This is a genomic window from Paenibacillus sp. WLX1005 (assembly GCF_046603685.1).
In the GTDB taxonomy this organism is placed as follows: Bacteria; Bacillota; Bacilli; order Paenibacillales; family Paenibacillaceae; genus Saccharibacillus.
Window position 1 is genome coordinate 2843059 of the sequence record NZ_CP176756.1, and the last position, 57671, is coordinate 2900729.

Consider the following 57671-nt stretch of genomic DNA (forward strand, 5'->3'; position numbering starts at 1 on the left):
CGCTTAACAACTGGGAAGCTTTCTTTTTATAAACCAGATAAGTACGTGATAACAGCAGTCCAAGCGACTGATCATCTACATCCAGAGGCATCACAATTCCTCCTCACAAAAATACTAGCATAGCCGATAATCGACTATGCTAGTATATGATGTATATTTTACATTTGTCAAAGCTTTTTTCCCGGTGTTGCATCTCAATCACGCGGATAGTTGATATCCATAATGTCCATAAACGGCACTTTGTACAAACCTTCTACAGTTTGCATGTGCACTCTACCTGTACGAGAATCCATTTTGATAATTTCACCACGTACTGTTTCTTCCCAGCCCCAGACTGTTAGAACAATAATCGACTTCTCGCGAAATGCTTCGGTCAATTGATTGCCTAGCTCTTCCAGAACAAATTCATCGCGTGTTGGACGCTTGGCCACTTTTGCTTTAGCCAAAGTAAAACCCTCCCTAAATATATGCTGACCTCTATTTTATCGTGAAAAAGCAAACGTTACAATAGTTTACAACAAAAAATAAGAACATAAGTTCCTGATTTGTGACGACGATTGGGATAGGTACTGCCGTCTTAAATGGATAGACCGAATTCGTAATTGTATAAACTACATCGCATAGCAAAACAGCCGCCTCTGCCGAGACGACTGTATGAATATTTGCATGGATATTATAATAGGTTGAATTGCTGTATTCACGACGCATGTGGATCATATAGTGCTACCAATCACCACAACGCTGATCATATTGTTTTCATAACGATGTTCATATTATTTTACAATCATGACAGGTGCTTGTGCGCGCTGAGTGACATAGCGGCTGACACTGCCTTTCATCAATTCATTCATTGTGTTGAGTCCGCGACTACCCATAATGATCAGATCCGGTTTCGCTTGTAGCGCATATTCTACAATTCCTCTGGCTGCACTACCATAAATGATGACCGTTCTCGCATCCGGAATACGGGTAATCATTTCACGCAGATTCTGCCTTACATGGTCTTCCTTATGGTCAAAATAAGCTTCCAGCTCGCTTGACGTCATAATGAGCGGCTGACGAATTTCCTCTACGGTTGCCGAATCGACATACAGAATTTCCAGTTCCGCCTGCATACTTTCCGCCAGCGTAGCTGCACGCTCCAATGCACGCTGGGAATGCAACGAACCATCATACGGGACAAGCACATGCGAGATTGCCATCGTTATTTCCTCCTTTTGATATAGGGTTGGATTCACAAACGACATGCACAGCAATGAGACTTGTAACACAGAAAGCCTGCATATCATCAGACAGAGAAATCGCCAGTGTAGACTTACCGTTCTCACTTCTAAAATATACCAATTTTAGCATAATTGCAAGCGTTTTCAGCACAGTGAGCAAAAAAACAGGCAGCTATTTCCACATACCATTTGTAGAAACAGCTACCTGTTTGAATAATATATTTATCAGTACAATCGCTATTCGGTGAGGATTGATCTGGTAGTATTCATTTTACCAAGCGATTGTCTCCGATAGTTCAATATTTAAGAACGACGCAGCCAGACTGCCATCTCACCTTCCCCGCGATTGCCCCACATAAAGTACGGCACAGCAGTAAAGGATTGTCCGGTTCTGGTGGATTCACCTGTCCGATACAGATCATCATTCCAGTCTTGCTCCTGCTCGCGCAATGCACTGCCTTCGATCACGACACAGCCGCCAAGCAGTTCGTCGTCATAACGCGCTTGCATCGGCTTGTCCGTTTCAACAAGAAGTGAAGACAGTTGATCACCGTTATCAGCTTGTTCCAGACAGTAAACGAGCGGTCCACGCTGCAATGCTACTTTGCCCACATTGGCGCGTAACTTCGGATTGGCATAGATTGTTTGTACATCCATCTCTAGTTTCCATTCTACTACATCATCCGCCGACCATTCGCGGGCAATATATACATACCCATCGCGCAGCTGATCAGCATAAGCTACATTCTGCCCATTGATCTGCAATGATGCACGACTGCACCAGCCGGGTAGACGCAATGCCAACGTAAAGCTGCGCTTACCCTCTACATCAAAGGTAAATCGGCTTGCTCCATCCCACGGATACCCGGTTTGCTGCACAATCTTCACCGTGCCATCTGATAGTGGCAATGTCGCTTCCCCGCCTACGTACAGATGTGTATAGATCGTGTCATCGCTGCTGCTGTAGATGTAGCTACCTAGCGATGTGATCAGACGCGCAACGTTCGGCGGGCAGCAGGAACAACCAAACCATTTTTGCCGTACAGGCTTGACATGATGTTTGCCCGGATTGTGATGACACGCCTGCGGCCACACCTCCAACGGATTTACATAAAAGTAATGCTTGCCGTCCTGCGACATGCCAGCGGTTACTGTATTGTACAATGCGCGTTCCAGCACATCGCCATATTCGCCCTTCGGCTCGATTTGCAGCATCCGATGCGCGAAGAAAACCATTCCTACTGCCGCACACGTTTCTGAATATACGGTGTCGTTTGGCAGATCATAATCAAATGTGAATGCTTCCCCGTGATGAGTAGAGCCAATTCCGCCCGTAATGTACATCTGACGCGTAACGATATTGTTCCACAGCGTCTTGCAAGCATCATACAGCGTTGTATCTCCATTCAATCCAGCTAGATCTGCCATCGCGCTATACATATAGACAGCACGCACGGCATGACCGACTGCTACCTTCTGCTCCCTTACAGGCAGATGCGCCTGATTGTATGCTGTGTCCATATGATCGATTTTACCGACAAAGAAATTGACTTTCCCGCGCTTCTCCCATTCATCATGCAGGAAATTCGGCTCCTGTCCACGCTCGTCGATAAAAAACTGACTCAACTTCAAATACCGCTCTTCTCCCGTTAAGCGATACAGCTTCACCAGTGCCAATTCGATCTCCTGATGACCATCATATCCACGCAGCTTGCCCGGTTCTGGTCCAAATACAGAATCAATATAATCAACAAATTTGCAAACGACATCCAGCAATTGACGCTTACCAGTCGCTTCATAGTACGATACCGCTGCCTCAATCATATGCCCTGCCGTATACAGCTCATGACAATCTGCGAGATTACTCCACCGTTTATCCGGTTCCTTGATTGTAAAATACGTATTCAAATATCCGTCTTCGCCCTGTGCTTCCGATACAAGCTGAATCACATCGTCTGTCATCTGTTCCAGCTCAGGATCAGGGTGAGTCATTAAGGAGTAACCGACCGCTTCGATCCACTTCGCAACATCCGTATCCTGAAAGACGAATCCGTGAAATTCCCCTTCTGCACGACCAGCAGCAATCTCAAAGTTCTTGATCGCATGACTTGGTTCTGCATCGGGAATACGGTCATGCAGCGCATCGTATTGATACGGAATCACGACTTCGCGCACCAGTCGATTATAATCCGACCAGAACTTGTCTTGAATATGCACATGTTTTGGACTTACCGTTTGCAGCAGTTCCTTCGCTTTTTCCATTATGATTCTCCTCTACTATTGGATAGTTTCCAAAGACCTTTGGGCGATATCAGGATAACGCTTACACTCATTCTCGAAACGATCCATCGTTTATAAGTACCATTCCATATGACGATGTGAAATGACTATTTTGTCGCTTTCCATTGGGCGGAGCAAATGACCTGTATGTACGTCCTCCTCGCCTCTATAATTTACATTATTCTTAATTAATATCATATTCATTAACGATAAACAAGGGCATGGATGATGAAATATCCGCGCCCTTGTTTATCTTTTTCTTCTATTGTAGGATTCGTTCACCATATGTGGGATTTGTGTACCTTGAGAACGATAGTACTGCTGGTTCGCCTTTTAAAATAATCCGTCGATGACTCCATCATCTGACAATGACATACGCTCGGCAGCTGGTATTTTGGGCAGACCTGGCATCGTCATTGTATTGCCTGTTTCCACTACGACAAATCCTGCTCCAGCAGATAACGATACACGCGATACATGAATCGTAAAGTTCTCCGGTGCGCCCAATCGTGACGGCTGATCAGTAAACGAATACGGCGTCTTCGCCATGCACACAGGCAAATGACCAAATCCTTGCTTCTCCAACTCGTTCAGCATCTTTTGCGCGCTTGGCGTATAGATTACATCTTTGCCACCGTATAGATCACTTACAATCGTATAGATTTTGTCCTGTAACGATAATTTGTCATCATACAAAGGAGCAAATGTACACTGCTGATTGTCCAACATTTGCAATAGACGCTCTGCCAGTTTTCTACCGCCTTGACTACCTTCTGCCCAAACACGCGACAGTTCACATGCTACTCCCAGACGTTCGCACTCCGACTGAATGATATGCAGCTCCTGCTCGGTGTCACCAGCAAAATGATTAATTGCCACTAGCACGGGCACACCAAATTTGCGCAAATTGTGCAAATGACGACGCAAATTGCTCATGCCACTACGCAAAGCTTGATGTTGCGCATCTTCGCTCAATGCGACTGCGGCTTGCTCCGATTGACCGTTATATTTTAATGCTTTCACTGTGACAACTAAGATCGCAGCGGCTGGTGAGAGGTCAGCTTGACGGCATTTAATATCAAAGAACTTTTCCGCACCTAGCTCGGCTCCGAATCCGGCTTCGGTAATGACGATATCCCCTAACTTGAGTGCTGTCTTCGTACCGATCACACTACTGCATCCATGAGCAATATTCGCAAATGGACCTCCGTGAATAATGACAGGTGTGCCTTCTAATGTCTGTACGAGGTTGGGCTTGATCGCTTCCTTGAGCAGAACAGCCATCGGCTCTACCGCACGCAGATCGTCAGCAGTAACCGGCTCGTTATCATACGTATAGCCGATAATGATGCGACTGAGCCGTTGCTTCAGATCATGCAGGTCTTCGCTCAGGCAGAGAATCGCCATCACTTCCGAAGCCGAAGTGATCACGTAGCCGCTCTCCCTGGTTTCACCATTGCCGCTGCCAAGCCCTGTTACGATACTGCGCAAGCCGCGGTCGTTCATGTCAACAGCGCGTGTCCAAGTGACTTTTTTCGGATGAATACGCAGTGTATTGCCGTGGTACAGATGATTGTCGATCAGTGCCGCCAGTAGATTATGCGCAGAAGAGATAGCATGAATATCCCCGGTAAAATGAAGATTGATCTCGTCCGCCGGTACAATCTGTGCCTTGCCACTGCCGGTTGCTCCGCCCTTCATACCGAAGCAAGGTCCAAGCGATGGTTCACGCAATGCTGCTACGGTATGGGTTCCTAGTGCATTCAGCGCCTGTGATAACCCGATAGTCGTCAACGTCTTCCCTTCGCCTGCCGGAGTTGGGTTGATGGCGGTAACAAGCACCAGCTTGCCGTCAGGGCGGGAGGATAGACGCTGCCGCAGTTCCGGTTCCAGCTTGGCTTTGTATTTTCCATAGAGCTGCACTTCTTGTTCTTCTATGCCTGTTTGCAGTGCAATATTCATAATCGGTTTCATTGTATGTAGTTCCCCCTATCCAGTATGTGCCTGTTCAAAGCTGATTTCTCTGGTATTATCCAGCATCCGTTATCGGTTTGCAACATAATGGGAATGGGTTTGCGCTTTTTGTCACAACTGTGATTTGGGACCTGCCAATTGTTGATGTGCATGATACAATCAGATGAATGAGCAATGACAAGCATGAGAGCGTTTTATACAAATTTAGGATATGCACGACTGTATACGATCTCATTTTATTTGTTGGTCCTGTGCAAATTGTGCTAAGAATATATGTACATGTAACCGAACTATACTATATAGTGAGGATAATTTGAAAAATGAGAACAATACTTTGCGAACGCATCGTATAGGGAGTGGAATCGTATGTGCAATGACAAGAATGAAATACCTCCGCTTCTTGCTCTGGCTCTGGATGCAATCGAAGATTTTGTCTACATTATGCATGTGCATGATGAACAATTTTACTACAGCTATGTAAATCGTTCGGCTGCATTATTCAGCGGTGTTGGAAAAGAAGATATGGGCAAGACCTTTTTTGAATGTTACGCAGATCAGCCAGATATGGCTATTTATTTGCAAAACAAATATACAAGGGTGCTCGCTTCCGGAGAAAGCATGCGCTTTGAGGACGGAAACGTGCTTCCAAACGGTAGTTTAAGTGGCGAAAGTATCATCTCGCCTTTACGCGATGAGCAAGGCAACATTACTCACCTAATCTGTATGACCCGTGATTACACGGAACGCAGCAAACATGAGGAAAAATTGAAATTTTACGCATACTACGACGAATTGACGCATCTGTTCAACCGCCGTTTTTTGTATGAATACGCAGTGGAGCATGGCACTTTATTTTTGCTAAATATCGATAATTTCAAAAGTATTAACGATATGATGGGTCATGAGAATGGTGATGCGCTGCTGATTCAATTGGCTGCTCGCATCAAGCAACTATTCGTCGACGGTGAAATTATTTGCCGATTGGGAGGCGATGAATTTTTGGTTGTCTGCAAAGATTTGTCTCGCATCCCACATGAAACTGCTCAAAAAATGCTGGATGCTTTAAGTACTCCATTTTCGCTCAAAGATCGTGAACTGAAAATTACTGCCAGCATCGGAATTGCTCCCTTTACCCAGCATATGAATGCACAGACAGCGCTACGTCATGCCGATATTGCGCTGCATTATGCCAAAAGTCAGGGGCGCAGTCGTTATCATATTTTTGATACTGCATTGCGGTATGAGCAAATTGTACGGTTTCATCATGAGCTGGCACTCAATAACTGCTTGGAAAAAGACGAATTACAGCTGCTCTACCAACCAATCTATAGTATGGATCATCATCGAGTGATCACGATTGAAGCGCTACTACGCTGGCACAAGGATCACAAGCAGCTCGTTTCGCCTGCGGAATTTATACCGGTTGCGGAAGATACCGGTCTGATTTTGCCGATTGGGGATTGGGTTATTCGTCAGGTATGTCGCGATCTGCCAACCTTGCAGCGCAAATATGGTGAGGCGATTCGCATTGCGGTTAATATCTCTCGCATTCAGCTGGATGATCCAGACTTTATGTATCGTGTAAACCGAATTCTGGAGGAAGAACAAGTCGCTGCTTGTTGTATTGATCTAGAGATTACCGAAAGTGTTGCGACTAGTAATGCGGTGGAAGAACATTCGTTATTATCTCACCTACGAGAACAGGGATATACGATATCGCTGGATGATTTTGGTACCGGTTATTCATCGCTTAGTATGCTCACGCGGCTGCCTATCGACAAGATCAAGATTGATCGTTCCTTTGTCACACAGATGAATCCACCAGTACTCAAAGCGCTCATTACGATGGCAGAAGCACTCAATCTGAAGGTGGTTGCAGAAGGTATCGAAGATCAGGAGCAATTGGAGCGATTGCTCGAACTGGGTTATCGCGAATTCCAAGGCTACTGGCTGAGCTATCCGATGCCAGTTAATCATTTGCCGGATCTGGATCATCTGTTGCCTGCTTCACCAGCGGAATGATGGTCTAGCCTAGCGATGATCTGTCATCTCAGGATGAATGTAAAAGAAGCATAGTCACTTTTGCAGGAAATTCAATTAACAATATTGCCGTATACATGTAAAGCAGCCATTTCTGCCTTGAAATGGCTGCTTTTTTATTTATCTTGTTGTTTGTATTGGATTCGCTAATAGTTGTGGTGTGATTAACTTTTATAGAATGGCAACATATTCTGAAGCAACGATTACGCTTGAGCAAGCAGGCTTATTGTACGCCAATGTTCCATTCGTTCACTGTCAATTTCCCGCTACCGCTCAATACATCAGTGCCAAATTTCACACCACTTACATAGTTGCCTGTCATCGTCAACTCACCGCGATCCAGCAAGTTTTTCACAAAATCAGTCAGGTTGAGTGAGATGCTTTCGGTATTGGCTGTACGTACATAGGTGTACGTTACATGATTGTTAGCATTCGCAGATGTAACGGTATGATCGGCATTGGTCGTTGTGCGGTATACATTCCATGTCGAACCACCGATGCTTACCGTGCTCAGCCATTGTCCCCATGCACCCGATTCATTTTGCATAGCATCTGTGCTGCCTGCTGTACTAGTAAACACGTTATCCGCTACACTGGTTTCTGTGCGATTGGACATATCACTGGAAGACATAGCGCCGCTTGTATCATCATTGCCGGGATTTGCAGACGTAGAAGTGATCACTTTGATCGTCGCTGTTGGTGTCGTATCCATACCTGCCCACTGCGTATTGTGAATATATACTGTGTATCCTGTTGCATAATCACCGGTTACATCAGACGTCGTATAGGCGACAGAAGTATCGATATTTTTCATCTGCGTTCCGCTGTTAGAGGAACGATTACGTGCATTGTCGCGGAATACCTCGACTGGAACATTGCCTGCCCCTTCGTAGCCATTCGTCCAGTTCCAACCGAATGAGATCGCTGGGGACGATTGAATGCCTGTTTTGTCTGCTGGATACATCCAGTTATATCCGAAGGAAGTCGCATTATCATAGAAAATGGATTGATCACTGGACATGATCTCCCCTGCTCCAGTCGCAGACGATATACTACCTGTCCAACCGGTATTACTCAAATAACTGCTATTATTCAGCGAGAAACTGCCATCAGCTGTGTTGTTCTGTTCAGCGAATGCCGCTCCGGGAAGTAGTAGTGAAGCTGTTAATGTCATCGTTGCAAGTGCACAGATCGGTTTTTTGAGATTGGATTTCTTCATCATAGTTGTTCCCTCCATTGATGTATTCAGTATGTTGTTAAGAGAGATCGATATACATTGTGGTGCTAGAATAAATCTGTTTTACATAATAGAACATGACGACAAAGCTCCAAACTGATATGCAGAAAGGCACAGTAAAATAACGAGAATATTATCAATGATACGCATGGATACACATGCTGTCTTGTACAATAATGGCAACAACTAAGACCGCCACATTACAGCAATCGTAATCCTGATTCTGAAGCAGGCGGTATGTAGTTCCACATACTCAGGCTTCATCTCCAACTTGATCCTTGTATATCGACGTTCCCAGATATTATTTACCCACCCTTTTGCGTCGAATAACCTATTTCGCAAAAATGTTTGAAAAATTTACTAATATTTGTAATATTTTGTATGTAAAAGTACCTAGAAATATAGCAAAACAGACCATTTGCATGGTCTGTTGTCTACTCCATATGGTATAGGTTACATAGCAAGATCGTACGATACGCATATTACGCTGGACATATAATAATCCTTTTCAACTGTGAAATTAGCTGCTAGCACGTGGGTCTAGTCGATCACGCAATTCATCTCCGATCAGATTCACCGCCAGCACAAAGCCTGTAATTGCCAAGCCCGGAAATGTACAAATCCACCATGCAACTGTCAGATAGCCACGTCCTTGTGACAATAATGCTCCCCAATCCGGAATCTCGCTTACCGTTCCAAGCCCAAGAAAGCTCAGCCCCGCTCCGGTCAGAATCGAGCTGCCTAGACCAATCGTTGCCATAACGACGACTGGAGATATCGCATTGGGCAAAATATGACGACGGACAATATGCCAGTTGGATGCGCCCAATGTACGCGAAGATTCAATATAGCCTCGTGTGAGCAATCCAACAATCTGTCCACGCATGACCCGTGCATAGCCGGGAATGGACGCGACTGCAATTGCCAGTACGATATTAGGCAGACCTGGACCGAGTGCTGCTGCAATCGCAAGCGCTAGCAAGACACCCGGGATCGTCATGAGAATATCCATAATGCGCATAATGATGATGTCTGTCCAACCACCGACATACCCTGCCAATGCTCCAAGTGCACCACCTGCAAGCACCCCGGCGATCACGGAACTGAAACCAATCAGCAGCGAATCGCGGGTGCCGTAAATAACCAGACTCAGAATATCACGTCCAAAATAATCCGTACCGAGCCAATTCGCTGCTCCGGGCGGCTGCAAAATCCGATCTGCCATCATCGCTGTCGGCGCATACGGCGCAAGCCACTGTGGCACTAGCGCAAACACAACTAACATCGCCACTAGCGCCGCCGCAAAGCCCGCCAGAATGAGACTGATGCGCTGCTGTCTTTTTTGCCGTTTCCAGCCGACGCCTTCACCTTGTATGGCTTCAGCCTTGCTGGTGCGATTGCGTTCACTCAGCGCTGCTGTCCACGATAGAACTTTCATTCGCACACCTCCCGTTCTGTAACTGCATGTTTCTGATTTTTTGGATAACTAATACTCAACATGTACAATCTTGCTCACTACAACATTTATGTGGAACGACGAATACGCGGATCAATATACGCATATGACAGATCAACGATCAGATTGATGACTACATATACAATCGCTGTGAAAAAGACGACCCCTTGCACTACCGGAATATCTCGTCCCATAATCGCATCTGCTAGAATACGACCGATCCCCTGTCTGGAAAATACCGTCTCAATGACAACCGTTCCTGCTAGCATCTCGCCCAGCTGCATACCGACGATAGTCACTACCGGAATCAATGCGTTGCGAAGAGCGTGATGGTACATGATCACCCTTTCGCCGATACCTTTGGCACGCAGTGTGGTGATAAACGGCTCGTTGATCACTTCCAGCATGCTGCTGCGTACCATACGAATAATAAAGCCCGCACCAACGATCCCAAGTGCGACCGAAGGTAACACTAACGTCTGCCAGCCATCCGAACCCATTGCCGGAAACCAGCCAAGCTGAATAGAGAAGATCAGGATGAGCAGAATACCTGACCAGAACGTCGGCATTGAAATACCGAATAATCCGATGATGCGGGCGATAACATCAATCCAGCCATTGCGGTGCACTGCCGACAGCACACCGAGCGTAATGCCGATCACCGCAGCGATCAGTGTACTGGTCAGTGTTAGCGTCAATGTTGCCGGAAAATGAGCGATAATCTTCGGCAGTACCGGCTCGGAGTTGAGCATCGATACGCCGAAGTCACCGCGTACAATACCGCTAACATAATTCCAGAACTGCATGTAAAAGGGCTGATCCAGTCCTAGCTGCACACGCAGATTTTGTACCATTTCCGCCGTGGCATACGACGGATCGATCATCGACAATACCGGATCGCCGGGTAGCAGATAAAAGATGGCAAATACCAGCACTAGCGATCCCAGCACGACCAGCAATGAAGAGATAATACGTATTCCTGCCAGACGGAGCATAGTCACCCTCCTGTTCCTGTCAATTTCACATCGTTAAAGTTTGGATAACCAAGATGGTTGAAGGTCAGACCTTGCACACTTTTAGAAGCAGCTACGGTGTACGGGAAAATGTAAATCGGAATAATGATTGCCTGATCGCTAATCCACTGCTGGATATTGCGATAGATTTCTTCACGTTTGGCAGTATCCTTTTCTACTGCGCCTTCATCCAGCCACTTGTCGAGCTGTGGATTGGATAGACCCGACAGCGTCTCACGCGCACCTTTTGCAGGTGTATGGTAGAACGCAGACAATGCATTAGGATCGGCATTGACTTGACTGTTTCCATACAGATCGTACGCCTGATTTTGGAATATCGTTGTAGCAACATCCTTAGTAATATTCACCTGAACCTCGATACCAACCGCTTTTAGTTGCTGTTGCACCATCGCGGCAATATCATTGCGCTTCTCACGATTGGGCGAACCGTCTACGTAGCGCAGAACAAGTCGTTTGCCGTCCTTGACACGAATGCCGTCCGCACCTTTGGTCCAGCCCAGTTCATCCAATAGTTGATTGGCATGCTCTACATTGGGCTGGATTTTATTTTCCAGCGACGAGTCATAGCCGAGAATGCCCGGTGTGAGCGAAGACCATGCTTGCTTGTAAGTGCCTAAGTACAGCGTTTTGACGATAGCGCCTACGTCGATGGCAGATTGTAGCGCCTGACGTGCTTTTAGATCATTCCACGGCGCATTGCGTTGATTGATAAACAGCGTGTACGGCAAGCCCGGTGTATCTGCCTGCAATAGCTGTTGATCTGGGCTATTTTGTAGCGCCAGTACATTTTGCGGTGGTACCGTTTCAGCAGCAAGCACTTGATTGCTCTGCACACTACCAATTCGCGTCGCTTCCTCTGGAATGATCGAGAAGGTAATGCCATCGAGATACGGCGCCTTCGTATTGCTAACCGTCTCTGGTCCCCAAGCATAATTCTCATTGCGCTTCAGCTTGATGCTAGCGTTATCCTCCCAGCTGACAAATTCAAATGGTCCTGTGCCAACGGGATGCTGACCGAATTGATCGCCATATTTTTTGGCGGCAGTCGGAGATACGATACCGAGCATCGTCTGACTCAAATTGACCAGAAATGCTTGTGATGGACGCGACAAATTCACTTTAACGGTATACTCGTCGATCACTTCGGAAGACTCATACGGTTGCACCAGCGCAAGCGCATTAGCTGCCTTGGTCGCCGGATCGATGACGCGATCTAGATTGAATTTGACGGCTTCCGCATTGAACGGTGTACCATCTTGGAATGTCACATTCTTGCGCAGCTTGAACGTGTAGCTTTTGGCATCTTTGGATTCTGTCCAGCTATCAGCTAGCCACGGCTTGATCTTGCCATCATTGTCCTGCACAACTAGATTGTCATAAATGTTGTGGAATACGCGCACCGACACCGCCCAGCCGCTACGATGCGGATCAAGCGTATCCGGTGTTGTTGCCAGCGCATATGTCAGCGTACCGCCTGTTCCGCCATTGGCAGCTTGTGCTGCTTCGCTGCCTGTACCAGCACTGGAAGCACAACCCGACAAGATCAATACAATTGCCATCAGGCTGATCAGTGAACTACTCCATGTATACCGCGGCGACCACCTTTTACGACGTTCACCGCTTGTCTGCTCGGCTACATGTCTCGTTACTGAAGCATGTTGTTGCGACTGTTTGTATGGAGTGGATATGTTCTCTTTCTCTGTCACTATCGTCATCATCATCTCCCCTTCTTTCCTGTTAAATAGATACCATTATGTACACCGACATATAGAGAGATCCATTCAGAATAACGTCTGGATGCCGATGTGTTGCAAGTGTTGTATCTTCATTCAAGACACCGTTCGATGTCAGGAATGAATTTTCGGAGCCTGACGTTCAGCGGTATAGCGATTCTCCGGTGCAGGCAGACCGAGATTGCCACGCAACGTAGAATGCTCATAATCAGTACGATACAGCCCTTTTTCCTGCAATAAGGGAACGACCTGATCGATAAATTCACCCAGCCCATTCGGTGTACCGCCGCCCACAATAAATCCGTCTGCTGCGCCAGCGAGGAACCATTCTTCCAGCTGATCGGCAATATGCTGCGCTGTTCCTATAAAGGTTGGTCGTGGCGTTGCTGCCTGTAACGCTACCTGACGCAGTGTCAGCCCGTTCTCCTTGGCATTGCGCTTAATGCTATCGGTAGTACTACGGAAGCTATTGTCGCCAAGATCGCCCAGTTCCGGGAATGGCTCGTCTAGCGGATACTGCCCGAATTCATGATGTTCAAAATAGCGCCCCAGATAATCAATCGCATTATCGATCGTCACCAGCTGGGCAACTTGCCAGTATTTGCGCTCCGCTTCCTCATCCGTTTCCCCAATAATGACGCTAATGCCCGGCAGAATGAGCAGATCATCTGATGTACGTCCATATTGCGGCAATCGACCTTTCAGATCATTGTAAAAGTCGACCGTCTTCTCCAGACTATCATGACGCGTGAATACCGCATCCGCCTGACTTGCCGCCAGATTCTTACCATCCTCAGAAGAACCTGCTTGAAAAATAACCGGCTGTCCCTGCGGCGAACGACCAATATTGAGCGGTCCTTGAACGGAGAAGTGGTCTCCTTGATGATTCAACGTATGCAGCTTATTCGGGTCGAAAAATTCACCCGTTTCCTTATTGCGTACGAATGCGTCCTCTTCCCATGAATCCCATAGCCCCTTCGTTACCTGCAAATACTCCTGTGCAATCCGGTAACGTTCTGGATGACTTGGATGCTCATCCCGGCTAAAGTTGCGCGCCGAACCTTCCAGCGGTGACGTCACTACATTCCAGCCCCCACGTCCACCGCTAATATGATCCAGACTGGCAAACTGACGGGACACGGTAAACGGTTCACTGTATGATGTGGACAATGTGCCAACCAGACCGATACGCGACGTAACCGAAGCTAGCGCCGACAATAGCGTAATCGGCTCAAACCGGTTCAGGAAGTGCGGAATCGACTTTTCATTGATATACAATCCGTCGGCGATAAACAGGAAATCGAATTTGCCCTGCTCCGCCTTCTGCGCTTGTTGACGGTAATAATCAAAATTAATACTCGCATCCACCGTAGCTTCCGGGTGTCGCCAAGCAGACATATTGCCGCCCACGCCTTGAATAATAGCGCCTAGATGCAGCTGTTTGCCGCGTGCATGACTGTTATTGGATGCGGAAGCAGTAGCTTGTGCTTGGGCAGCTGAAGCTTGCGAAGAATGGGGTTGTGAATCATTAACGTGATTGCTCATAGTTAGACATCCTCTCGTTTATGGGAAATAGAAGATAACGCATTTCTGGCAAACTGCACATGCAGGCGTGTGCCTAATAGCAGTACGTGTTCATCAATATCAAAACGCGGATGATGCAGCGGATACGCTTCTGTCTGATCTGGTGCTCGACAACCGATAAAAGCAAATGCTCCCGGTCGCTGCTCCGTATATAATGCAAAATCCTCACCTGCCAGCACCGGCTGCTCCAGAATCTGCACGCCGTCCGCTCCGAATACTTGCTGCGCCGCTAGCTCCACCTGCCGCACGATATCGGGATCATTGCGCAGCACTGTTCCCGTTCGCTGCACCACTTCCGCAGTTCCGCCCTGCTGCGCGGCAATCTGCTTGGCATACCCTTCAATCGCTGCTGTAATACGCTCTACCGTCTGCGGGTCAAAGGTGCGGAAGGTGCCGGTCAATTCACTTTTGCCAGCAATCGCATTTTTCACCGTTCCCGCGTGCAGCGTACCGAACGACAACACTGCCGATTCCAGCGGATCAATAAGCGTTGCCATGAACAGCTTAATGTCATTAATAAATCGCGCCGCCATAATAATACTGTCCGAAGCCAGATGTGGTGTGCTGTGATGCCCCGGCGTTCCGCTAAACGTGATCGTAAAATGACTAGATGCCGCCATTGCTGTACCGGGATGAATACCGATCTGCCCGGTTTCTAGCTGCGGCCACACATGCAGTGCAAACACCTGATCCACATGCTCCAAGATACCGTCCTCGATCAGATCACGACCGCCGCTAATCAAGCGCCCATCTAGCGGCGACGGCTGTGCCCCTTCCTCCGCTGGCTGAAAGGCAAACACAATCGTGCCATGTAACTGCTCTCGCTCTGCTGATAATACTCTTGCCGCACCGAGCAACATCGCTGTATGTGCATCATGTCCACAAGCATGCATCACCCCTTCGTGTACTGATGCGTATGCCGCCGTATTTTGCTCCGTAATAGGCAATGCGTCCACATCTGCACGCAGTAGAATGACCGGTCCCGGCTGTGCACCGCGCAGGATGCCAATCACACCTTTATGAAAATGTCGACCGACCTGCTCATGCAGTTCAATATCCCATTTGCGCAGCAGCCCAGCTATTAGCTTCATCGTCTGATCCACCTCAAACAGCAGCTCTGGATACCGATGCAAATGGCGACGAATGCGCGACAGATCGCTCTCCAATGTGTCATTCAGCAGCCCGGCTGAAGATGATAGATGATCTAGCATATTGTTCTCCTCCTTTCTCTTCTGTGCTTATTCATTTAATTCCTATCGAATAAATATGAATTATGTCATTAAATGTATGCCTTATCTTCGTCAGCGTCAATGTATCTGCTAATAGATAAGATCAATCCGCTTATAGAATATATCAATACAAGTTCTTAGCATTTGTTAAGAATATTTTAAACAATTCTTGTGAAAATTAGCGCAAAAGCATTAAGAACTATCGGTTGTAATGAATAGAGTGAAACACGCTGCCGCTCAACACACGACAGCAATCTACGTTTGGAAAGGAACGTCGGCATGACAACATCTACTCTTACACCCGGCAAAAAAGAACGATTGTCCCAGCTTCAGGTCGTGCGTGCTATCGCGATTATGGGCGTCATTACTGTGCATTCAACCTCGTATGCCACACTCAATATGCTGGAATCGAATTATTACTGGCTATACAATTTTCTGAATATTTTTATGAAATTCGGAACGCCGACCTTTATCGCGTTGAGTAGCTTTGTGCTATTTTACAACTATATGGATCGTCCGTTAGATCGCAAGATGGTGAGCAGCTTTTACAAGCGCAGGCTGCTATATATCGTGATTCCGTATGTATTGTTTTCGCTATTTTACTTTGGATTGCAGCAATATTTGAACGGTAGTCAGCTGTCGCTACATGAGATGACAGCAAATTTTATCGATAAACTGCTGACTGGCAAGGCGTATACGCATCTGTACTTTGTGTTTATCAATATGCAGTTTTATATTCTGTTTCCACTGTTTCTATGGTTGTTCAAGTCTTCGCCGCGTCTTGCTCGCTGGGCGATCCCGATTGGACTAGTGCTGCAATGGGCATTTGTACTGGGGAATAAGTATTATTTTCAGGTGGATAATCGGGGGAGTTGGTCGCTGTCGTACTTCTCGTATTATATGCTCGGTGCGACGCTCGGCATCTATTACAATCAGTTAAAAACATGGCTGATCATCTGCCGTGAATATATATCTGCTGCGCGAATCGGAGCATGGCTGCTGCTATGGACGGTATGGCTCGGCAGTGGTCTAACACATGTATATATTTGGTATGAGAATCGGTTATACAGCACAGCGTACAATTCTACATGGTTCGATCTGTTTTACAGTCTGTATGCTTTTACCAGTGTGCTCGTATTGCTGCAACTATCGTTTCTCTTATATCGCGGCGGGCGTTCATGGACCGGACGCATCTTATCACGACTCGGTTCATTTTCATTCGGTATTTATCTGATCCATCCGTTTTTCCTGCTGGTATATCGCAGATTGGTACCGGAATCAGGCAATTCGTTGCTGGAGCATGCTTGGTATGCAGGCGGATTCCTGACTGCGCTGCTCTGTTCATGGCTCGTCGTCTACCTCGCTGCCCGCTATCTTCCATTCGCATGGCTCGCATTTGGTAGCCTGCCCAAAACAGGTGCAGCATCCAAACCGACAACAGCTACCGTATCCAAACCAACAAGCACCGTACCGACAGGAAACACATCTACATCTGCAACATCAACTGCATCCAACATGTCGCCAGCATCGGTTGGATCTACCGGAGCTACTGTTCAAACTATGACCAAGAACAGCAAGCCTACAACTGATACGACATTCAGTTGATCCATATAGCATTCAGTATTGTTTCATCTAGGCATTGTTTGATCTAGGTATCGTTCTGTTCGTCTGCATTATGTTCCGTTTGGTCTATAAACTACTCAATTGATCAATACAACACGATCCTATGCAGATCTTATCTTGGATAAGCTTCCCGTTCATGCCGAGTTCATACATGAATTGTATGATCATCCCATATTATAAGCTGCTACATCTCATGTCGGCAGTGCGGGAGGATACCAATCATGACACAGGGTAAAATATTGCTTGTTGACGACGAGCCAGATATCGTCAAGCTGATGCAGATTTATTTGCAATACGAAGGGTATGATCTATTGACTGCCACGGATGGACAGCAGGCGCTAGAGATGATCGCTGCCGAACAGGTTGATCTGATGGTGCTCGATGTGATGATGCCTAGACTGGATGGCATTCAGACCTGTATGCAGATTCGTGAAAAAGAACATTTTCCAATCATCATGCTGTCCGCCAAAGGACAGGATATGGACAAAATCACCGGATTGAGTGTTGGTGCAGATGATTATGTCACCAAACCATTCAATCCGTTAGAGCTGGTAGCACGTATCAAGTCGCAATTGCGCCGCGCTCAAAGCTATACGCCGCAGATCAGTACGTCGAGCGAGCAGATTGAACTGGGCGCTCTACAGATTGATGTGTCTAATCACGAAGTGTTATTGCATGGCGAATCGGTGCGACTGACTCCGCGTGAATTTGCCATTCTATTACTACTCGTTCGTCACCCGGGACAAGTATTCAGCACCGAGCATATTTACCAGAAAGTGTGGAAAGAAGACTATATGGATTCACCCAACACCGTTATGGTGCATATTCGCAAAATACGTGAAAAGATCGAGTCCAATCCACGCCAACCCCATTACTTGAAGACGGTCTGGGGAATCGGCTACAAGATTGAGAATGTATAAATAGCTTCTACCACTTACCAATGTATGTTTTCCAGTAATAAAAACCTATCATGGACTTAGAGAAAGAGTGACTATATGATGATTCATCGACGTCTGGATACACTTGGCTGGCGCATGACCTTGTACAGTCTCGCCGCCATCGGCTGTGCCGCCGCTATCGTCTTTGCCGGGTATGTGGGAGCGCGTATGCTGCTCTGGTTTCATCCGCCTCTGCCAGAACCGGCACTATACATCAGCATCATTCGCTGGTGTGTGAACAACATCGGCTTTGGTCCGGTGATGATCATTTGTTTTATTCCGTTATATGTATTGTTTTTACATCGATTTTCTCGTCCGCTATTACGTCAAATGCGTCAGCTTAGCAATGGAATGAGTATGGTAGCAGACGGCAATACTTCCCATCGATTGCCCGTATCATCCGGTGATGAGTTGGGCAGACTGTCTTCCCAACTCAATCATATGCTGGATCAATTGAATCAGGCGATGAATGAAGAACGAACGGCGTTACAATCACAAAATCACCTCATTACTGGCGTCTCGCACGATCTGCGCACTCCGCTCACATCGATAATCGGTTTTCTCGGATATGTAGAAAGTGATCGTTACCGCGATGAGATCGAGCTGCGACATTACGTACATATCGCCTACGAGAAATCGTTAACGATGCAAAAACTCCTTGAAGATCTGCTAGACTATACCCGCATTACGTATCATGCACAACCTTTGCAATCTACATCGCTAAATCTTGTTCAACTGTTGGAACAACTGGCAGAGGAATGTGTACCGATGCTGGAGCAAGCAGGTATGGAATACCGTCTCACCTCAACCGATTCGCTCATACGAGTGTCCGGGAATGGCGACGAGCTGGTTCGCTTGTTCGAGAACCTCTTTTCCAATGCGGTACGTTATGGAAGCTGTGGATACTGGCTGGATATCCAACTGCAACAGCATCATGATCAAGTGATCATTCGCTGTATCAATTATGGTCAGCCGATCCCGCCAGAGGAATTGCCCTATCTCTTTGACCGATTTTACCGTGCAGATGCTGCGCGTTCGAGTTATAGTAACGGTAGCGGTCTAGGACTTGCCATTGTAAAAAGTATCGCTGAACGTCATCACGGCAGCGTTTCTGTACAGAGCAATGCTGCCCAAACTTGCTTTGAAGTGATCTTACCTGCTAGCTAATCACTCTTTGACTAATGCACTACAAATACAAATATAAATACAAATAAGGCTACGATCGCTCATGCTGCTGCATCAATGATCGTAGCCTTTCATTTGTTTAATCATAATTCTATCGTTCCTGTCTGGTTCATCCATCAATGCTTGCTAGGTCCTGAATAGGAATCTGGCATCATTTCATTGGAAAAGACCGTCGTGCGATTTCTTCCTTCACGTTTGGATGTATACAGCGACTCATCCGCCTTTGCAATCAGATCATTCGGCGAATCTCCCTGTTCAGGGAAAACGACGACGCCAAGCGAGACGGTAATAAGCTGCCCGGAAGGTCCCGGTGTGCTGCTAACCAGTTGACGCAGACGTTCCGCTACAATATATGCGCGCGTCACATTGCAGCCACGTAGCAGAATACCAAGTTCTTCTCCGCCATATCGGAAACACAGATCACCCTCACGCGATACATTACGCATCGTAGATGCGAGGAACTGAATGACCCGGTCACCAACCAGATGCCCATGCGTATCATTGACCCGTTTGAAATGATCGATATCGACCATAATCAATGCAAACGGCTCCGTATCCAGACACCACGTTTCCAGCGTCGCATCAAAGTTACGTCGATTGGCAAGACCGGTCAATCCGTCCAATGCCGTCTCATTACGCAGCTTATTGATGTACGTTTGCAATTGCCGTGTCGTTATACGCAAACTGTTATACAGCGATTTGATCTCATACGTGGCAGATCGAACAGGCGGCAGATCACCTGAGTTCCACTCGGTTAACATCTTGTTGGAATATTCTGCAAGTCGGTGCAACGGACGAACGACCAGATAGGTCAGCACCCATCCTGCCGCCAATGTAATCAGCAGCAGCGGTAGCGATTGTAACGTACTGCTTTGCAGCAGATTATTCAATGGCTCATTGATTATGCTTGCCGGTGTTTGCGATACGATGCCCCAGCCGGACTTCATATTGTACGCATAACCGGCGTAATACTCTACCTGATTGTTGTCCGTATACGTGACCGATCCGTTCAACCCAGCGATTACTTTCCATACTGCTTCGTTGGAAGCGATATTTTTGCCAATCATCGCTGCATCAGGATGAAAAATAACATTGCCTTTGGAATCGACCGCATATACATACGAGCCATCACTATCATAATCCTGCTGTAAGACCAGCTGCATCATGTTAGACTCATGCAAATAAATCGTTCCTGCGATATATCCATAATACTTGTTGTTTTTATCAAATAATGGACTGGTCACCAGTACAACTAAGTTTCCTGTTTTTCCGACAAACGGATTGGTCACCATATCATCGCGTGCTTTTACAATCGCACGGCTAGTATCGCTATCCAATGTTTGCCCGATTTTCAAATTGACACTCGTCGGTGCAACCCCTGTTACGGTAAAGTCATTGCGTACTACTGTCAGGGAATTAAAATATTCACTGTTTGTCAGATACAAATCATCCAGCCGGGCCTGATCAATACTGCCATCGCGCTTCCACATTTCAGCCATCGAATGGATACTTTTCTGAATACGCTCTAGCAAATCTCCGGTCGTGGCAGACAGATCCATAGCCCGATCATAATTGCCGCTCAAATAATTATTAACCAGGGATTGTTTACTGACATTATAAGCAGAATGAATGGAAATGATCATTGTGAGTACAATCGATACGACAATAATAAAGCTGACGATAGTAACAAGCTTAAACCCCTTTTTAGGATATAAACTCAATATTCCATCCCACCTGGCAATAAAATAGTATATCAACTTCATCATAACACACTGGTCGAGAGAAAGGAACGCAAAAGAACGGTATCCATTTCTATATCAATGCAGTACGACATAGGGAAAAAAGCCTTCTGCGGATACGTGCACACACGTTTATCGGCAGAAAGCTCTGTTCGAATAAGTCAGCTACCAATCAAGAGTGAATGGTATGTTGTTGATCTTGACGATTCGCATAGACTTTATTCATTTTGTTCAATGTTTTATTAATCCAGATCGCAGCTTGTGCACCTTCACCCATCGCGATGTTCGCCTGCTCCGAATGTGCCGCCAGATCGCCCGCAACCCAGACATTCTCGATATTGGTCATTTTGGAACGTGGATGTGTCTCTATATGATGATTGTGCAGTGTTTCTACGCCGAGCTGCTCGGCAAGCTCAGAATTAACATGATTGCCACCAAAAGCGATAAATCCACGCTCCGCTTCCAGCAATTGACCATCTTCTAATTCTACGCTTTGCAGTACGCCTGCTTCCTCCTGATGAATGTGTTGGATAGCCGATTCAATATATTCAATTCCGCTTTCGCGTAACTGTTCCATCGTCTCCGGTTTGAACGGTTTACTCTCGTGGTTGATATAGACAAGTTGGTCGGTGCGCGTCGATAAAATCAAAGCCATCTGTGCGCCAGCCTCACCTGCTCCCATAACTAGAGTACGACGTCCTTCGATCTCATATCCATCACAATCCGGGCAGACATACACACTGTGACCGAGCGTTTCGATCAATCCCGGCAGACGTGGGAAGCGATCAATCAGACCGGTCGCCAATAATAACGTACGTGCGCGATAGCTTTCCCCTTCCGCTCCTTTTAGCAAAAATTGATCGTCTTCTTTTTTTGCTTCTAGGATGCGATCGGCATGAAATTCTACGCCCAGTGGCTCAGCCTGGCTACGTCCAATTTGACGTAATTCATCACCGGAAATGCCATCTGGAAAACCGAGTATATTTCCATAGTTTTGGCAAAACGTCGATCTTCCTTTGCCAGCATCAATTACGAGTATCCGGTGTGCGGAATAACGTCCAAGTTGGATGGCAGCCTGTAACCCGGCAATGCCTCCTCCTACAATAATGCAATCATATATGGTGTTGCTATCGATCATATGGGAACCTCCTACAGTTCGGATATAAAGTATACTTTCGTAACATGCGTATACGTTAATATGTAAACCTTCTATATAATATGAAACGTAATGCATCCATAATTGGATGACTATTTCCTAAAATACCGATAGGTAATCTATTGGATTCGCTCAAGAGATACGAACATAAAAAATCCCATCGCTGCAATCATATCGCAAACGATGGGATCATGAAGAACGATTCGGTAAGAATATCCTTATGAACAGTAGATATTATATTTCATAAAATCAATCGGTCACATCTTCCGGTGTGATTTCGTACAGAGTATTACTCATCATACCGAAGCCACCAAATCCGCCAGTCATACCATCAGTGCGATTCATGCCATTGGCTGTCGTGCTAGAAGTATCGGAAGTGGATGTACTGTCTTTGCCAGACAACGCATTTTGTACAACAGATGTTGTGGTTTCTTCCCATTCGGATGATGGAACTTCTGTACCGTTCTGCTCAATCCATTCGGTAATGTCACTTGAACCACCGCGACCCATACCGCCAAGCAGGAAGTACTTGATCTCTCCGGCTTTGATCAATGCTTTCAGTTTATCAAGCGTCAGGATTGGATCGCTACCGCTATAGCCACCCATTGCCATAACCGCTTTGCCAGTTTTGATAATATAGGAAGAAGCAGAGTTGGAGTTGCTAACAGCAAACAGGTATTTCTCACCTGTATTATTCTCCGTCACATACGTCAGCAGCTTCTCATTGACCGATTCGCCCATACCCATACCGCCACCACGTGTACCGCCCGTGCGTGTTGTACCACCGCCGGTAGCGCCAGTGCCTGTACCGCCCGGAGGCGTACCTGTCGGTGCAGTCATACCGCCATTTCCGTTCATAACACCGTTGCCGGTTGTACCTGTTCCGTTTGTTCCGGCACCATTGGTACTTGTACCGTTCATACCTGTACCCATTCCGTTCTCGGTTCCGGTTGTTGCGCCTGTTCCATTGTTCATGCCAGGCTGACGTTGCCCGTTCCCCATACCCATACCGCCACCGCCTGCACGGTTGCCACCTCCACCGCCAAAGCCCATTTCCGTTACCGGACCGCCGTATGGCAGTGCGATATTGCTGGAAGGATTCATTAGTGGGAAAGAAGACCAGTACAGAGGTGTGAGCAACAACGCGCCGATGGCTCCAGAAACGACATACGTTTTGGTATTATGCAACGCTTTGACGCGTGGTACTACAATCAATGCGACCGTTGCGATGATGCCCAATGCTGCGATCAGATAGAACCAGACCGAAGCAATCTCGTTGCGATACGGATAAATGACATACAGCTGGAAGGCAGCCGTCAATAACACACTGATTGGCAGCAGCCATGATAACCAGCCTTTGCCTTCACGATAATAACGCCATTGTGCAACCAGACCCGCTGCTGCAATCGCCGCAACTGGCGGTGCTAGCATAATCAGATAATACTGATGGAAGAAGTTCGCGATGCTGAAGAATCCGGCAACCGGAATTAGCCACATCAACCAGAATACAATCTCCGTATGCTCTAGACGACGCCAATTGTTACGACGTACACCTGCAAACAGTGCAATCAGTGAAATGATCGCAAATGGTAGAAGCAGACTTGCCTGTCCGGACAGTTCTTTTTGGAACAGTCGGAACGGACCGACTTCACCCGTGTTGAACATACCGCCGGTACGACGACCGTTATCACTGCCACCCGGAGGCTGCATATTGCCGCCTTGCATACCGGCACCCATAGCATTACCAGCTACACCGTTTTCGGTCGATGTTTGCCCTGTCGCCGATGTTGCTCCACCAGTTGTACCTGTTGCAGTGGCACCATTCTCGGTTGTTGTACCGGTCATACCTGGCATTCCACCGCCACCACCCATATTACCGAAGCTTTGCGTTTCACCAGTCAGACGGCTCACACCGTTATAACCGAATGCTAGCTCCAGTACAGAGTTTGTCTGGCTACTACCAATATAAGGACGCTGATCTGCCGGAACACTATCGACAATGACAGGCCATGAGAGCGATACCCCTGCCAATGCAATCGTACCGAGTACCAGTACAGACAGTTTCTTTTTCCAGTTTACTTTGTAAGCGAGCAGATAGAACAGATACAATGCAGGCAAAATCATATATGCCTGTAGCATTTTTTCGTTAAAGGCGACGCCGATCATCGCGAATCCGCCGACGATCCAGCCGATTTTTTGCAGACGAACGCCTTTTAATAGCATCCACGATGCCAGCAGTAGCGTGAACACGAGAATGCCGTCCACGTTGTTCGAGCGTTGGACAGCTACTGCTACCGGCGTAATTGCCATGAACAGCGCAGCCACACGAGCAGCTGTCAGACCGAAGGTCGGTTTTACGATTGCATAAAGAAGACCGACCGAACCTACACCTGCCAGTGCCGCAGGTAAAGTAACACTCCATCCGTGCACGCCAAATATCGCCGCAAACAACGTCTGAATCCAGAACGCTACAGGCGGCTTATCAATCGTTACGAATCCCGCAGGATCAAATGAAGCATAGAAGAAATTATGGAAGCTTTGCAGCATGCTTGTAATAGCAGCTGTATAGTACGAGTTGGCATTTCCGTTATCCCAGATATTCCAGATATTCAGAAATGCAGATAAGATCAAGATAAGAATGAGGGGAATATCTACTCTTGCGCGTGATACAGTAGTGGTTCTTGGTTCCATTGGACTTCCTCCCGAATTGGTAATTGGATGATCTGACGCATCCTTTACTGTTGCTCGTCTTGTTCCGTTCCGAATGAGGATGACAGATATTGGGATCGAGCAGTTATGACGGCTTGGTTATTCCTCCTCGTCTATTAAATATGATGTATATGTATTTTGTATGAACAACATTAAGAACAGCTCATAGAATTCTTAAAAACAAATAAAAAATAAAAAAGTACCGCTAGATAGCGGTACCTCGGACATTTTCCGATCAGAGTATGATCCTTATGCAACATATGGGGGGATACGGCATACGGCTTCATGCCTTGAAAAAGGGGTATTGCTGCTGTTGCCGATACTTCAGCAATGATCATTGCATCGCATAGTGTTAAACAGGCAGCAGTAACAGATTCCATCTGTACAACGTTACGTTTGCTGTTGATCCCGGTAAGAATCAGTATTGCACATTGCCGCTTTCAGAAATATTCGCCGAGTTCACGCCACGGAATTTGGTCGGGATATTGTGATAACGAGTGTTGGTCATTTTCACAGTGGATGTACTGCTATCTGTACGGAAAATAGATTCTTTCATATTAGAGATATCACAGCGGTCGATAATGACATTGACTTTAAATGTACTGCCGCCCAGCTGACGGATAAATTTACCGGCATTGGAGCCTTTGAAGTTTTTGACGGTAAATGTAGCTTCCGCGTTAATCTGGAACATTTTATCGTCGCCATTGGTAGCAGAACCACCATCCAGCGTTACATTCCCTTTTTGTTTGATCGTAAGGGCATCTTCACCGATATCTTCCCAAACGATATTTTGCAGCGTTGCATTACCGTACGTATGTATGCCGTCTGCCGCAGGTGCACCGATAACTACGTTTTTGATGGCGCCACCGTTTTCGATACGGAAAATAGGTTTTTGTGCTTCTTGTTGACTGCCATCACCCAGTGCGCTACCTGCGATATAACGTTGACCTTTACCGTCAAATACTTCACCATTTTCACAATGATCGTTGTATTCTGTACTCCCGGTGTTGCCGACGTTGCTGCCGATACTGTCGTTGTTGTTGCTGGAACGATTGTCATAACCGAAGCTAGCACCGTACCTGCCATGAATGAGACGAACCATTTCTTCATTTTCTTACTCTCTCCTTCGTTATTCTATTGTTACCCGCAGTAGATTATATTTCAGCGGGTACAACTCAACACTAGCATCAGTTGGATAATTTATCTATATGAAAATGAAGAACCCTTTTCATGAATAATTTTGAATTTTTATGTATATTGCATCATATTGTAAAATTTGACATGGATGCCTGTTAGTAATCCAATTTCTTGGGCATTATTCCTAATAATAATGGATGCAACTATTGATCACGATTTGCTCATTGGTACAAAAATATACCGCACACCAACGATGTGCGGTATTCCCATGTTCGTTTATCCACGTTTCTGCTCTTTGTCGAAAAAGTAATGCTCATATCGAATATCTTCATTCTCAATGAAAAGTTTACCATAAGAATAGCGAGGCTGCATCCGTTTGTCGGTCGGAGAACCCGGATTAAATAACAGCACACCATCGCGTTCTTCCGCAAACGGAATATGCGAATGACCAAACACGATCACATCAACTTCACCAGGCTCAAATGAACGAAACGCGCGATCCTGGGTCGTCCCTCGAAATCCGCCATCTCCGTGTACGATTCCAATGTTCTTGCCGCCCACTTCAATAATCTTGCGCCGTCCCAGCTTGTCCACAATGCTCTGTGAATCATTATTTCCGGCAATCGCTTCAACCGGAGCAACCTCGGATAGCAATTCATATACGCCCCAATCACAGAAGTCACCTGCATGAAGTATTAAATCGACATCTGCCAGACCATCCCATACCTGTTGTGGCAAGGTCAGCCGATGCCGGAATAGATGAGTATCCGAAATAACACCAATAATCATATTACCCCTCCTTCGATTCATAGGCGAGCCGCCGCTCTTCGCGAACATCCTCGCTCACTTTGGGACAATTAAAACAGTACTCGCCGCCATCCATCTTATGGTACAAACAGCAGGCACTGCGAATCAATACCTGTCCGCTGCGTTCCAGATTGTCGGTATAACGTGGTGGAACCCGCAGTGGATTGCGACTGAGCGCAAATACATCCGCTGGCAGCTCGTTCAGCACATAGTTCAAATCCTGTTCTAACCGAATACGCACCGGCTCCTCCATCTGCTGCTGCCATAGCTGAACAAAATAATAATACCGTGCCGGTATTTGCCGCCACAGCATACGTACATGCTCACCTGTCACTGCTGCCATACTTTCAAGCAGCGGTCGTAAAATATCTTCATACATCGCTGCTACTGTATGATACCGCAACAAATCCCGATCACCAGACACAGGCTCCAACCAAAGCGTATCCGCTTCAAAAGCAAACTGACAATATGCTCCGCTCATATACACATTCAGTGTTAACTGCTGTAAGGACAGACGCATTGCAGTTTGATGCACAGATAAATAGTATTGCACCGCCAGCGGTAATCCAGTCAGCCATGAGCAGAAAAAAGTTGCCGCCGGTACAAGATCCGGCGCTCCCAGTCTGGGCGCATAATCTTCAAGAAATGACTTCATTCCCTGCGGTGTTGCTAGCTCCACAAATGGAATCCGGTACAATACATCAGGTTGCGGCTCATTTACGATATAAAATTGCTGCCGCAGCTGTTCCCAATCCGGCTGTATGATATGCCCCATCGCATTCATCTCCCTTGCCGTATTCAAAATGATATTCATTCATCCTATACCTTTTATAAACGTAGTTCAAACAAAAAAAGGGACAGCCCGACATGCGGACTGTCCAAATCACGGAGGTAATGCGGAGAAAGCATACCCGTCTTCCTTCTATTGCGATCCCAAAGGATCATATCGTTGTGGGGGAGGCCACAAGCGATAGCAATAGGACGAGAAACGGATATTACGATGTAAACCTTAACCCAGTAAAGCTTCAGACGCTTATTGCGCCTGTTTGACGGCAGCCTGCTGTTTCTTGCTTGTCGCCGATTCCACGGCTGCCGTGCGACGGTCTTCTGGATTACCAGTCGACTGAATTTTGGCAATCTTGTGCAGCACTTCTTTATTCGGCAAATAATGAAGTGACTTGATATAACGAATCGTTTTGGTTTTAGCTCTCATCACGATGGAATGTGTTTCTGCGCGTTCGTCACCTACATAACGCACACCGCCCAGAATCTCGCCTGGTGTGACACCCGTTGCAGCGAAGATCACATCGTCTGTACCGATCATATCCTGCATCGTCAATACACGATACGGATCTTCAATGCCCATCGCCTTACAACGAGCAAATTCGTCGGCATTGGCAGGCATGAGACGTCCCTGAATTTCACCGCCAAGGCATGAGAGCGCCGCAGCAGCCAGTACACCTTCAGGCGCACCGCCAGAACCGATGTATAGATCAATACCGGCTTCCGGGAAAGCTGGAGCCATCGCACCGGCTACGTCGCCATCGCTTAGGAACTTGATACGAACGCCCGTTTTGCGCAATGTTTTGATCGTACTTTCATGGCGATCACGATCCAGAATCATAACCGTCAAATCTGCCATTTTCTTACCCAGCGCCTTCGCTGCCTTGCGCAACGTGACATCCACCGGGTCTTCAATGCTGAGTTTACCAACAAGTGCCGGACCAACGGCCAGCTTCTCCATATACATGTCTGGTGCATGGAGCAGATTACCCTTGTCCGCTACAGCGATTACGGATAATGCATTATTCAACCCCTTCGCTACAATGACGGTGCCTTCCAGTGGATCTACAGCGACATCCACTTCAGGAGCCTGAGTACTTCCCAGCTTCTCGCCGATATACAGCATCGGTGCTTCGTCCATTTCTCCTTCGCCGATTACAACCGTACCATTGACCGATACGGAATCAAACATAGCTCTCATGGCTAATGTTGCTGCCTCGTCTGCACTGTTCTTGTCACCGCGACCCATCCACGGAGCCGAAGCCAATGCTGCGACTTCAGTTACTCTTACAATTTCCAATGCTAATTCGCGTTCCATGTCTTCCACTCCTTCTATTTGTGGGTTTCCAAAGAGAAATGATTGTTTCTGCTGACTATAATAGCATCTTTCTTTGAATATTTGTTGCTTTTTTTGAAAATTTTCTTCCAAAACAAATTTATTGCATCTATAAAGAAAGATTATATGTAATTATAACCACTTTTCACGACATGAAACAACATTTTACATTGGGATTATAGTCCCTATTCCATTCAACTTCCGTACCCAAATTCATGAAAACAATCAAAATACACAATAAAAGCGCCCAATAGTTAATCAATATTGGGCGTTTGGAATCATTTTAGCTATTATGAATATACGACAAAATAATATCAATAGATTAGAACATGCAAATACGGCTGATCAAGGGGGTTGACCAGCCGTAGCAAAACACAATGTCCGAAACCAACATTTTATGTCACATTCAGACATTTGCATTGCGATGAGCAGACATTGGATTTATTATCCGACTCTTCTCATCTGAAATACTTACTGTTTGTGCCTGTTTCCTTCATTAGATACATATACCACTATGAGTCCAACAGGAAATGATAAGCAGGCATAACAGCCTATCTATTAGAAGATCCCCACCGCGTCGAAAGCATCCTTGACGGAAGTGGTTTGCGTGGAGCCAGCGCCATACAGGTCTGTAGAAGCCTGTGTCAGTGCTGCCCGGAAGTCAGCAAAGTCAGATGTGGACGTCAAATACAGTGTCAGTGCGCGATAAACAATCGCAATGGCTTGACTGTTACCGATGCCGTTTACCGTTACACCTTCAAAGGTACCTCCGTGAGACAGCAAATAATATGTTTTGTTCGGAATACCACTGTTTGTGTGAACACCGCCCCAATCCCCATCTTCGGTGTTGGGTAAGTTTTTGTACTGATCCATATGAGCCGGATCTCCATACACAGTTGGATCTGCCATAGATCGCAGTGCATCACCCGCTTTGCTCGGCGTATACACATCTTCACCAATTAGCCAGTCATTTTTACCTTGAATGGCATTACCGAACATATCGGCAATCGCTTCATTCAATGCACCTGACTGATTCTCATATTCCAGATTGGCGGTATGCTCAATAACGCCGTGCGTCATCTCGTGAGCGACCACATCAAGCGCCCCAGACAATGGAGCGAATACCTTACCATCTCCATCCCCATAGATCATATAAGAACCATTCCAGAAGGCGTTGTTATATTTGGAACCATAGTGAGTGACCGACTGAATACGCAAGCCAGAACCATCCAGACTGTTGCGTTTGAACTTCTCTTTGTAGAAGTCATACACTTTGGCGGCATACGCATGAGCGTCAACAGCTGCTGGATCGTTAAAAGTAGAACTCGTGCTGGATATCGTACTCAGCGAGCCAGAGGTGCGATTATTAATCGTATACGTCTCAATACCGCCGCCACGCGTCGTGTCGCGCAGCAGATGACGTGTACCGACTTGAGCTACCGTTAACGATTTGGTATCACCTAGCACGCCTTTACCTGTGCCTGTTGCATGCTCCAGCAGCTGTTGCTTCTGTACGATAGATCCATTTTTGGCATCAATAAAATAACGCGTACGTACCGGCTCCGGGTCCAGCAGATTCACTTCCGTCATATAGACGAGGTGTGCCTCCTGTCCTTCTGGAGCATAGATATACAATGTAGCTGTCGGATCGTCCAGTGGATGAACCGAGCTTCCAATCACTGCTGCTGTATCCTTCTGCGCAATTCGGATCGCCTCAGCAGTGCTCAACTTTGGTGTAACAAGGGACTTACTGTCTACACTGGATTCATTGTTATCCGAATCTGATGGATATACATCCTCTGTTACCGCTGGAGAAGATAGCGTTTGTTTGCTGTCTTGTTTACTATATACTTCCTCTGTCACATTGCCTTGAGACGAAGCCAGCTTGCCATATACATCGTCTACGACCTTACCGAGATAAAGAGATACTTTGCCCGATGGATCAAAATGCAGCGTTTGATCTGCTCCATAGATCGGCACACCTTCATACGTTTGTGCCAGACGATAGTGATCTGTGCCAGTTGCCGAATCCGGCTGACGCTTCGTAATCTCAAAGCGCTGACGGACATGATCCGATGACGCATCAGAGGATGCATAATTTGTTGTTAATGAGCGATTTTGCTGTTCCAGAAAAGACCATACTTTCTCATCACCGGATATGGAAGTCTGACTGACTACTTTCGGTGTATATTCGCCAAGCGGATGTACATCTTCGGCGGCAAATACGGACGACTGAGTGCTGATCAACAAACTGCCTGCGAGTAGAAAACCTGCTGTTTTTTTCAAATCATTCTCTCCTGTTCCAGTAAAGTGGGGGTATGAATCTGACATGAAACATGTCATTTCCATGTGGCTTGAGTGAGATCCATTCTACGGTACAGCTTATGTATACCATCGCAACAAACATGGATAACGGAAAAAAAGTTCCGCTTACTTCTCTATCTTCTTATACAGAGTTGCAAATAATGGAACACCTATCCATGTGTTGGAAAGAATATTACCATGATTCCTAAAGAAAATAAATACTTACTTAGATTTTAACAGAAAAACACCTCTCTACCGTCAGGCAGAGAGGTGCTTGACTTCAACTCCATCATCGAACCATTAGAGGGTTCGAAAGCGGAATTAGTTGATACCAACCGCGCTCAGAGAGTTCTTCACAGCTGTAGTCTGTGTGGAGCTAGCACCATACAGGTCAGTGGAAGCTTGAACCAGAGCAGAACGGTAGCTCGCGAAGTTCGAAGTGGACGTCAGGTACAGTGTCAGTGCACGGTACACGATTTGGATCGCTTGGGAGCGACCGATACCAGTTACTTTCACACCATCAAATGTGCCACCTTGTACTAACAGGTAGTATGCTTTGTTCGTGATACCACTGTTTGTGTGTACGCCGCCATTATCGTCAGAAGTATTCAGGTAATCAGCGAAACGAGCTGGTTGTCCACCTTTTTCAGGGTTATCCATGTAACGCAGAGCATCACCGGATACACGTGGTGTGTAGATAGCATCGCCGATCAGCCAGTTTTTACCTTCGATTGTGTTACCGAAGATATCGGAGATGGATTCGTTCAGTGCGCCGGATTGACCGTAGTATTCCAGGTTCGCTGTATACTCAGTTACACCGTGAGTCAACTCGTGACCAACAACGTCCAGATCGCCGGACAGTGGTACGAATGTTGTACCGTCGCCATCACCGTATACCATTTGTGTACCGTTCCAGAACGCATTGTTGTATTTGCTGGAATAGTGCGCAGTGGAGCGCAGAACCAGACCGTTACCGTCGATGCTGTTACGACCAAAGTTGGATTTGTAGAAATCATATACTTTTGCAGCATATGCGTGTGCATCAACAGCAGCTGGATCGTTGAATGTGCTGCTTGTGCTTGTTACTGTCGAACCTGGCAGGGATGTACGGTTCGATGCAGTGTATGTTTGGATACCTTTACCACGAGTTGTATCGGACAGAACATAAGAAGAACCGGATGTGCTAACAGTCAGTGTTTTGGTGTCGCCCAGTACACCTTTACCTGTACCTGTTGCATGCTCGATCAGGTCGTATTGGAACAGGATGGAACCGTCTTTCGCATCAACGAAGTAACGTGTGCGCAGTGGCTCTGGTTGCAGTACGTTTACTTCTGTTACGTATGCCAGGCGAGCTTCTTTATCTTCTGGAGCATAGATGTACAGTTTCGCTTCTGGTGTTTTTTGTGCTTCACCCAGTGCGCCTACTTTGGAAGCAGCGTCTTTTTCAGCAACAGCGATTGCAGCAGAAGCGCTCAATTTCGGTGTTACCAGATCAGTAGCACTGTCTTCTTTTGCATACACATCAGCAGTTACGCCTTGTGCTTTTTCGGAAGATTCCAGTTTGCCGTATACATCTTCAACGACTTGACCCAGATACAGAGATACGTTACCGGATTTGTCAAAGTGCAGTGTTTGCTCTGCGCCATATACCGGAATACCTTTGAAAGTTTGATTCAGACGATAGTGCTCAGTTCCGGTTTTGGAGTCGGATTGGCGCTTCGTAATTTCAAACAGTTCTTTTACATTAGTGGAGCTAGCATTGTCCGTTACGATTGAACGTTTTTGTTTATCCAAGAACGTCCATACTTTCGCATCGCCATTACCGGAAATACCAGTCGTTTGAGTGATCACTTTTGGTGTGTAATCACCGAGTGGTGCCAGACTATTCGTATCAGCTGCAAAAGCCGAAGTTGTTGCACCAACGAGCAAACTGCCTGCGAGTAAAAGACCTACTGTTTTTTTCAAAGTATTCTCCCCTGTTCACTTGGTTTTTTTTGAATAATAAACTGCTCCGGTTGAAACATTCAGTGTACATCCGTAAGTGCACCTGTTACTAACAACCTGAGATTCTGCTTACACCCTGCCAGCTATGTATAGCGGGCTTGCCAAACCTGTGATGCCGCTGTCCTGTTCACCTCCTGCGATTTCGATGTAAATCGTCATTTGCGGAACACATCTCTGTGTTGGGAGAAAGCGTATCACGATTCCTAAAAAAAATAAATACCCTTTTGACTAAAAAAATGAAAAATTCTTAAAAAGATCCTAATAACTAACATATGAGGTGTCTTTAATTGACAAACGGTCAAAAAAATCGGCATTTTCACACGCAAAAAAGACTTAAAAAACGCTTCTGCGATTTCTTAAGTCTTTTTTTACATGTTAAACTAAGTTTTGATTTAAAACATATAGGAATCAGGAATATGATTCCTTCATTTTGACTCTACCATCTGCCTTTTTCTATCTTGCATTGCAAAAAAGCGAAATGCATGTAAGGAATAGTTCGCCAATCGAACTATTGCTGTATCAATGGTTACGACGATTGGTTGAACACAACGAGCTTCGTTTCGAGCATATCTTCGAGTGCATATTTGACTCCTTCGCGACCAATACCGCTCTGTTTCACTCCGCCATATGGCATTTGATCCACGCGGAAGGAAGGAATATCGTTTACAATTACGCCGCCTACTTCCAGCTGACGAATCGCACGGAAGGCAGTAGCCAATCTCGACGTATAGATACCTGCCTGTAGTCCATAATCCGAATGATTAACGGCAGCTACTGCTTCATCCATATCTTTGACTACATTAATCATTACAACCGGGGCAAAAGCTTCACGGCAGGCAATGCGTGCTTTTGGATCGACATTCAATAATACGGTCGGTAGCAGCAAGCCGTCTTGTAACTCATTCCCGCAAGCGACTTTGGCTCCCTGCTCAATCGCTTCTCCGATCCATTCCAATGCACGCTTCTGTTCCTTCGGTGCGATCATTGCAGCTACATCGGTATCTTCAGACAGCGGATCGCCCAATTTTAGCTTGCCAGTCGCTTCGACAAACTTTTGTACAAACGTATCAAAGATCTCTTCGTGCACATAAATACGCTGAACGGAAATACAGACTTGTCCCTGATTGCCGAATGCTCCAGAGACCGCACGTTCAATCATGCCATCGATATTCGTATCTCGGTCAATAATCAGCCCGGAGTTCGAACCTAGCTCCAGCGTCACCTTTTTCAACCCGGAGCGAGAGCGGATCGAAATTCCAACACCTGGACTACCGGTAAACGATAACGCTTTGACCCGATCATCGGTTACGATGACATCGCCAACCGTCTTGCCGTCACCAGTTACTACATTTAATGCGCCAGCAGGCAATCCTGCTTCTTCTAATAACTGTGCTAACAATAGAGACGAGAGCGGTGTCTGCTCCGCTGGTTTCAACACGACCGTGTTGCCTGCTGCGAGTGCTGGTCCTACTTTGTGAGCAACCAGATTCATCGGAAAGTTAAATGGCGTAATGGCTCCGACTACACCGACAGGTTCTTTGATCGTATAGGCGATTTTGCCTTCGCCTGTTGCAGCGGCATCCAAAGGTACCGTTTCACCATGAATACGCTTTGCTTCTTCGGCGGAGAATTTGTACGTTTCAATCGTACGAGCCACTTCGCCACGCGCTGCTTTTAACGGCTTGGAGCCTTCGAGCGCAATGAGTCTTGCTGCTTCCTCGCTTCGCTCTTGTAGCAAATGTGCCAATTGTTCCAAAATGGCTGCCCGTTTGTGAGCGGGCAAATCCCGCATAATAGGAGCTGCTTGCGCAGCCGCAGCAATCGCTTGACGTGTCTCATCCTCACTCGCTTCGGCTACCTCTGCAATCTGCGCTCCATTATATGGAGAGTATAACGGCTCATACGATGCCGCCTCCTGCCATTTCCCATCAATATATAGATGCTTTTTCGCAATCTCGTTTAATGTATCAGTCATGATTATTCATCCTTTCTGCTTTGCTTTAAAGTACCCTACCGTTATTTTAAACGAACCAATGGTAGCCTAATCGAATACAGCCGAAATGTCTAATTTTGTTCATAATCAGTCTACTTAATTCGATTAATTTCGACAAAATAAGATATATTTCCTATTTTTAACATCATGGTCCTAGGACTATAATTAATTTACTTAGTCCTACCGACATATAATACAGAGATTAGAAATGATTATATTTACTGGGCTAAAGACATAGATAATAAGGGGTTACATCATTGTAGTCTTTCTTTTATAAACATGAGATGCCAATGACGGCAAATCGGGAACGATTTCACAACCAGATTCTACCATACTTATATTCGACAAAAACCAGCATTTCCGCTACACCATTTACCAATCGCAGCTACTTTAATCAGATGGAGTGATTTACATGCGCAATTTAACTGTACAAACGAAAATCTTGACCCTGCTCGCTGTCACAATCTTGTTTATGGCTGTTATCGGCTATGGTAGTTATAACGCTACCGTCCAGATCGCTGATAAAGCAAATGATATGTACCATAAAAATATGCTCGCCAGTGAAGATGTCAGCCAGATCATTATCGACAACCGTACGATCGAAGCAGCATTACTAGAAATGATGATTACGACCAAAGCTGAGCGCAATACCGAACTGACAAGCACAATCAATGAACGCAATGACATGAATAAGACTTTATATGAAGAAATGAAATCTCTCGTTATTGGAGAACAGGCATCCAAACTGTACAACGAGTATTTGAATAATCTTGATACGTATCAAACCTTGCTGCAACAAGTACAGACAATGGCAACAAACAATCAGAATGCAGCCGCTTATACATTATTCAACACCCAGGTAGAACCATTACGTCAAACGATGAATACAACGGTTCGCAGCCTCAATGCTATCTTGAGCAGCGAAGCCAAAACAGCCAACACTGAAATTGAGCAAGTCACTAGCAATTCTCGTATGATCATGATCATCCTGATCGTTGCTGCTATCGCCTTGTCTCTAACTATCGGTCTACTGATTAGCCGTATGGTTACCCGTCCACTTCGCAATCTGAGTCAGCTGATGAGTCGTGCTGGTGCAGGCGATCTGACAGTGACTGGCGATTATCGTTCCCGTGATGAGATTGGTCAAGTAACTGGTTCATTTAATGAAATGATCACGAATATGCGCGACATTATCCGCAAAGTCGATGAAAGTGCTCTGACTCTATCTGCTTCGTCAGAGCAATTGACAGCAAGTGCCGAACAGACCGCTCAGGCGTCCGAACACATTACGATCGCTACGAGCGAATTGTCGACCGGTGTAGAAACACAAGTAGAATCGGTCAACCAGGTGAACAATTCCGTCAACTCTATGTATGAGAAAATGGGCATTGTTGCTTCCAACAGCCAACAAGTGGCGGCACTAACGGATGAAATGAAATCGGCGGCACAACATGGTCAGGATCAAGTCAAAGATATCAGCCGTCTGATCGAAACACTGGCGATTGATATGGAGCGCAACTTGCAGGTGATGCAGCAATTGTCTACTACTTCCGATCGTATCGGTCTGGCATCGTCCGCTATTCAGAATATCGCCAAACAAACGAATCTGCTTGCACTGAATGCTTCCATTGAAGCTGCCCGTGCCGGTGAAGCTGGTCGTGGATTCGCCGTTGTTGCCGAAGAGATTCGCAAACTCGCTTCCGGTGCTGCCGATTCTTCTCGTGAAATCTCCGATATGGTGCAAATGATGCAAGATAGCAGCAAAGCTGCTGTGGAACAAGTCAGCCAATCTTCCGCCAGCATTCAAGAAAGTGTGAAGAGCAGTCAAAATGTCAGCACCGCATTCGAAGCAATTCGCCAATCCGTTGACAATACAGCGGATCGCATCCTTGCTTCCGGCAGCATCATTCAGGAAGTTGCTCAGCAATCTGAGAAGATCGCTGAAGCAATGGAAAATGTCAGTGCGATCATGGAACAATCTTCCGCTAGCCTGCAACAAACCGGTGCAGCCAGTGAAGAACAACTTTCTACAATGGAAGAAGTTTCGGGTTCTGCCCGTTACCTGTCCGAACTAGCTGAGAATCTGCAACAAGTGATGACGCGCTTTACGATCTAATTACGATTGTACGGTCACGCCAAAATCACATGGATACAATCATTTGATATACAGAGAACAAATGACAAATCGTAACAATATGACGTAGCAAAAGGGGATTATATCGATATGAAAAACTTGCGTGTCCGTACCAAAATCGTTATTTTAATCATTGTCAATTTACTGTTGCTGACAGCTATCAGCTTGAATGGTACAAGTGCCAGCTCCAAAATGTCTACCATTGCCAACGATATGTATGAAACAAATATCAAAGCGATTACGGCAATAGATCAGCTCGTCATTAATTATAGTACGAATGCAACGCGAGTATTGCGACTGATGAATACTACCGATACCAGTACTCAGCAATCATTGATTGAAGAAGTAAATACAACATCAGCCAATACAAAACAACAATATGAAATTCTGGGACAATTGAAACTTAGTACAGCCAATCAACAAATCTCTGCTCAACTGGTTGCAGCTGCTCAAGCACAATCTGTAGTACGTCAAAAAGTATTAGACGCCATTACAGCGGGGAATCAAGCAGAAGCTCAAGCAGATTATGCTGATCTGGATGTAACGCGTAATACATTGAATCAATACCTGAACCAAATGCGCGACAATATTCTGAACGAAGCTAACGAAAGCAAAGTTGTTGCTGATACTACGTATAATGCTTCCAAAGGATTAACAATTATCGTTTTTGTAGTCGGTATAATCGTCTCTCTGCTAATGGGTATCTGGATTACTGTTATGATTTCTAGACCACTGCGCCAAGTACAAAACTTGATGAATCAAGCAGCAGAGGGTAACCTAACCGTTACTGCCAGCTACACAGCACGCGACGAGATCGGACAAGTCGCAACTGCGTTCAATAAGCTGATCGATAGTATGCGTAAAATTATAAAAAGTGTGGACGAGAGTGCGATGACGTTGTCTGCTTCATCCGAACAATTAACTGCTAGTGCAGAACAAACCGCTCAGGCATCCTCTCATATCGCTGTATCTTCCGGTGAATTGTCCACCGGCTTCACATCACAGACTCAGACTGTCATTCAGGTCACAGATTCGGTTAATCATATGGCGACCCAGATGGAACAAGTCGCCCATACGAGTAAAGAAATTGACGAATTGACCGGTAATATGAAACAAACAGCAGAACAAGGATTGGGCGAAGTAAACGAGATTACCGATCGCATCCAGCGCCTGTCTACCGATATTCACTCTACGTTGAATGTACTAACTAGCCTGAACACCAAGTCCGAACAGATCGGTTATGCTTCTTCCGCTATTCAACAAATTGCCAAACAAACAAATCTACTCGCGCTCAATGCTTCTATCGAAGCTGCGCGTGCGGGCGAAGCAGGACGCGGCTTTGCCGTCGTTGCCGAGGAAATCCGCAAGCTTGCAGAAAGTGCTGCCGAGTCCTCTACAATGATTACTGGACTTGTCAGCGACGTACAGCAGGAAAGTCAGAGTGCAGTCGAACAAGCTCAGGAATCAGTAAGCAGCGTACAGGCAAGTGTCGACGGCAGCCGCCGGGTTACAGTCGCTTTTGAGGCAATTCAACAATCCGTTGGCACTGCTGTGCAAAAGATCGACACGACCAGTTCCTTGATCGGCAATGCAAATCAACGTTCCCAACAAATCGCTGAAGCGATGGAACATCTGAGTGCTCTTTCCCAACAAGGCTCTGCTGGCATCGATGAAATGAATGCTGCCAGTGAAGAACAATTATCCACGATGGAAGATGTCGCTTCCTCCGCTCGTCACTTATCTGCACTGGCGGAAGAATTGCAACAATTAATCTCGTTCTGCAAATTATAATTCGCGACAAGCACAGACTCGTATCAATTAGCATCACATATGAACATCGCACTGATATTCGCCTGTACAGGGGTATACGGGCTTGATCATATATCGCAATATCTTCTATAAAACAAACTCCGGCATCTTCGTGAACATGTGATCTTCACGAGGATGCCGGAGTTTTTGTGTTACTTCATATATGTTGTGTTACTTCATATATTTGGAGAACAGATCGCCTGCTTTTTTGGCGAGTTCTTCGAGGTTGAGTGTACTGTTGACGACGCCGATCCGGGCGTACCAATTTTTCACTGTATCGAGCACCCAAGATGGGATACTTTTACCAGCGATGCGATCATAAAGCTGATCATAAGCCCACACCAGATGATCCCAGCGCTTATCATCGCCTTCTTTGACATATTCGGAGACGTCGATTACTTTGGCACGTCCATTTTGCATAATTACATTTTTGAGATGGATATCGCGTGGATTCATACCGACGCCGCGTACATATTTGCGTGCAGCTTCCACATCGGTGATGACTTGACGCGGCACTTCAATGCCTTGTAATAAACAATCTTGCAGTGTCGGTCCAGCTTCATAACTGAGTACTAGATAATTGGCGTCACTGCCATAACATACAGGGAAGAACGGTGCTGACTTCAAGCGTTCGTACACAGACACTTCCACCGGAATTTTATCTATCGCTTGCGGCGTGAACACTTTGAAAGCATAACCAGGTGCTTGATCATATGTGAATACGGCTGCATCTGTACCAATTCCGATACAACGTACCCCTTCTGCGTATCCAGAAATGACGACCGGCTCATTATCTCCACTTCCGTTAACAGTAATTTGCTGTAAAGCATCTTCTGCGGTTTTCCAATCTTCGTTCCAATTCATCAAATATGCTCCTCTCTCCTGCACCAAGGCAATCGCAATCTTTATACATTACATTTGCATATCGGTTTTGCGGGAATAGTTTTCATCAGCGTTCACATCCTGTAATATAGATAGGACGGATCATTTCATTTCCATGCATGATCCCAGTTCACTCGTTGTGATCGCCCTATTTGCGGTGCATGACGATACACATACAGTTAGTCGAAACGGAGGAACTATTCATGTCAGATTTTCAGACAAACCTGGAACAATATGCCGAGCTTGCAGTCCGCGTCGGCGTTAACGTACAACCAGGACAAAAGTTCATCATCAATGCACCGCTGCACGCAGCTGAATTTGTGCGCCTGCTGACCAAAAAAGGTTACGAAGCCGGTGCTCTACTCGTAAAGGTTAACTGGTCGGATGATCAGATTACACGCCTACGTTATGAGCTGGCACCTGACGAATCGTTCGAGCTTGGACCGAAATGGTATGCTGCCGAGATGGAAGAACTGGCAGAAGAACAAGGTGCTGTACTGCACGTCGTATCTGACGATCCAGATCTGCTGAAAGGTATCGATTCCAAGCGTATCGCTACGTTCCAAAAAGCAGCTAGCAAAGTGCTGGTCAAATACCGCGAGTATGTGCAATCCGATAAAATGAGCTGGTCGATCGTAGCTGTACCTTCCAAAGCATGGGCAGCGAAAGTATTCCCGGATCAACCAGCTGAAGAACAGATCAACCATATGTGGGATTACATTTTCAAAGCCGTTCGTGTAGGTGAGGGCGATACGATCTCTGCATGGCAAGAGCATGTCAAATTGCTGAACGAGAAATCCAAATATCTGAACGACAAAGCATACAAGCAACTCCATTATGTGGCACCGGGCACGGATCTGACGATCGGTTTGCCAGAAGGTCATATCTGGGCAGCTGCTGACAGCGTGAGCGAACGCGGCGACTCCTTTATCGCCAACATGCCAACAGAGGAAGTGTTCACGGCTCCGCTCAAGTCTGATGTAAACGGGTATGTGAGCAGCACCAAGCCGCTTAGCTATGGTGGTACGATCATCGACAACTTCAAATTGACGTTCAAAGACGGTCGCATCGTTGGTGTGGAAGCCGAAAAAGGTCAAGAAACATTAGAACATCTGGTGGAAATGGACGAAGGCGCGCATTACCTGGGCGAAGTTGCTCTTGTACCGCACCGTTCTCCAATCTCCGAATCGAATATTCTCTATTATAATACCCTGTTTGATGAGAATGCTTCCAACCATCTGGCAATCGGTAGCGCGTATGCGTTCAATTTGCAAGGCGGTAAACAAATGTCCCGTGATGAGCTGACAGAACGCGGTCTGAACAACAGTCTGGTACACGTCGACTTTATGATCGGTTCTGGAGAGATGGACATTTACGGTATTACCGAAGATGGTAAGGAAGAACCTGTCTTCAAACAAGGCGGCTGGGCATTTTAATGCAAGAATGATGGTTGAAGTAGCATCATTCTAACATACTACAAGATGCTTTATTATTATCCGATTCGTAGGCAAGTTAAACAGCAACAGAGCATGAACAGACACCGAGCATACATTGTCGGTGTCTATTTACTGTTCATTATTCACAAGCGAATGACATCAGCTTACTAAATGACCATAGCTTTTCCATGAATACTATCCATTCATTTCATTGATGTTCCTTGATCGCATTGTCATTTGCAATATGTGGCAGATCATTTACAATCATATGATAGAATATGAATGATCATAGCTTTTATATGAATATGATTATTTTATGTATGAAATACAAGTTATATACGGGTATAAGGAGGAATCTATCATGTCACCACGAATCGGCTTAACTCTCGACCTGATCGTCAAAACCGCTACCGAAATTGCGGATGAACACGGTATACAGTACATTACGCTTGCCGTCGTTGCAAAAAAGTTAAATGTACGATCCCCTTCTCTATACAATCATGTGGATGGCTTGCCCGGATTACGCCGCGCTATGGCACTTAAAGGGCTGGAACAGCTACGGGAAATGACGATGCAGGCAGCTGTCGGACGCTCTCGCGATACCGCTATCCGCGAAGTAGCACGAGCATATTTGCAATTTGTACGCACGCAACCTGGACTGTACGAAGCAACCTTTTACCAGCCAGAGCAGGATGATGAGCCATTGCATAATGTCTCCAATCAACTGCTGGAGCTATGGTTCCAAATCTTGCGGGAATTTGAATTAACCGACGATGGACTGGTTCATGCTGCACGTGGTTTGCGTAGTGTATTACACGGATTTAGTTCATTGGAGCGCAATCAAGGTTTCGGTCTAAATGTAGATGTCGATACTAGCTTTGAGATGATCATAACTGCTTATTTACATGGATTACAACAACTAAAAACTAATAATATTAGTAAAAATTAAATAAATATGTTGATATAACTAATAGTATTAGTTATGATGAAATTGGAGGTGATACGTATGAAAATAAACAGTAATGGACATTTACATCAGCTTGTTTATTTCCCCGGTATATTCCCTGTCAATTGTTATCTCATTGAGGAAAACGAAAGCTTAACATTGATTGATGCTGGCTTGCCTACTAGCTACAAAGGCATTCAACAAGCTGAAGCACAGCTGGGTAAACCGCTAACCCGAATCGTACTCACTCACGTACATAGTGACCATATCGGTTCACTTGATAAACTGGTAGAGCTGTATCCGGGGATTGAAGTGTATGTATCTCGACGCGATGCTCGTCTGATGAATGGTGATATGTCTTTGGATGCTCATGAAGCACAGACACCGATCAAAGGCGGTGTGCCGAAACATCTGAAAACTCGCCCCACTCAGCTTCTGGATGAAGGGGATACTGTCGGTTCATTGCAAGTGATAGAAGTGCCTGGTCATACGCCCGGTTCCATCGCATTACTAGATACACGAAATCGATTTGTCATTGCAGGCGATGCTTTTCAAACTCGTGGCGGCATAGCAGTAGCTGGCGATCTACGTTTCATCTTCCCTTTTCCAGCACTCGCTACATGGTCCAAAGCCGATGCGTTGCAAAGTGCGCAAAAGCTGCTTCAACTGCAACCTGCACTACTCGCAATCGGTCATGGTGATATGATTCAACAGCCTGCACAGCAGATGCAACGCGCGATCCAGCAAGCAGCATCTCGCTGGAACATCGTACTCTCTCTTTTGTGATTGGATATTTTGTTTGGTCAATATATTCTTTTACTCTCGTTGCTGTAAATATATTTGTAAATTGTAAAACTGGCATCTGGCTTATCTATCGCTTATAAACAGCAAAAAGCCTGCATCGGACATCTTCATTCCGATACAGGCTTCATTTTTGTGCATTGTCATGTAAGATATTAGCCTCATGCTAACAATCCTACTACTTGCTGCTCAAGATTATGGCTTCAGGATGACCTTGATGCAATCTTCTTTTTTATCATTGAAAATATCATATCCGTGCTCAGCATCACTTAGCGAAACTTTGTGTGTAATGATGTCAGTCGCATCAATGGTACCATCCGTGATCTGCTTAAACAGCTCTGGCATGTAATGTACGACTGGTGCCTGTCCCATCGCCAGCTTCACATTACGTTCAAACAGATGACCAAATGGGAAATTGTTATATGTTTCCCCATATACGCCCGTCACTTGAATCGTACCGAATTTGCGTACCACATTAGCAGCGATATTGAATGCGCTCAAGCTACCGCCTTGCAATTTGAGTGTAGTCTGAATCTTCTCACCTACACTCATTTCAGCATCCAATCCAACACAGTCAATAACAACGTCCGCGCCACCACTTGTGATTTCTAATAAATGTTGATCCACCTCGTCCACTTCTTTGAAGTTGATCACTTCTACATTATTGGTACGCTTCGCATGAGCGAGTCGGTATGGCAGATGATCGACAGCGATGACGCGCTTGGCACCTTTTTGCCACGCAAACTTCTGAGCCAGCAACCCAACCGGTCCGCAGCCGAGAATGATAACGGTATCGCCGGATTTTACTCCGCCGCTCTCTACGCTCCAATATGCTGTTGGCATAATATCAGATAAGAATAGTACTTGTTCATCCGTGACTTCGGCCGATTCGGGTACGACGAATGGCAGGAAGTTAGCATATGGCACACGCATTAGCTCTGCCTGACCGCCTGGATAACCACCGTAAATATCGAAACCGAAGTAAGCGCCTGTATTTTTTTGTTCCATCTCATTGGAATTATCGCATTGACTTTCCATTTGATTTTTACAGAAGAAACACTCACCACATGAGACGTTAAATGGAATAACGACACGATCGCCTTTTTTCACACGGGTGACACCTGGACCAACCTCTTCTACGATCCCCATCGGCTCATGACCGATCACATAATCATCATGCACGACAGGCATAGCACCATTATAAATATGAAGGTCGGAACCACAGATTGCCGTAGATGTAATACGAACGACAATATCATCCGGCTTCTGAATTTTAGCGTCCTCTACCTCTTTTACTTTTACATTTTGCTTGCCTTGATAAGTAAGTGCTTTCATCATTATTCCCCTTTTCCGGTAATTTGAATGTGTGTACTTGCTAGTCTTCCGAAATGAAACAAACAATGGTGAAATACAGTAGCATATGAATCGTATTCATGTACTTTTAAGTAAAAGGTAAAAGCTAATCTTTGTTGTATTAACCAACCTATTCCAATTATTAACCGTTCATATACAAACAGTAGATGTTACGATTAAGTTGATTATTATTTCATTTGTATTTGTTATTTGTAATAGAAGGCTTTTGCAAGAGTAGAAGTCTGTGCACATCCAAACTAAAGATGAGCAATACAAGAAGATTGATTTTCCGTTTCCTAGGGTAATTGAGGTAGAACGGGTTTGTTGCTGTTCATCCGGAACACAATCAACTCATGCAGCTAATGACCGAAGGGAGATCATAATGATGAAACATTTAACAGATGCTCAAATAGAGGAATTAAAAAATAGCTTGCTAGAGGAAAAAAGTGAGCTAGAACGTCACTTCAACACAGAGGATCAAACTGCTGATGGTCAACCAGAATCCGAACGCGATTCTACGGGCGAATTGTCCGCGGTTGATAACCACCCTGCTGATCTCGGTACAGAGACATTTGAACGTGGACGCGATCTGGCGATCGACGATCAGATGAGTGAGACACTGGAACAGGTGAATGCTGCCTTGCAACGTATTGAAGAAGGCACGTATGGCGTCAGTGAAGTAAGCGGTAAAGAAATTCCATTTGAACGTCTGCAAGCACTACCATTTACAACATATCTAGTCGACGAGAGTCCACAACAAAATCAAGTGAATGACTATCGACCGGTTGAAGAAGACCTGATTACACCAGCTGCCAAAGGCTCTGGCGAGAATCGTCAGCATAACACCGGACGCTTCGACGATGCAGGTGCTTGGCAGGCAGTTGAGGATTACGGCGTTGCCGACTCCCCTGCTATGAGTGCTCAACGCGAAGTTCATGATTATAATGAGCTTGCTGAAGGTAGCGGCGATAATGAGAATTTCACCGAAAGCATCGAAACGTTTGCTGCTAACGATATTGATGGCGATAACCGTCATGTAGAACAGGGCAATGCGGTAAAAGCATACGAAGATCGTGGCGAAGGCGATACTGAGCTGCAAATTGACGAGGAAGATCAAGAGGTCGATGCTGAAGTGAAAGAAGCAGATCGTCGTCGTTAATTGTTTAACGAATATATGATCATCAACAAGTATCAGCGATAGTATCACTGCTATCTATTTGATACAAAAGAGGAATGAATCGCATTATGCGCATTCATTCCTCTTTTGCTTATGTCCATCATATAATAATAGACAATAAAAAAGGAACGGGATTACTCCTCGTTCCTCTTTTACATGCATATGCTAAATGATTGAAAACTTCTTACGTTCAAGCTCCCGCTTGCGTTGTATTGACCGCGAATTGCGTAATCACTAGCTTGATTCGCGAAATACGTTTGTTCTCCGTCTCTTCTACCACTAACAAATGCCCGTCATGTGCCACGCTCTGTCCTATTTGCGGTGGCAGTGATTCGACTCGCGAATACAGCCAACCGCCGATCGTATCATATTCGGAAACATCCAGATCCAGCGAGAAGCGGGTATTAAACTCCTCAATCAGCATCAGGCCGTCGATGGAATACATCATTTCGTTAATCGGCTCCACGACAGGACGTTCATGATCAAACTCGTCCTGAATTTCACCAACGATCTCTTCCATTATATCTTCCAATGTTACTAGACCGGCTGTACCTCCGTATTCATCGATCAATATGGCGATCTGTGTCTTGCCGCGTTGCATTAATTTCATCAGTTCGCTAATCTTGATCGACTCGGGTACAGCAATAACCGGACGAATCAGTTTGACCGAGTCTGTAATCTGATAACGCATCAGATCCTTAATATGCAAGAAACCGACAATATGGTCTTTGTCGCCATCGCATACTGGATAACGGGTACGCATGCCATCTAAGGCAATCTGCAAATTCTCCTCACGGGACGCATGCAGACTCAGACAGATCATTTCGGTACGTGGAATCATAATCTCATGGGCGGTTGTATCGGCAAATTCGAATATATTATCAACCAGCGCCAGTTCGGTATTATCGATCAGCCCGCTCTTGTTGCTTTCTTTCATGAGTATGCGTATCTCTTCTTCGGTGTGGGCGGATTCATGTTCAGATGCCGGAGCGATTCCGAACAATTTTAGCAATGCGTTTGCCATACCATTCAACATCCAGATAAAAGGATACATGATTTTGTGAAACAGCATCATCGGTGCAGCTGTCCACAAAGTTACGCTTTCCGCTTTGCGGATTGCGAGTGATTTGGGTGCCAATTCGCCAAGTACAATATGCAGAACCGTAATAACCGCAAAGGCAATTACAATCGATACACTGTGTACGGCAACTTCGTTATTCCAGCCAATCGCTGCGAATATCGGACGGATCAGTTCGGCGATTGCCGGTTCACCAATCCAGCCAAGCCCTAGTGAAGCCAGTGTAATTCCCAGCTGACATGCTGAGAGATAGGCATCCAAGTTATTAACGATGGACTGCGCAAAACGCGCTCGTTTATTTCCTTCATCGACAAGTGTTTCCAGTCGACTACTGCGAATTTTGACCATTGCAAATTCCGCTGCTACAAAAAAACCATTCAATAGTACTAGTGCCAACACCAGCAAAAGATTCAACAAACTGGGTAAGGGGTCAGTCAAGTGTTATTCCCGCGCTGCGTTCCTCTCTTCGGAATACAACCAGCGACGGGTTCACCTCCTTCGGAACTTAAATTTTTGGATAAGACGACGTTGTACAGTCAGCATCAATTCCCCAATGCATTCACCTCTTTCGTATATGTAAGTGCAATAAGATATTTTGCTAAAGCAAACATCATTTTTCATCAAACTCCGTGTTTGACATTCGCAAACACTATAAGTATAGACGTTGCCTGATTATATTATAGACCGAAAATGAAAACAGTCAAACATCCCTCCGTCCTATTTTGCCGTTACGAAGGATACATAATTTTTACATTCATGCCTATTGTCGTTAACATGCACTCTTTATACTTTAGCAGGTGAACAGGAATGATGAACTGCTCTTATGCGCGGGCATAATGAAAATAGACATGAAAGTGAGGATGATCATTTTGGACAAATCTACCGCTGTTCCCGTCAAACGCAATTTCAAGCGAAGCCTAGTCAAAAGCCGCTCTACGCTGCGTCTGCCCCGGCGCGCTGGACGCTGGCAGGAATATTCATTGGCAGGGCTGTTTCTTGCTCCATCGCTAGTACTGTTTAGTATTTTCCTGTTCTATCCGCTGCTTAAATCGGTGTATCTGAGTGTACACTCCACAACGCCGCGCGGTGATGTGGCTAAGTACATTGGATTGCGCAATTTTGAGAAACTATTTGATTCTGGGCATTTTCTATCCAGTCTATGGGTGACATTTGAATTCATGTTATTCACGGTGCCTACTTCTATTCTGCTTGCTCTGATTCTGGCGGCAATCTGCCGGACGCATCTGCGCGGTAGCAAAATCTTCCGATTTCTGTTCTCGCTACCGATTGCGATATCGGTCGGAACTGGATCGGTCATCTGGATGATGCTGTTCCATCCGACACTCGGCATGCTGAATTATATCCTGCAATCGCTTGGCTTGCCCGCAGTACAATGGCTCACTAGCCCAGATTGGGCGCTGCTGTCCATCTCGCTCATGACGATCTGGATGAATGTCGGCTTTCTGTTCATTTTGCTGCTCGGCGGTATGGAAGGCGTGCCAGAAGACATTTATGAAAGTGCCAAAATGGACGGAGCTAGCCCAATCCGTACATTTATCCAGTTAACCTTGCCACTGATCTCGCCCACACTTTTCTTTGCCAGCGTGACGTCGATGATCGGTGCATTCCAGTCGTTCGGGCAGATTCATATACTAACCAAAGGGGGACCGATGAACAGTACGAATGTGCTTGTATACAATCTGTATCAGGACGCATTTGTGAATTTCCGGTTTGGCTCAGGTAGCGCGCAGGCGCTCGTCCTGTTCGTACTCATTCTGATTCTGACGATCATCCAGTTCACATTCGGAGAAAAGAAGGTGCATTACCAGTGAAACCCAATATTTTGCGTCAAGGTGCTGCGTATACCGTACTGCTGATCGCCGCGGTAATGATTCTGTTTCCGTTCTGGATCGCTCTGTCGAACGCATGGATGACTGAAGCCGAATCCGCTACATATCCGCCCAAACTCTTTCCGTCCCGTCTGCATCTGGACAACTTTGTTAATGTATGGAACACGATTCCGGTGGGACGCTTTATTCTGAACAGCTTTGTGACGAGCGGCGTCATTACGATTGGACAAATCATAACGTCGTGCATGGCTGCTTATGCGTTTGCTTTTCTACGTTTTCCCGGTCGTAAGGTGCTGTTCGCACTATTTATGGCGACGATGATGATTCCGTGGGAAGTGACGGTTATTCCGAATTATTTGACCGTTCGTAGCTGGGGCTGGCTGGACTCGTATCCAGGGCTAACAATTCCATTTCTAGCGAGCGCCTTTGGTACGTTTTTGATGCGGCAGTTTTTCCTGCAATTGCCTAAGGAACTGATGGAAGCAGCGCGGATCGATGGCTGCGGACATATCCGTATTTTTCTATCGATTGCAGTTCCGTTGTCGATGCCGGGACTTGCTACACTTGGCGTCTATTCGTTTCTGAGTAACTGGAATATGTATTTATGGCCGCTCTTGATCACGAATACCGAGAGCATGCGTACTGTGCAAATCGGAATTAGCATGCTGCAATTCGCCGAAGTGACCGCTTGGAATATGGTAATGGCAGGCATTGTAATGGTACTGCTACCTTCACTCGTATTGCTGGCGGTTGGATTGGGACGATTGGTTGGCGGATTAACTGCCGGCTCACTCAAAGGATAAAGCGTGCTGCATCTATTTCCTCATTCTGTTCTTACTTATTTGAATATAAAGGAGAATGTATACACATGAAACGCAAACCTATCTGGACCCGTACATGGGGTCTGCTAGCATTAAGTCTGTTCGTATTCCTTACAGCTTGCGGTGGCGGCGCTTCACAAGGATCAGAGCCTGCTTCGGCAGCAGATGGTAGTTCTTCGGAAGCTTCTACTGGTCCGGTCAAAGTCGTCTGGTGGCATTCGATGAGCGGTAAACTGGGAGAAACAGTCGACAATCTGGTCAAACAGTTCAATGAATCCCAATCCGACGTACAAGTCCAAGCCGTATATCAAGGGGAATATGATGAAGGGCTAAACAAATTCAAGACAGCAATGGGTTCTGGTAGCGGCCCAACGATGATGCAGACGTATGAAGTCGGCAGCCGTTTTATGATTGATTCGCAGGCGATTACGCCGATGCAGCAGTTCATCGATGCTGACAAATTCGATCTGTCCCAGCTGGAAGAGAATATTTTGGCGTATTATACCTTTGACAATAAGCTGTATTCGATGCCGTTTAACACATCCAATCCGATTCTGTATTACAACAAAGACGCGTTCAAAGCCGCTGGCTTAGACCCAGAACATCCACCGACAACGTATGCAGGGATCGAAGCTGCTGCTCAAAAGCTGAGCAAAGACGGGCAATCCGGTGGTGCGTTCCCGATCTATAGCTGGCTGATGGAACAATTGCTGGCGAATCAGGATGCCCAATTGCTGAACAACAATAACGGTCGCAGCGCACTTGCTACCGAATCACTTGTAAATTCTCAAGCAGCCGTCGATACACTGACATGGTGGAAAAAGCTCGTCGACGACAAAGTAATGATCAACCTCGGTCGCAAAACCGATGATACGAAAAAAGCATTCGCTGCTGGTCAGATTGCCATGACGATGGATAGTACCGCTTCTCTGCGCGGGATTGTAAACTCTGTAGGTGGAAAATTTGAAGTCGGCACAGCGCCGATTCCGAAGCCATCCGATGAGTACAAAGGTAAAGGTGGCGTGATTGTCGGTGGTGCCAGCCTCTGGATCATGAATGACAAATCCGAAGCTGAGCAGCAAGCAGCATGGAAATTCATTAAATTCCTGACTGAGCCTTCGACGCAAGCATACTGGCATGTAAACACCGGCTACTTCCCGATTACGAAAAAGGCATATGACGAAGAACTAGTCAAAGAAAATATGAAGAAATACCCGCAATTCGAGACTGCCGTTACACAATTGCACGATACGAAGATCGATCCAGCTACGCAAGGTGCGGTGATGGGCATCTTCCCTGAAGCGCGTCAACTGACAGAAACGGCGATGGAGGAAGCAATCAACGGCTCCAAAACGCCAAAAGAAGCACTGGACAATGCCGCTGCTCAAATTACACAGAAGTTGCAAGATTATAACGACTCGATTGCCCAATAATAGGCACAATAAAACGCCGATGCTTCGGATCAATTCCAAGCATCGGCGTTTGTATTGTATATGTGTTTCTATTATTTGTATATGTTGTGTAATGGATAAGCTGTGTTGGATTCGCTTACTGACCAGATAGGGAATAACGACTTGGTGCCGCCTGACCGGAAATACTCGTATAAGCAGACGTTGATTCGGTGAAAATAGCACTGTCCAACGCTGACAACGGCAATACTTCACGTTGACCGGAATTCATATGACGAACGATAAAATGATCTTCGCCTGTCGCTTCCAATCTGCCGCGATACACCTGATTGTTCACGCCATGTCCCGGAATCATATGAAACGTTCCGACCAGACCGACCTTCTCCTGCAACTGTTGCCGTGTGGACATATCATCCTTGCGCGGCATCGACTTCTGATCCGTTACGGACGACGCTGCACTTGCATGTGGCTGGGAAGCAGCCTCCCCAGGGTGCGTATACCTATGTTCGTTACGATACGAAACCGGACGATAAGGTTGGGTCAACATGATTGCATTCCTCCCGTAATTCAAAGTTGAGTATCACATCCTGTACATTACCCTTGCCGCTTACCACTGAATCGAAAAAATCCAAGCAGAATTTTACAGCTTTAGCACATGTTCCTGCCATCTGTAGTCTGTTGGATGTGAGTTGTTAGGTATAGTATGTAATGTTTGTATGAACGATAGTTTGAAAAAAGGGCATACACAGATTATACCAGACTTTACAGTGAATAGGTATGACAATCATTTCATTATTTACTATAGACATACTTTACGCGTACAGTATTGGTAATCAATCAGACAACCTGTATCTCTATGAGATACAGGTTGTCTGATTGATACATTTGATTATGCTTGATCGACTCCAGTCCATTCCACAGACAATGCCCACAAACGTTTCGCTTCGTCAGGATCAACAGCATACGATTGCACGCCAACGCGCGGACCGTCTTGCGGTGTGATCTCAGCGATTTCGCAATCTTCGCAGTAGACTCCACCTTTGCCCTCCAGTTGTGGCGATGTTGCTGCCCAAACTTGAGTTGCTGCTCCTTGTTCTGGTGACTTGAAAGCAGGATTCACCGCATTGCCTTCCTCATCCACCCATTTCAATTCTACCATTTCCTCACGGCTGAGATGACGCTGCAATGGGGTCAGAATACCACCCGGATGCACCGCAAAAGCACGTACACCCTGCTCTGCACCACGGCGATCCAGCTCCACCGCAAATAGTGAATTGGCTGTTTTCGATTGTCCATATGCTTCGAATTTGTGATAATTGCCTTCAAAATTCAGATTGTCCCAACGAATCGGTGAGAAATGGTGACCAGCGGACGATGTAACTACCACACGCGCACCGTCTCCTGCTGTCAGTAGCGGCCATAGCAAATGAATCAATGTAAAATGACCGAGATGGTTCGTTGCAAATTGTAATTCCCAACCCGGGCCGACCCGCGTCTCTGGGCTTGCCATTACACCGGCATTTAGAATCGCCAGATCGATGCTGCGCCCACTCTCCAGCAATGTGCTGGCGAATGCCCGCACACTGTCCAGATCCGACAAATCAAGTTCGCCCACTTCTACATGCTCAATATCACTCAATGCTTCTTTCGCTATATCTGGACGACGAGCAGGTACGATAACATGCGCTCCCGCATGAACAAGCGCAGTCGTCGTTTCCAGACCAAGACCGGAATATCCACCGGTGACAAGTGCCAGTTTGCCAGACAGATCAATGCCTTGCAGCACCTCGGTTGCTGTGCTTTGATGACCGAAACCTGAATGTATGTTATGTTGCGGTGTTCTGTGATAAACGTGTTCCATGATTACTCTCTCCTTTGCGATTGGCATTTCATCAATAGGATGATGATTCCACTTTACTAGCTAGAGTCTACTCTAGGTCAAGCCCGATTTTGCGATGAAACGGGAATGCTGTTATCGTCTGATTCCGATTGCTTATGTGTAGCCTGCTGTTGTAGATAGGATTCATAAACGTCTGCTTTGGATGTAATGACATCCAGACATTCATTCAATTCCTCCACCTGCCGCACAACGCGTTGCTGATGTTCTTTCAAAATCGCTAGTCGCTCATATTCATTACCCGAACCAGAACGTACTAGTTCAGCAAAGCGGCGAATCTCGGCAATCGGCATGCCTGACGAACGTAGCCGAGTACAGATGGCAAGCCATTTTACATCCGCTTCGCTATAGCGCCTACGTCCACCTTTATCACGATTAATACGCGTCGTTAGCAGCAAGCCTTCACGTTCATAAAAGCGCAGTGAATGTACACTCAAGCCGGATCGTTCCGATACCTGCCCGATGCTGAGCGTCTGGTATAAACTATTTTCCTGAGGATTCGTATTCATCTTATTCCCTCCTTCAACTATTGCTGTTTCTGTATCGCGAAGATCAATCTACATATGCACAATTGTTCATAGTGATTATCTTATAACGAAGCCCATTCATCTGCCAACAAAGCATTTGACACTCCTATATGAACATGCTAGTATTTTTATACCAAGTATGTTTGTCGGATTAGTTAGTGCTGTTATCTATTACTTATTAACAATCTCTATGTATTGTCGATGTAACTTATACTTTTCATCATATTGTTGATGTCACGCATATTTTTCATTATGTATATTGTCATCTAATGCCTAAATATAAAGGAGTTCTCCTTATGTCTACTGATTCTATCTATCGCGAAAATGTTGAATTTGGCTGGTTCATGCCTACTATGGGAGATGGCACCAGTCTTGGTCGCGAATCTGAGCGTAAGCCTACACTAGATTATCTGACTTCAGTTGCACGCACTGCTGAGCAATCCGGGTTTGAATTTGTATTGATTCCGACTGGTGGTGCATGTATCGATTCGTGGGTAGTCGGTTCTGCGATTATTGGCGCGACGACAACATTGAAGCCACTCGTTGCAGTTAGACCGGGTTTGATTGCACCCGTGTTAACAGCTCGCATGGCAGCTGCGCTGGATACATTGTCTGAAGGACGTGCACGTATTAATATCGTAACTGGCAGCTCACCAGACGATCTGGAAGAACTGGGCGATCCACTTGCTAGAGCACATGATGAGAAATACGACCGTACTCGCGAATACCTTGATGTTATCAAAGGGGTATGGGAACAGGCAGCCGGTCTATCTTCTACCGAATTCGGTGCAAGTGCAGATGCATCGGTCAAAGACAACAAAGTGTATTTTAAAGGCAACTATTACGATATTAACGGTGGTACCAGCCGTCCAGCTACTGTGCAGAAGCCGGGTTTGCCGATCTATTTTGGCGGCAGCTCTCCCATGGCGAAAAGCGTAGGTGCAGAATACGCCGATGTGTTCCTCATGTGGTCGGAACCGCTGGAGATGATCAAGCAGCAGATTGAAGAACTGCAAGTCCAGCAGCACAAACTGGCTGAGCAGCATGGCAGTATCCGCCCGCTTCGTGTCGGTATGCGTGCTCAGGTGCTTGTACGTGATACCGAAGAAGAAGCGTGGGAAGCCGCACGCAATCTGATTAAGGATATTGATCCAGCAACAATCGAACGCGCCAAAGCTTCCTTTAGCAAAACCGGTGCAACCGGACAAAATCGTCAAAACCAGATTCGTGATGCAGCAGCGGCTAATGATTTTGTCGTTGGACCGAATCTGTGGGCAGGTCTGTCCAATGTACGCTCCGGCGGTGCGCTGATGTTCGTCGGTACACCAGATCAGGTATCAGATCGCTTACTGGAATATGCGGAAGCAGGTGTAACTTCATTTATCTTATCGAGCTATCCACATCTGGAAGAAGCCCAAATCTTCGGTGAAAGCACATTACCATTGTTCAAAGAAAAATGGAATCGCCGTCTCGTATCTTCCGTCTGATGATGAAATGATTCTCACCATACTCACGATTCTCTTATTCATAATAAGCATTGTCGCAATTTACTGCTTAATAATATACAACGTATACAATCAAAAGCCCGTTTGCATACATCCATGCAAACGGGCTTTTGCGATACAACTGAACACATTGAAATACATTTGTTATTTAGTACGGATTACCATCATAATCGTCAAAAGGATCGCGATTATGCGTCCATACTATGTTAATATCCTACTAGTCTACTAGCTTATTACTCACTGCTCTACTATCTCACTACTTCACTTGTTCATTTCTTCATTCGTTGCTATTTCACTGTCCCACTACTCGATATAAATCATCTTGCGAGTCATTCCGCCGTCAATCACCAGTTCTGCTCCGGTAATAAACGTATTGTCGTCTGAAGTCAGGAACAGACAGGCACTAGCGATGTCCGCCGGTTTGCCGACACGACGTGCTGGATGCTGCTCATGGTCTTCTTTTTTCAAAGCGGCATAATCTCCATTCTCAATCCAGCCGGGACTAATACAATTGACGCGGATATGATCTTCTCCGAGCGAGATAGCGAGCGCATGTGTCAGCGCCGTGATGCCTCCCTTGGATGCCGCATACGCTTCTGAATTAGGCTCAGACATATGTGCACGAGTGGAGGAGATGTTAACGATACTACCGCCTTCATTCGTCTTCATCACTCTGGCTGCTTCACGGGAAACGAGAAAACAGGCGCGTACATTCGTATTCAGTACATCATCCCAATCCTCAATTGTCAGTTCATACGGCGACTTCCAGCGTCCGATACCCGCATTATTAATCACCACATCGATCTGACCGGTCGTATCTACCACTTCTCCGATCAATTGCTTGATCTGTTCTTCACTACGTACATCACAGGGTAGAAAATGCGCTTGCCCACCATTCTCACGGATGGCTGCCGCTGTTGCTGCACCTTCCGAATCTGGCATATCACTCAAAAAAACCGTTGCTCCCGCAGCAGCATAATGCTCTGCCACTGCACGTCCGATTCCTTGGGCAGCACCGGTTATCACTACAGTCTTGGATGTATATTGCATCATATCCCTCCATCAGTTTCGTATTTAGGCTGCATTGTATGCTATTCATACCTCTACAGCAATATTCAACGACTACAGGATAGACGAAACATCAGATATTGTATGGACATACAAATAAACCTCCACACGTCCTCTTTCGGAGTGTGGAGGTTTATGAATTGCCGGCGATCGTATCCGCTGCGCCGTGGTACGAATAGGTTAACGACAGCAAGGTGATATACTCACGGCGGTTATAGTACTGAATGGAATCAAGCATAGTAAGCATTGAGCATTTGATGTGTATCATCTTGTTCTTTGTCGAACAATCCTTGATCTGCCCAACAAGCGAGGCAAGTTTCTTCATCCTGACATTTGGCAGCTTCTTCACAGTTGTAACACAGATCCATGTAATATTTAGTAAAATTTTCAGTAACGTTTGTTTTCATCATCTTAATCATCTCCTTGTTTTTTCTACACCTTTATCTTAACCGACAGATATAGATAATAATGTGATTTTTTTCACAATTGAATGCAAATTTTAAATTATTTTTTATTTATTGTGTTTTAATAGAAAAACCGTCGTACAGACTGGATTCTGCACAACGGTTTTACATGATTGTTGCCTGTACGATTGTTATTTATTCTGTGCTATCAACCTTGATTGTAGCTGAACATGGATTACAATACATGCCATGTTTTACCGCCATCTGTCGTCTGCATGAGCAAGGAACGACGCTCCTCATTTTTGGAGACGAGCAGCCAGCCTACTTCTTTGGAGAAGAATTGTAGCTTAGACAGCTCTGGATAATTTACCAGCGTCTTTTTGAGGGTTGCATCCTGTGGTAGGGCGCTCCAGGTTTTGCCTTGATTTTGCGAACGATATACGATTCCGTTTACGATTGACCAGCCTGTGCTTTCATTCAGGAAAGTCGGTCCCATCGCCTGATTGATACCGGTTTGTGGCTTCAGATTGAATGGCGCGACATCCCAATTTTTACCGCCATCGGTTGTAAAATAACCCATGTACCGCGTTGTATTGTTATTGACACAGCCAATATTCATCCAGCCCTTTGTTTTACTACTGCCAAAAAATTGTGGTTTGCTCGTCGTCAGCACGGAGCAGAGCTTGCCATTTTGCTGCATCAATGCTTTGCCCTGTGTCCAGCTACTGCCGCCGTCAGACGTTGTATACAGATGAGGTTGTCCGTCATCTTCCAACGTTACAAAGCCATTTTTCGAATTGCGGAACGACATGCCCACTAGCGTCCCATTTTGTGGAATCGCATTCGATGTAGCATTCATCGCGGAGATCGCTCCGGTATTCTGCATCAGCTTCTTCCAGTTCAAGCCGCCATCATTCGTACGATACAGCGCCTTTTCCTGATTATTGCCGTCGGTCTCATCAGATGTCATAACCCAGCCCGTTTTCTCATCAGTAAAATAAATGCCTAGAATGGTCGCGTCGTTGTTGAACGTTTTGACATTCCAATTCTGTCCACCATCTGTCGTATGC

At 45.9% G+C, this 57671-nt stretch carries 43 protein-coding genes and 1 pseudogene (2 of these 44 only partly in view); 14 read left to right on the plus strand and 30 right to left on the minus strand.

The window, feature by feature from the left end:
- The 5 genes from ACE3MZ_RS12175 to ACE3MZ_RS12195 all read right to left on the minus strand — a co-directional run.
- On the minus strand, positions 1-91 hold the start of the coding sequence (locus ACE3MZ_RS12175; protein WP_411342440.1) for a MarR family winged helix-turn-helix transcriptional regulator. Its footprint begins 341 nt before the window's first position; the window shows 91 of its 432 coding nt (coding positions 1-91); its start codon is at positions 89-91; its stop codon lies beyond the left edge, outside the window.
- 103 nt (positions 92-194) lie between these two features.
- Positions 195-446 carry a YolD-like family protein gene (locus tag ACE3MZ_RS12180; RefSeq protein WP_411342441.1) on the minus strand — a complete coding sequence of 84 codons (252 nt, stop codon included), beginning with the start codon at positions 444-446 and terminating at the stop codon, positions 195-197.
- Positions 447-773: 327 nt separating this feature from the next.
- Positions 774-1202, minus strand: a complete 429-nt coding sequence (locus ACE3MZ_RS12185) for a universal stress protein (protein ID WP_411342442.1) — start codon at positions 1200-1202, stop codon at positions 774-776.
- A gap of 324 nt (positions 1203-1526) precedes the next feature.
- Positions 1527-3485, minus strand: coding sequence for a glycoside hydrolase family 127 protein (locus tag ACE3MZ_RS12190; protein WP_411342443.1), 1959 nt, complete (start codon positions 3483-3485; stop codon positions 1527-1529).
- Positions 3486-3836: 351 nt separating this feature from the next.
- Positions 3837-5477 (minus strand): formate--tetrahydrofolate ligase, encoded by a 1641-nt coding sequence (locus ACE3MZ_RS12195; protein WP_411342444.1) that lies wholly within the window; start codon positions 5475-5477, stop codon positions 3837-3839.
- A 366-nt stretch (positions 5478-5843) separates the two neighbouring features.
- Between ACE3MZ_RS12195 and ACE3MZ_RS12200 the strand changes: the two genes are divergently transcribed.
- Positions 5844-7499: a putative bifunctional diguanylate cyclase/phosphodiesterase gene (locus tag ACE3MZ_RS12200; RefSeq protein WP_411342445.1), complete on the plus strand. Its 1656-nt coding sequence runs from the start codon at positions 5844-5846 to the stop codon at positions 7497-7499.
- A gap of 241 nt (positions 7500-7740) precedes the next feature.
- Here ACE3MZ_RS12200 and ACE3MZ_RS12205 read toward each other — a convergent pair whose 3' ends face one another.
- From ACE3MZ_RS12205 to ACE3MZ_RS12230, 6 genes are all read right to left on the minus strand, one after another.
- On the minus strand, positions 7741-8739 hold the full coding sequence (locus ACE3MZ_RS12205; protein ID WP_411342446.1) for a GH12 family glycosyl hydrolase domain-containing protein: 999 nt from the start codon (positions 8737-8739) through the stop codon (positions 7741-7743).
- Between the two features lie 535 nt (positions 8740-9274).
- Complete coding sequence (locus tag ACE3MZ_RS12210) at positions 9275-10192, minus strand: ABC transporter permease (protein WP_411342447.1); 918 nt, start codon at positions 10190-10192, stop codon at positions 9275-9277.
- Between the two features lie 86 nt (positions 10193-10278).
- Entirely contained in the window at positions 10279-11205 is a 927-nt protein-coding gene (locus tag ACE3MZ_RS12215) for an ABC transporter permease (protein WP_411342448.1), read from the minus strand.
- Positions 11206-11207: 2 nt separating this feature from the next.
- Positions 11208-12803 (minus strand): ABC transporter substrate-binding protein, encoded by a 1596-nt coding sequence (locus ACE3MZ_RS12220; RefSeq protein ID WP_411346776.1) that lies wholly within the window; start codon positions 12801-12803, stop codon positions 11208-11210.
- A 288-nt stretch (positions 12804-13091) separates the two neighbouring features.
- Positions 13092-14522, minus strand: coding sequence for an LLM class flavin-dependent oxidoreductase (locus tag ACE3MZ_RS12225; RefSeq protein ID WP_411342449.1), 1431 nt, complete (start codon positions 14520-14522; stop codon positions 13092-13094).
- Positions 14523-14524: 2 nt separating this feature from the next.
- Positions 14525-15772 carry a M20 metallopeptidase family protein gene (locus ACE3MZ_RS12230; protein ID WP_411342450.1) on the minus strand — a complete coding sequence of 416 codons (1248 nt, stop codon included), beginning with the start codon at positions 15770-15772 and terminating at the stop codon, positions 14525-14527.
- A gap of 297 nt (positions 15773-16069) precedes the next feature.
- On the opposite strand from ACE3MZ_RS12230, the gene ACE3MZ_RS12235 reads away from it, so the two are divergent.
- The 3 genes from ACE3MZ_RS12235 to ACE3MZ_RS12245 all read left to right on the plus strand — a co-directional run bounded on the left by ACE3MZ_RS12235 (position 16070) and on the right by ACE3MZ_RS12245 (position 19518).
- Positions 16070-17395, plus strand: coding sequence for an acyltransferase (locus ACE3MZ_RS12235; protein ID WP_411342451.1), 1326 nt, complete (start codon positions 16070-16072; stop codon positions 17393-17395).
- Between the two features lie 239 nt (positions 17396-17634).
- Positions 17635-18333, plus strand: coding sequence for a response regulator transcription factor (locus tag ACE3MZ_RS12240; RefSeq protein ID WP_411342452.1), 699 nt, complete (start codon positions 17635-17637; stop codon positions 18331-18333).
- A gap of 75 nt (positions 18334-18408) precedes the next feature.
- On the plus strand, positions 18409-19518 hold the full coding sequence (locus tag ACE3MZ_RS12245; protein WP_411342453.1) for an ATP-binding protein: 1110 nt from the start codon (positions 18409-18411) through the stop codon (positions 19516-19518).
- Between the two features lie 134 nt (positions 19519-19652).
- Here ACE3MZ_RS12245 and ACE3MZ_RS12250 read toward each other — a convergent pair whose 3' ends face one another.
- The 10 genes and pseudogenes from ACE3MZ_RS12250 to ACE3MZ_RS12295 form a co-directional block, all read right to left on the minus strand.
- Positions 19653-21257, minus strand: a complete 1605-nt coding sequence (locus ACE3MZ_RS12250; protein ID WP_411342454.1) for a diguanylate cyclase domain-containing protein — start codon at positions 21255-21257, stop codon at positions 19653-19655.
- 190 nt (positions 21258-21447) lie between these two features.
- A complete protein-coding gene (locus ACE3MZ_RS12255) occupies positions 21448-22413 on the minus strand; it encodes an NAD(P)/FAD-dependent oxidoreductase (protein WP_411342455.1) in 966 nt (321 codons plus the stop codon).
- Positions 22414-22680: 267 nt separating this feature from the next.
- Positions 22681-25122 (minus strand): glycosyltransferase family 39 protein, encoded by a 2442-nt coding sequence (locus ACE3MZ_RS12260; protein WP_411342456.1) that lies wholly within the window; start codon positions 25120-25122, stop codon positions 22681-22683.
- 436 nt (positions 25123-25558) lie between these two features.
- A pseudogene (locus ACE3MZ_RS12265) lies at positions 25559-26226 on the minus strand (pectate lyase).
- Between the two features lie 327 nt (positions 26227-26553).
- Complete coding sequence (locus ACE3MZ_RS12270) at positions 26554-27066, minus strand: metallophosphoesterase family protein (protein WP_411342457.1); 513 nt, start codon at positions 27064-27066, stop codon at positions 26554-26556.
- Between the two features lies 1 nt (position 27067).
- Positions 27068-27859 carry a (2Fe-2S)-binding protein gene (locus tag ACE3MZ_RS12275; RefSeq protein ID WP_411342458.1) on the minus strand — a complete coding sequence of 264 codons (792 nt, stop codon included), beginning with the start codon at positions 27857-27859 and terminating at the stop codon, positions 27068-27070.
- A gap of 258 nt (positions 27860-28117) precedes the next feature.
- A complete protein-coding gene (gene glpX, locus ACE3MZ_RS12280) occupies positions 28118-29185 on the minus strand; it encodes a class II fructose-bisphosphatase (RefSeq protein ID WP_411342459.1) in 1068 nt (355 codons plus the stop codon).
- A gap of 576 nt (positions 29186-29761) precedes the next feature.
- Complete coding sequence (locus tag ACE3MZ_RS12285) at positions 29762-31489, minus strand: M4 family metallopeptidase (protein ID WP_411342460.1); 1728 nt, start codon at positions 31487-31489, stop codon at positions 29762-29764.
- Positions 31490-31828: 339 nt separating this feature from the next.
- Entirely contained in the window at positions 31829-33472 is a 1644-nt protein-coding gene (locus tag ACE3MZ_RS12290) for a M4 family metallopeptidase (protein WP_411342461.1), read from the minus strand.
- Positions 33473-34037: 565 nt separating this feature from the next.
- Positions 34038-35486, minus strand: coding sequence for an aldehyde dehydrogenase family protein (locus tag ACE3MZ_RS12295; RefSeq protein ID WP_411342462.1), 1449 nt, complete (start codon positions 35484-35486; stop codon positions 34038-34040).
- 430 nt (positions 35487-35916) lie between these two features.
- Here ACE3MZ_RS12295 and ACE3MZ_RS12300 point away from each other — a divergent pair, with 430 nt between their 5' ends.
- Together ACE3MZ_RS12300 and ACE3MZ_RS12305 are read left to right on the plus strand one after the other, a co-directional pair.
- A complete protein-coding gene (locus tag ACE3MZ_RS12300; protein ID WP_411342463.1) occupies positions 35917-37620 on the plus strand; it encodes a methyl-accepting chemotaxis protein in 1704 nt (567 codons plus the stop codon).
- 108 nt (positions 37621-37728) lie between these two features.
- Positions 37729-39429: a methyl-accepting chemotaxis protein gene (locus ACE3MZ_RS12305; RefSeq protein WP_411342464.1), complete on the plus strand. Its 1701-nt coding sequence runs from the start codon at positions 37729-37731 to the stop codon at positions 39427-39429.
- A 189-nt stretch (positions 39430-39618) separates the two neighbouring features.
- Here ACE3MZ_RS12305 and ACE3MZ_RS12310 read toward each other — a convergent pair whose 3' ends face one another.
- Positions 39619-40311 carry a serine/threonine protein kinase gene (locus ACE3MZ_RS12310; RefSeq protein WP_411342465.1) on the minus strand — a complete coding sequence of 231 codons (693 nt, stop codon included), beginning with the start codon at positions 40309-40311 and terminating at the stop codon, positions 39619-39621.
- 221 nt (positions 40312-40532) lie between these two features.
- Here ACE3MZ_RS12310 and ACE3MZ_RS12315 point away from each other — a divergent pair, with 221 nt between their 5' ends.
- The 3 genes from ACE3MZ_RS12315 to ACE3MZ_RS12325 all read left to right on the plus strand — a co-directional run bounded on the left by ACE3MZ_RS12315 (position 40533) and on the right by ACE3MZ_RS12325 (position 43497).
- Positions 40533-41765, plus strand: coding sequence for an aminopeptidase (locus ACE3MZ_RS12315; protein WP_411342466.1), 1233 nt, complete (start codon positions 40533-40535; stop codon positions 41763-41765).
- Between the two features lie 361 nt (positions 41766-42126).
- Positions 42127-42714, plus strand: a complete 588-nt coding sequence (locus ACE3MZ_RS12320; protein ID WP_411342467.1) for a TetR/AcrR family transcriptional regulator — start codon at positions 42127-42129, stop codon at positions 42712-42714.
- Between the two features lie 57 nt (positions 42715-42771).
- The gene (locus tag ACE3MZ_RS12325; protein ID WP_411342469.1) at positions 42772-43497 is read left to right on the plus strand and encodes an MBL fold metallo-hydrolase; all 726 of its coding nucleotides are present in this window, start codon (positions 42772-42774) and stop codon (positions 43495-43497) included.
- A gap of 210 nt (positions 43498-43707) precedes the next feature.
- Here ACE3MZ_RS12325 and ACE3MZ_RS12330 read toward each other — a convergent pair whose 3' ends face one another.
- Positions 43708-44847: a zinc-dependent alcohol dehydrogenase gene (locus ACE3MZ_RS12330; RefSeq protein ID WP_411346777.1), complete on the minus strand. Its 1140-nt coding sequence runs from the start codon at positions 44845-44847 to the stop codon at positions 43708-43710.
- 400 nt (positions 44848-45247) lie between these two features.
- Between ACE3MZ_RS12330 and ACE3MZ_RS12335 the strand changes: the two genes are divergently transcribed.
- A complete protein-coding gene (locus ACE3MZ_RS12335) occupies positions 45248-46024 on the plus strand; it encodes a conjugal transfer protein TraR (RefSeq protein WP_411342470.1) in 777 nt (258 codons plus the stop codon).
- Positions 46025-46232: 208 nt separating this feature from the next.
- Here the strand turns inward: ACE3MZ_RS12335 and ACE3MZ_RS12340 are convergent, their stop codons facing one another.
- Positions 46233-47558 (minus strand): hemolysin family protein, encoded by a 1326-nt coding sequence (locus ACE3MZ_RS12340; RefSeq protein ID WP_411342471.1) that lies wholly within the window; start codon positions 47556-47558, stop codon positions 46233-46235.
- A gap of 422 nt (positions 47559-47980) precedes the next feature.
- Here ACE3MZ_RS12340 and ACE3MZ_RS12345 point away from each other — a divergent pair, with 422 nt between their 5' ends.
- From ACE3MZ_RS12345 to ACE3MZ_RS12355, 3 genes are all read left to right on the plus strand, one after another.
- The gene (locus ACE3MZ_RS12345; RefSeq protein WP_411346778.1) at positions 47981-48952 is read left to right on the plus strand and encodes a carbohydrate ABC transporter permease; all 972 of its coding nucleotides are present in this window, start codon (positions 47981-47983) and stop codon (positions 48950-48952) included.
- A 56-nt stretch (positions 48953-49008) separates the two neighbouring features.
- Positions 49009-49773 (plus strand): carbohydrate ABC transporter permease, encoded by a 765-nt coding sequence (locus ACE3MZ_RS12350; protein ID WP_411346779.1) that lies wholly within the window; start codon positions 49009-49011, stop codon positions 49771-49773.
- A gap of 65 nt (positions 49774-49838) precedes the next feature.
- Complete coding sequence (locus tag ACE3MZ_RS12355) at positions 49839-51224, plus strand: ABC transporter substrate-binding protein (protein ID WP_411342472.1); 1386 nt, start codon at positions 49839-49841, stop codon at positions 51222-51224.
- Between the two features lie 115 nt (positions 51225-51339).
- On the opposite strand, the gene ACE3MZ_RS12360 is transcribed toward ACE3MZ_RS12355, so the two are convergent.
- From ACE3MZ_RS12360 to ACE3MZ_RS12370, 3 genes are all read right to left on the minus strand, one after another.
- Complete coding sequence (locus ACE3MZ_RS12360) at positions 51340-51747, minus strand: spore coat protein GerQ (protein WP_411342473.1); 408 nt, start codon at positions 51745-51747, stop codon at positions 51340-51342.
- A 342-nt stretch (positions 51748-52089) separates the two neighbouring features.
- The gene (locus tag ACE3MZ_RS12365) at positions 52090-53061 is read right to left on the minus strand and encodes an SDR family NAD(P)-dependent oxidoreductase (RefSeq protein WP_411342474.1); all 972 of its coding nucleotides are present in this window, start codon (positions 53059-53061) and stop codon (positions 52090-52092) included.
- A gap of 77 nt (positions 53062-53138) precedes the next feature.
- A complete protein-coding gene (locus ACE3MZ_RS12370; RefSeq protein ID WP_411342475.1) occupies positions 53139-53606 on the minus strand; it encodes a MerR family transcriptional regulator in 468 nt (155 codons plus the stop codon).
- A gap of 314 nt (positions 53607-53920) precedes the next feature.
- On the opposite strand from ACE3MZ_RS12370, the gene ACE3MZ_RS12375 reads away from it, so the two are divergent.
- Complete coding sequence (locus ACE3MZ_RS12375) at positions 53921-55111, plus strand: LLM class flavin-dependent oxidoreductase (RefSeq protein WP_411342476.1); 1191 nt, start codon at positions 53921-53923, stop codon at positions 55109-55111.
- 321 nt (positions 55112-55432) lie between these two features.
- Here ACE3MZ_RS12375 and ACE3MZ_RS12380 read toward each other — a convergent pair whose 3' ends face one another.
- The 3 genes from ACE3MZ_RS12380 to ACE3MZ_RS12390 form a co-directional block, all read right to left on the minus strand.
- Entirely contained in the window at positions 55433-56179 is a 747-nt protein-coding gene (locus ACE3MZ_RS12380; protein WP_411346780.1) for an SDR family NAD(P)-dependent oxidoreductase, read from the minus strand.
- A gap of 248 nt (positions 56180-56427) precedes the next feature.
- A complete protein-coding gene (locus ACE3MZ_RS12385; RefSeq protein ID WP_411342477.1) occupies positions 56428-56607 on the minus strand; it encodes a hypothetical protein in 180 nt (59 codons plus the stop codon).
- 229 nt (positions 56608-56836) lie between these two features.
- Positions 56837-57671 carry the 3' portion of a WD40/YVTN/BNR-like repeat-containing protein gene (locus tag ACE3MZ_RS12390; protein ID WP_411342478.1) on the minus strand. 470 nt of this gene lie beyond the right edge of the window, so the window shows 835 of its 1305 coding nt (coding positions 471-1305); its start codon lies beyond the right edge, outside the window; it ends in the stop codon at positions 56837-56839.

Bases quoted from the DNA above. Each gene is read 5' to 3' on its own strand.
- ACE3MZ_RS12310 (WP_411342465.1), bottom strand. From the start codon at position 40,311: ATGAATTGGAACGAAGATTGGAAAACCGCAGAAGATGCTTTACAGCAA.
- ACE3MZ_RS12200 (WP_411342445.1), top strand. From the start codon at position 5,844: ATGTGCAATGACAAGAATGAAATACCTCCGCTTCTTGCTCTGGCTCTG.
- ACE3MZ_RS12315 (WP_411342466.1), top strand. From the start codon at position 40,533: ATGTCAGATTTTCAGACAAACCTGGAACAATATGCCGAGCTTGCAGTC.
- ACE3MZ_RS12330 (WP_411346777.1), bottom strand. From the start codon at position 44,847: ATGAAAGCACTTACTTATCAAGGCAAGCAAAATGTAAAAGTAAAAGAG.
- ACE3MZ_RS12335 (WP_411342470.1), top strand. From the start codon at position 45,248: ATGATGAAACATTTAACAGATGCTCAAATAGAGGAATTAAAAAATAGC.
- ACE3MZ_RS12300 (WP_411342463.1), top strand. From the start codon at position 35,917: ATGCGCAATTTAACTGTACAAACGAAAATCTTGACCCTGCTCGCTGTC.
- ACE3MZ_RS12240 (WP_411342452.1), top strand. From the start codon at position 17,635: ATGACACAGGGTAAAATATTGCTTGTTGACGACGAGCCAGATATCGTC.
- ACE3MZ_RS12380 (WP_411346780.1), bottom strand. From the start codon at position 56,179: ATGCAATATACATCCAAGACTGTAGTGATAACCGGTGCTGCCCAAGGA.
- ACE3MZ_RS12375 (WP_411342476.1), top strand. From the start codon at position 53,921: ATGTCTACTGATTCTATCTATCGCGAAAATGTTGAATTTGGCTGGTTC.
- ACE3MZ_RS12305 (WP_411342464.1), top strand. From the start codon at position 37,729: ATGAAAAACTTGCGTGTCCGTACCAAAATCGTTATTTTAATCATTGTC.
- ACE3MZ_RS12235 (WP_411342451.1), top strand. From the start codon at position 16,070: ATGACAACATCTACTCTTACACCCGGCAAAAAAGAACGATTGTCCCAG.
- ACE3MZ_RS12275 (WP_411342458.1), bottom strand. From the start codon at position 27,859: ATGGGGCATATCATACAGCCGGATTGGGAACAGCTGCGGCAGCAATTT.
- ACE3MZ_RS12370 (WP_411342475.1), bottom strand. From the start codon at position 53,606: ATGAATACGAATCCTCAGGAAAATAGTTTATACCAGACGCTCAGCATC.
- ACE3MZ_RS12350 (WP_411346779.1), top strand. From the start codon at position 49,009: ATGATTCTGTTTCCGTTCTGGATCGCTCTGTCGAACGCATGGATGACT.
- ACE3MZ_RS12205 (WP_411342446.1), bottom strand. From the start codon at position 8,739: ATGATGAAGAAATCCAATCTCAAAAAACCGATCTGTGCACTTGCAACG.
- ACE3MZ_RS12320 (WP_411342467.1), top strand. From the start codon at position 42,127: ATGTCACCACGAATCGGCTTAACTCTCGACCTGATCGTCAAAACCGCT.
- ACE3MZ_RS12345 (WP_411346778.1), top strand. From the start codon at position 47,981: ATGATCATTTTGGACAAATCTACCGCTGTTCCCGTCAAACGCAATTTC.
- ACE3MZ_RS12225 (WP_411342449.1), bottom strand. From the start codon at position 14,522: ATGAGCAATCACGTTAATGATTCACAACCCCATTCTTCGCAAGCTTCA.
- ACE3MZ_RS12190 (WP_411342443.1), bottom strand. From the start codon at position 3,485: ATGGAAAAAGCGAAGGAACTGCTGCAAACGGTAAGTCCAAAACATGTG.
- ACE3MZ_RS12220 (WP_411346776.1), bottom strand. From the start codon at position 12,803: ATGGCAATTGTATTGATCTTGTCGGGTTGTGCTTCCAGTGCTGGTACA.
- ACE3MZ_RS12230 (WP_411342450.1), bottom strand. From the start codon at position 15,772: ATGCTAGATCATCTATCATCTTCAGCCGGGCTGCTGAATGACACATTG.
- ACE3MZ_RS12365 (WP_411342474.1), bottom strand. From the start codon at position 53,061: ATGGAACACGTTTATCACAGAACACCGCAACATAACATACATTCAGGT.
- glpX (WP_411342459.1), bottom strand. From the start codon at position 29,185: ATGGAACGCGAATTAGCATTGGAAATTGTAAGAGTAACTGAAGTCGCA.
- ACE3MZ_RS12255 (WP_411342455.1), bottom strand. From the start codon at position 22,413: ATGATCGATAGCAACACCATATATGATTGCATTATTGTAGGAGGAGGC.
- ACE3MZ_RS12260 (WP_411342456.1), bottom strand. From the start codon at position 25,122: ATGGAACCAAGAACCACTACTGTATCACGCGCAAGAGTAGATATTCCC.
- ACE3MZ_RS12385 (WP_411342477.1), bottom strand. From the start codon at position 56,607: ATGATGAAAACAAACGTTACTGAAAATTTTACTAAATATTACATGGAT.
- ACE3MZ_RS12195 (WP_411342444.1), bottom strand. From the start codon at position 5,477: ATGAAACCGATTATGAATATTGCACTGCAAACAGGCATAGAAGAACAA.
- ACE3MZ_RS12215 (WP_411342448.1), bottom strand. From the start codon at position 11,205: ATGCTCCGTCTGGCAGGAATACGTATTATCTCTTCATTGCTGGTCGTG.
- ACE3MZ_RS12360 (WP_411342473.1), bottom strand. From the start codon at position 51,747: ATGTTGACCCAACCTTATCGTCCGGTTTCGTATCGTAACGAACATAGG.
- ACE3MZ_RS12295 (WP_411342462.1), bottom strand. From the start codon at position 35,486: ATGACTGATACATTAAACGAGATTGCGAAAAAGCATCTATATATTGAT.
- ACE3MZ_RS12185 (WP_411342442.1), bottom strand. From the start codon at position 1,202: ATGGCAATCTCGCATGTGCTTGTCCCGTATGATGGTTCGTTGCATTCC.
- ACE3MZ_RS12325 (WP_411342469.1), top strand. From the start codon at position 42,772: ATGAAAATAAACAGTAATGGACATTTACATCAGCTTGTTTATTTCCCC.
- ACE3MZ_RS12355 (WP_411342472.1), top strand. From the start codon at position 49,839: ATGAAACGCAAACCTATCTGGACCCGTACATGGGGTCTGCTAGCATTA.
- ACE3MZ_RS12270 (WP_411342457.1), bottom strand. From the start codon at position 27,066: ATGATTATTGGTGTTATTTCGGATACTCATCTATTCCGGCATCGGCTG.
- ACE3MZ_RS12245 (WP_411342453.1), top strand. From the start codon at position 18,409: ATGATGATTCATCGACGTCTGGATACACTTGGCTGGCGCATGACCTTG.
- ACE3MZ_RS12210 (WP_411342447.1), bottom strand. From the start codon at position 10,192: ATGAAAGTTCTATCGTGGACAGCAGCGCTGAGTGAACGCAATCGCACC.